Origin of the sequence: Spiroplasma endosymbiont of Lasioglossum villosulum, assembly GCF_964020195.1 — a bacterium.
In the GTDB taxonomy this organism is placed as follows: domain Bacteria; phylum Bacillota_I; class Bacilli_A; order Mycoplasmatales; family VBWQ01; genus Spiroplasma_E; species Spiroplasma_E ixodetis_A.
This window is the reverse complement of the sequence record NZ_OZ026539.1, coordinates 634384-692054: the sequence shown is the minus strand read 5'-3', so window position 1 is coordinate 692054 and position 57671 is coordinate 634384. Positions and strand designations below refer to the sequence as shown.

General features: G+C 23.4%; 57 protein-coding genes and 2 pseudogenes (2 of these 59 only partly in view). 25 read left to right on the top strand and 34 right to left on the bottom strand.

Annotated features, from left to right (window positions below):
- The 5 genes in view from AACK81_RS03925 to AACK81_RS03905 are tightly spaced (at most 18 nt apart) and all read left to right on the top strand, a layout consistent with a single transcriptional unit that may run on beyond the window.
- Positions 1 to 1653 carry the 3' portion of a hypothetical protein gene (locus tag AACK81_RS03925; RefSeq protein WP_338962866.1) on the top strand. The gene continues 66 nt to the left of window position 1, outside the view, so only the last 1653 of its 1719 coding nucleotides appear in the window; the start codon falls outside the window, past its left edge; the stop codon is at positions 1651 to 1653.
- A 3-nt stretch (positions 1654 to 1656) separates the two neighbouring features.
- Positions 1657 to 3354 carry a hypothetical protein gene (locus AACK81_RS03920; protein WP_338962863.1) on the top strand — a complete coding sequence of 566 codons (1698 nt, stop codon included), beginning with the start codon at positions 1657 to 1659 and terminating at the stop codon, positions 3352 to 3354.
- A gap of 4 nt (positions 3355 to 3358) precedes the next feature.
- Positions 3359 to 3481, top strand: a complete 123-nt coding sequence (locus tag AACK81_RS03915) for a hypothetical protein (protein WP_255495889.1) — start codon at positions 3359 to 3361, stop codon at positions 3479 to 3481.
- An 18-nt stretch (positions 3482 to 3499) separates the two neighbouring features.
- Entirely contained in the window at positions 3500 to 4732 is a 1233-nt protein-coding gene (locus tag AACK81_RS03910) for a hypothetical protein (RefSeq protein ID WP_338962860.1), read from the top strand.
- On the top strand, positions 4683 to 6710 hold the full coding sequence (locus tag AACK81_RS03905) for a hypothetical protein (protein WP_338962857.1): 2028 nt from the start codon (positions 4683 to 4685) through the stop codon (positions 6708 to 6710). The genes AACK81_RS03910 and AACK81_RS03905 overlap by 50 nt, the downstream gene beginning before the upstream one ends.
- On the opposite strand, the gene AACK81_RS03900 is transcribed toward AACK81_RS03905, so the two are convergent.
- Positions 6711 to 6992, bottom strand: a complete 282-nt coding sequence (locus AACK81_RS03900) for a hypothetical protein (protein ID WP_338962856.1) — start codon at positions 6990 to 6992, stop codon at positions 6711 to 6713. It abuts the gene before it with no gap.
- A gap of 150 nt (positions 6993 to 7142) precedes the next feature.
- Complete coding sequence (locus tag AACK81_RS03895) at positions 7143 to 8849, bottom strand: hypothetical protein (protein WP_338962854.1); 1707 nt, start codon at positions 8847 to 8849, stop codon at positions 7143 to 7145.
- Between the two features lie 63 nt (positions 8850 to 8912).
- Here AACK81_RS03895 and AACK81_RS03890 point away from each other — a divergent pair, with 63 nt between their 5' ends.
- Positions 8913 to 10073: an Mbov_0401 family ICE element transposase-like protein gene (locus AACK81_RS03890; RefSeq protein ID WP_338962852.1), complete on the top strand. Its 1161-nt coding sequence runs from the start codon at positions 8913 to 8915 to the stop codon at positions 10071 to 10073.
- 518 nt (positions 10074 to 10591) lie between these two features.
- On the opposite strand, the pseudogene AACK81_RS03885 reads toward AACK81_RS03890, so the two are convergent.
- Positions 10592 to 11840, bottom strand: a pseudogene (locus tag AACK81_RS03885) (ISNCY family transposase).
- Positions 11841 to 12052: 212 nt separating this feature from the next.
- On the opposite strand from AACK81_RS03885, the gene AACK81_RS03875 reads away from it, so the two are divergent.
- On the top strand, positions 12053 to 12820 hold the full coding sequence (locus tag AACK81_RS03875; protein ID WP_338962846.1) for a hypothetical protein: 768 nt from the start codon (positions 12053 to 12055) through the stop codon (positions 12818 to 12820).
- Positions 12821 to 12880: 60 nt separating this feature from the next.
- Entirely contained in the window at positions 12881 to 13159 is a 279-nt protein-coding gene (locus tag AACK81_RS03870; RefSeq protein ID WP_338962844.1) for a hypothetical protein, read from the top strand.
- Between the two features lie 494 nt (positions 13160 to 13653).
- On the opposite strand, the gene AACK81_RS03865 is transcribed toward AACK81_RS03870, so the two are convergent.
- Positions 13654 to 14145 carry a hypothetical protein gene (locus AACK81_RS03865; protein WP_338962841.1) on the bottom strand — a complete coding sequence of 164 codons (492 nt, stop codon included), beginning with the start codon at positions 14143 to 14145 and terminating at the stop codon, positions 13654 to 13656.
- A 111-nt stretch (positions 14146 to 14256) separates the two neighbouring features.
- Here AACK81_RS03865 and AACK81_RS03860 point away from each other — a divergent pair, with 111 nt between their 5' ends.
- Positions 14257 to 14481 carry a hypothetical protein gene (locus AACK81_RS03860; protein ID WP_338962839.1) on the top strand — a complete coding sequence of 75 codons (225 nt, stop codon included), beginning with the start codon at positions 14257 to 14259 and terminating at the stop codon, positions 14479 to 14481.
- Here the strand turns inward: AACK81_RS03860 and AACK81_RS03855 are convergent.
- The 5 genes from AACK81_RS03855 to mgtA form a co-directional block, all read right to left on the bottom strand.
- Positions 14460 to 15362 (bottom strand): hypothetical protein, encoded by a 903-nt coding sequence (locus AACK81_RS03855; protein WP_338962837.1) that lies wholly within the window; start codon positions 15360 to 15362, stop codon positions 14460 to 14462. The genes AACK81_RS03860 and AACK81_RS03855 overlap by 22 nt on opposite strands.
- Before the next feature lie 120 nt (positions 15363 to 15482).
- On the bottom strand, positions 15483 to 15686 hold the full coding sequence (locus tag AACK81_RS03850; protein WP_338962835.1) for a hypothetical protein: 204 nt from the start codon (positions 15684 to 15686) through the stop codon (positions 15483 to 15485).
- 141 nt (positions 15687 to 15827) lie between these two features.
- Positions 15828 to 16247: a hypothetical protein gene (locus AACK81_RS03845; RefSeq protein ID WP_338962833.1), complete on the bottom strand. Its 420-nt coding sequence runs from the start codon at positions 16245 to 16247 to the stop codon at positions 15828 to 15830.
- 217 nt (positions 16248 to 16464) lie between these two features.
- Positions 16465 to 18051 carry an ankyrin repeat domain-containing protein gene (locus AACK81_RS03840; RefSeq protein ID WP_338962830.1) on the bottom strand — a complete coding sequence of 529 codons (1587 nt, stop codon included), beginning with the start codon at positions 18049 to 18051 and terminating at the stop codon, positions 16465 to 16467.
- 147 nt (positions 18052 to 18198) lie between these two features.
- Positions 18199 to 20922, bottom strand: coding sequence for a magnesium-translocating P-type ATPase (mgtA, locus tag AACK81_RS03835; RefSeq protein ID WP_338962828.1), 2724 nt, complete (start codon positions 20920 to 20922; stop codon positions 18199 to 18201).
- Between the two features lie 389 nt (positions 20923 to 21311).
- Between mgtA and AACK81_RS03830 the strand changes: the two genes are divergently transcribed.
- The 3 genes from AACK81_RS03830 to AACK81_RS03820 all read left to right on the top strand — a co-directional run bounded on the left by AACK81_RS03830 (position 21312) and on the right by AACK81_RS03820 (position 23402).
- The gene (locus tag AACK81_RS03830; RefSeq protein ID WP_338962825.1) at positions 21312 to 21824 is read left to right on the top strand and encodes a hypothetical protein; all 513 of its coding nucleotides are present in this window, start codon (positions 21312 to 21314) and stop codon (positions 21822 to 21824) included.
- Positions 21825 to 22021: 197 nt separating this feature from the next.
- The gene (locus AACK81_RS03825) at positions 22022 to 22291 is read left to right on the top strand and encodes a hypothetical protein (protein ID WP_338962823.1); all 270 of its coding nucleotides are present in this window, start codon (positions 22022 to 22024) and stop codon (positions 22289 to 22291) included.
- 160 nt (positions 22292 to 22451) lie between these two features.
- Entirely contained in the window at positions 22452 to 23402 is a 951-nt protein-coding gene (locus tag AACK81_RS03820) for a metallophosphoesterase (protein ID WP_338962820.1), read from the top strand.
- A 56-nt stretch (positions 23403 to 23458) separates the two neighbouring features.
- Here the strand turns inward: AACK81_RS03820 and guaB are convergent, their stop codons facing one another.
- From guaB to AACK81_RS03695, 25 genes and pseudogenes are all read right to left on the bottom strand, one after another.
- Positions 23459 to 24925, bottom strand: a complete 1467-nt coding sequence (guaB, locus tag AACK81_RS03815; protein WP_338962817.1) for an IMP dehydrogenase — start codon at positions 24923 to 24925, stop codon at positions 23459 to 23461.
- Positions 24926 to 24928: 3 nt separating this feature from the next.
- The gene (gene guaA, locus AACK81_RS03810; protein ID WP_338962815.1) at positions 24929 to 26470 is read right to left on the bottom strand and encodes a glutamine-hydrolyzing GMP synthase; all 1542 of its coding nucleotides are present in this window, start codon (positions 26468 to 26470) and stop codon (positions 24929 to 24931) included.
- Positions 26471 to 26669: 199 nt separating this feature from the next.
- Positions 26670 to 28298: an APC family permease gene (locus tag AACK81_RS03805; RefSeq protein WP_338962813.1), complete on the bottom strand. Its 1629-nt coding sequence runs from the start codon at positions 28296 to 28298 to the stop codon at positions 26670 to 26672.
- 281 nt (positions 28299 to 28579) lie between these two features.
- Entirely contained in the window at positions 28580 to 29830 is a 1251-nt protein-coding gene (locus AACK81_RS03800; protein WP_338962810.1) for a hypothetical protein, read from the bottom strand.
- 200 nt (positions 29831 to 30030) lie between these two features.
- Positions 30031 to 30981: an IS30 family transposase gene (locus AACK81_RS03795; protein WP_338960236.1), complete on the bottom strand. Its 951-nt coding sequence runs from the start codon at positions 30979 to 30981 to the stop codon at positions 30031 to 30033.
- Between the two features lie 205 nt (positions 30982 to 31186).
- Positions 31187 to 33373 carry an ATP-dependent helicase gene (locus AACK81_RS03790; RefSeq protein WP_338962808.1) on the bottom strand — a complete coding sequence of 729 codons (2187 nt, stop codon included), beginning with the start codon at positions 33371 to 33373 and terminating at the stop codon, positions 31187 to 31189.
- Positions 33374 to 33408: 35 nt separating this feature from the next.
- Complete coding sequence (locus AACK81_RS03785; RefSeq protein WP_338962805.1) at positions 33409 to 34104, bottom strand: RDD family protein; 696 nt, start codon at positions 34102 to 34104, stop codon at positions 33409 to 33411.
- A 4-nt stretch (positions 34105 to 34108) separates the two neighbouring features.
- On the bottom strand, positions 34109 to 35107 hold the full coding sequence (locus AACK81_RS03780; RefSeq protein ID WP_338962803.1) for a glycosyltransferase family 2 protein: 999 nt from the start codon (positions 35105 to 35107) through the stop codon (positions 34109 to 34111).
- Positions 35108 to 35180: 73 nt separating this feature from the next.
- A complete protein-coding gene (locus tag AACK81_RS03775; protein WP_338962800.1) occupies positions 35181 to 35996 on the bottom strand; it encodes a hypothetical protein in 816 nt (271 codons plus the stop codon).
- Positions 35997 to 36518: 522 nt separating this feature from the next.
- The gene (locus AACK81_RS03770) at positions 36519 to 36641 is read right to left on the bottom strand and encodes a hypothetical protein (protein ID WP_338962798.1); all 123 of its coding nucleotides are present in this window, start codon (positions 36639 to 36641) and stop codon (positions 36519 to 36521) included.
- Positions 36642 to 36695: 54 nt separating this feature from the next.
- The gene (locus tag AACK81_RS03765; RefSeq protein ID WP_338961352.1) at positions 36696 to 36890 is read right to left on the bottom strand and encodes a hypothetical protein; all 195 of its coding nucleotides are present in this window, start codon (positions 36888 to 36890) and stop codon (positions 36696 to 36698) included.
- A gap of 70 nt (positions 36891 to 36960) precedes the next feature.
- Positions 36961 to 37389 carry a hypothetical protein gene (locus AACK81_RS03760; protein ID WP_338962796.1) on the bottom strand — a complete coding sequence of 143 codons (429 nt, stop codon included), beginning with the start codon at positions 37387 to 37389 and terminating at the stop codon, positions 36961 to 36963.
- Positions 37390 to 37397: 8 nt separating this feature from the next.
- Positions 37398 to 37601, bottom strand: a complete 204-nt coding sequence (locus tag AACK81_RS03755) for a hypothetical protein (RefSeq protein ID WP_338962793.1) — start codon at positions 37599 to 37601, stop codon at positions 37398 to 37400.
- Positions 37594 to 37764 carry a hypothetical protein gene (locus AACK81_RS03750; RefSeq protein ID WP_338962790.1) on the bottom strand — a complete coding sequence of 57 codons (171 nt, stop codon included), beginning with the start codon at positions 37762 to 37764 and terminating at the stop codon, positions 37594 to 37596. The genes AACK81_RS03755 and AACK81_RS03750 overlap by 8 nt, the downstream gene beginning before the upstream one ends.
- Before the next feature lie 548 nt (positions 37765 to 38312).
- A complete protein-coding gene (locus AACK81_RS03745) occupies positions 38313 to 39248 on the bottom strand; it encodes a hypothetical protein (RefSeq protein WP_338962788.1) in 936 nt (311 codons plus the stop codon).
- Positions 39249 to 39396: 148 nt separating this feature from the next.
- Positions 39397 to 40617 (bottom strand): hypothetical protein, encoded by a 1221-nt coding sequence (locus AACK81_RS03740; RefSeq protein ID WP_338962785.1) that lies wholly within the window; start codon positions 40615 to 40617, stop codon positions 39397 to 39399.
- 18 nt (positions 40618 to 40635) lie between these two features.
- Positions 40636 to 42627, bottom strand: coding sequence for a hypothetical protein (locus AACK81_RS03735; protein ID WP_338962782.1), 1992 nt, complete (start codon positions 42625 to 42627; stop codon positions 40636 to 40638).
- Positions 42628 to 43077: 450 nt separating this feature from the next.
- Complete coding sequence (locus AACK81_RS03730; RefSeq protein WP_252319983.1) at positions 43078 to 43362, bottom strand: HNH endonuclease signature motif containing protein; 285 nt, start codon at positions 43360 to 43362, stop codon at positions 43078 to 43080.
- Between the two features lie 88 nt (positions 43363 to 43450).
- Positions 43451 to 45853, bottom strand: coding sequence for an extracellular solute-binding protein (locus AACK81_RS03725; RefSeq protein WP_338962780.1), 2403 nt, complete (start codon positions 45851 to 45853; stop codon positions 43451 to 43453).
- A complete protein-coding gene (gene potB / locus AACK81_RS03720; protein ID WP_174481536.1) occupies positions 45853 to 46956 on the bottom strand; it encodes a spermidine/putrescine ABC transporter permease in 1104 nt (367 codons plus the stop codon). The genes AACK81_RS03725 and potB overlap by 1 nt, the downstream gene beginning before the upstream one ends.
- 1 nt (position 46957) lies before the next feature.
- On the bottom strand, positions 46958 to 48010 hold the full coding sequence (gene potA / locus AACK81_RS03715; RefSeq protein ID WP_286640486.1) for a spermidine/putrescine ABC transporter ATP-binding protein: 1053 nt from the start codon (positions 48008 to 48010) through the stop codon (positions 46958 to 46960).
- 20 nt (positions 48011 to 48030) lie between these two features.
- Positions 48031 to 48564, bottom strand: coding sequence for a helix-turn-helix domain-containing protein (locus tag AACK81_RS03710; RefSeq protein WP_174481534.1), 534 nt, complete (start codon positions 48562 to 48564; stop codon positions 48031 to 48033).
- Between the two features lie 351 nt (positions 48565 to 48915).
- Positions 48916 to 49311: a hypothetical protein gene (locus AACK81_RS03705; protein ID WP_338962774.1), complete on the bottom strand. Its 396-nt coding sequence runs from the start codon at positions 49309 to 49311 to the stop codon at positions 48916 to 48918.
- Positions 49312 to 49493: 182 nt separating this feature from the next.
- Positions 49494 to 50497: pseudogene (locus tag AACK81_RS03700) on the bottom strand (NAD(P)-dependent oxidoreductase).
- 130 nt (positions 50498 to 50627) lie between these two features.
- Positions 50628 to 51737 (bottom strand): AEC family transporter, encoded by a 1110-nt coding sequence (locus tag AACK81_RS03695; RefSeq protein ID WP_338962771.1) that lies wholly within the window; start codon positions 51735 to 51737, stop codon positions 50628 to 50630.
- A 1247-nt stretch (positions 51738 to 52984) separates the two neighbouring features.
- On the opposite strand from AACK81_RS03695, the gene AACK81_RS03690 reads away from it, so the two are divergent.
- The 13 genes from AACK81_RS03690 to AACK81_RS03630 form a co-directional block, all read left to right on the top strand.
- On the top strand, positions 52985 to 53155 hold the full coding sequence (locus AACK81_RS03690) for a hypothetical protein (protein WP_338962769.1): 171 nt from the start codon (positions 52985 to 52987) through the stop codon (positions 53153 to 53155).
- On the top strand, positions 53148 to 53351 hold the full coding sequence (locus AACK81_RS03685) for a hypothetical protein (protein WP_281748672.1): 204 nt from the start codon (positions 53148 to 53150) through the stop codon (positions 53349 to 53351). The genes AACK81_RS03690 and AACK81_RS03685 overlap by 8 nt, the downstream gene beginning before the upstream one ends.
- Before the next feature lie 8 nt (positions 53352 to 53359).
- Complete coding sequence (locus AACK81_RS03680) at positions 53360 to 53836, top strand: hypothetical protein (protein ID WP_338962765.1); 477 nt, start codon at positions 53360 to 53362, stop codon at positions 53834 to 53836.
- On the top strand, positions 53826 to 54119 hold the full coding sequence (locus AACK81_RS03675) for a hypothetical protein (protein ID WP_338962762.1): 294 nt from the start codon (positions 53826 to 53828) through the stop codon (positions 54117 to 54119). The genes AACK81_RS03680 and AACK81_RS03675 overlap by 11 nt, the downstream gene beginning before the upstream one ends.
- 3 nt (positions 54120 to 54122) lie before the next feature.
- Complete coding sequence (locus tag AACK81_RS03670) at positions 54123 to 54284, top strand: hypothetical protein (protein ID WP_338962760.1); 162 nt, start codon at positions 54123 to 54125, stop codon at positions 54282 to 54284.
- The gene (locus AACK81_RS03665; RefSeq protein ID WP_338960716.1) at positions 54284 to 54637 is read left to right on the top strand and encodes a hypothetical protein; all 354 of its coding nucleotides are present in this window, start codon (positions 54284 to 54286) and stop codon (positions 54635 to 54637) included. Before AACK81_RS03670 ends, AACK81_RS03665 begins: the two co-directional genes overlap by 1 nt.
- 101 nt (positions 54638 to 54738) lie before the next feature.
- Positions 54739 to 54861, top strand: coding sequence for a hypothetical protein (locus AACK81_RS03660; protein ID WP_338962757.1), 123 nt, complete (start codon positions 54739 to 54741; stop codon positions 54859 to 54861).
- A 94-nt stretch (positions 54862 to 54955) separates the two neighbouring features.
- The gene (locus tag AACK81_RS03655) at positions 54956 to 55192 is read left to right on the top strand and encodes a hypothetical protein (RefSeq protein ID WP_338959408.1); all 237 of its coding nucleotides are present in this window, start codon (positions 54956 to 54958) and stop codon (positions 55190 to 55192) included.
- Positions 55193 to 55203: 11 nt separating this feature from the next.
- The gene (locus tag AACK81_RS03650) at positions 55204 to 56028 is read left to right on the top strand and encodes a hypothetical protein (RefSeq protein ID WP_338962755.1); all 825 of its coding nucleotides are present in this window, start codon (positions 55204 to 55206) and stop codon (positions 56026 to 56028) included.
- A gap of 16 nt (positions 56029 to 56044) precedes the next feature.
- Positions 56045 to 56203, top strand: coding sequence for a hypothetical protein (locus tag AACK81_RS03645; RefSeq protein ID WP_281749444.1), 159 nt, complete (start codon positions 56045 to 56047; stop codon positions 56201 to 56203).
- 33 nt (positions 56204 to 56236) lie between these two features.
- A complete protein-coding gene (locus tag AACK81_RS03640; RefSeq protein ID WP_338962753.1) occupies positions 56237 to 56425 on the top strand; it encodes a hypothetical protein in 189 nt (62 codons plus the stop codon).
- 15 nt (positions 56426 to 56440) lie between these two features.
- Positions 56441 to 56815 (top strand): hypothetical protein, encoded by a 375-nt coding sequence (locus AACK81_RS03635; RefSeq protein ID WP_338961095.1) that lies wholly within the window; start codon positions 56441 to 56443, stop codon positions 56813 to 56815.
- Between the two features lie 18 nt (positions 56816 to 56833).
- Positions 56834 to 57671, top strand: partial view of a hypothetical protein gene (locus tag AACK81_RS03630; protein WP_338962750.1) — the 5' portion only. 131 nt of this gene lie beyond the right edge of the window; the window shows 838 of its 969 coding nt (coding positions 1-838); its start codon is at positions 56834 to 56836; its stop codon lies off the right edge, out of view.

Genomic DNA, 57671 nt, shown 5'->3' with positions numbered 1-57671 from the left:
AGTAACCAACAAGAAAATAAAAGTTTTTGATGAGAAATTTTAGAAATGATTGGTGTACAAGTTATAGCAGTAGCACTTGCTCCTTTTACTGGTGGATTAAGTGAAAGTGTAGCCCTTGGATTAGGTGCAAGTGATTTAATTGCTAGTATTAGTGCTGTTGGTGTAGAATTTTTAACTGATTTTACTATTAATCAAGTTTATGATTATTTAAAAGGAAATCTAACACCATTAAATACTTTTTTTAATATATTACCAGCATTTGCTGGACTTAATAAAATTAGTCGTGGTTATCGTACAACTAAATTTATTAAGTTAGCACAAAAAACTAAAACATTAGAACAAGTTGGTATTAAAGAAGCAAAAAACTTACAAGAAATTATTAGTCAAGTAAGTGGAAAAGAAATTTTAACAGATAAAATTATTGGTAATAAACGTTATTTAATGAATTATAGTTTTACTCCTAATCGTGAAACAGTATTACGAGATTTAGGATATGTTGCTGAAAGACAATATAAGAATAATTTTCAAAAACTAGAAACAGAAAAATTAATGGAACACTTATTATTACAAAATACATTAATAAAATTAAGTCCACAATTAACTCCTAAATTTAAAATTAAAGATATTGAAAAAGCAAATAACTTTTTAAAAAAATTTAATACTGATTTAAAAGAAGTATTAAAAATGAATCAACATGATTGATTAAATTTAGTTCATACAATACATACAGAAAATAGATATGGAAAAACTTTAATTTTAGATTTACAAAAAATTCGTGCTAATGCTATTAAATTTAATTTTAAAAATAATGTTATTCATCAACTTGTTTTAAAAGCAAATCAAACTTTTAAATATTTTGATATTAGATTTTATTTAAAAAAAGGTTTAAATAAATTTTGAAAAGATACACCATATTTTGAAAAAATACGAGAAAGTATATATAAATTACAAGAAAAATTTGAAAAGTTAGAAAAACAAGTATTTGAAAAAATTCAGAAATTAAAAGAAAAAGCAACTGATTTATTTACTAGTGCAGAAAAAAGAGCAATTAAACACGCACAATTAATTCCATTAAATTCACCAGTATTTATGGGTTGTAAAATTCAACCTTTGTCATTAGATAAATGTGCAATTACTATTTATCATCGCAATCCTAAATATAAACCAATTACAGTTGTTGATAGTATTCTTAAAGCAAAAACTTTTGTTACTCAAATACATCCATTCCATTGATATCGTTGATATAGTGGTTGATACATTGGTTATGGAGTTAATCAAAATAAATGATTAAAAGCAATAGCATTTGCTCCACCAGTGGTGCAACAAGTAATTAGAGATAGTTTTAAAGTATATAGAGAAATATTTAGAACTATTAGAACTTATCATAAAGTAGTAAATGTTATTAATAATCCTATTGAAAATATTAACAAATCATTTAAAAATGTTGGTTTAAAATTTAGTGTTAATACTTTATTTGGTACTGGATTATTACATCATTTAGAAAAGTTTGCATATAGTCAAGTTGTAACAAAAAGTAAGAAAAAAATAAAAAAAGGTAAAAATAAAATACAAAAAGAAATTGAACATATAACACATAAAAAAACAAAAAAACATACTCATCATTATAAACAAGCATTTTTTAAGGAATGATAAAATATGATTAATAAACTTTGAACTGGTGTCAGTCTTGAAAATTATAATAACTGATATCCATTAACTGGAAAAATTACAGAAACACCACAGCAATACATACAAACATGACCTAATGTTAATGATTGATTTAAAACTTTTGCTATTCGTGCTCAAAATGATATTAATGCTTATCTTGGTTTTATTTTATCGAAATTTCCTTTTGATAGTTTCAAAGATGAATTAATTAAAGAAACATTAAGAGATATGGTATATGTAACCACTGAACATTGAGTTTTCAATCGTACACCGATTGAATTTAATGTTGATGCTACTATTCAGTTTAATAATGGTAGTCAATTTAGTGCAAGTAGTATTCCAACAATTAATGTATGAGATTTAGCACCAAGTAGAATGAAAATATGGGCAAGACTAACAGAATTAAAACAAATATTATCAAATTATAATGATGATGAAATAGATGTTGAAAAAATTGATTTAAAAGCATTTTATACTAGAAATCAAGTTGATGAATTAATTGAACAACAAAAAGAATTTACATTATCAAAACAAATTAAATTATATGATGATTTAGTTGATGATAATGAAAATGAAATATATAGAGGTCCTGTTAGTAAATTTATTAATAAAGGTTATGTTGCAACAGATTATGATAAAGAAACTGAAACAATGATTTTAGATTGACCTGATGAAATTGGTACATTACCACCCGAAGCACTACAAAATAATCCACAAATTGGTGATTATACACATGCACCAACTTGTGATTTTTCTGCTAAACAACAGAAAAATATTACAGCCTTAACTAATAATAAACAAAATAAATTAATTACTGGCCATGGTATTAATCTTACAGAAGATAATGTAATATCTGTAAGTTCTTATTTGGTAACACCACAAGATTTTTTAAATAATCCACAATGAGAAGAACAAAAATCAATGATTTTAACAAGAAATACATATTATCAAATTTTTTGGTCACCTAATATGTCAAACAGTCAAGGACTTAAAGGAGTATTTTTCTTTTATGGTGCAGTACCAACAGCCCATAATGTAGCTATTGATTCAGCAGGTTATTACTCAAATTCTACTAATGAAATTAAAGCTCATTTAAGTGTCCAACCTGAAAATGATGAATTAATACTATCATATTTTGATGGTAATTCTTGAATAGTAACTAATCTAGATGGAAATAAACTAGGAACTAAAATATATAAGCCTAAGACAAATAATAAAATTTATAAAATTAAAAGTAATACATTAGATATTAATTCACCAAGTGTAATTAATATAGATAAACCTATAAAAATTAATTCAAAAAGTTTAGAAACTAATGAAATAGAAGAAAATAATTGAGATATTGAATTAAAAGATATTCCTCCAAAACCAAGTCCAAGTCGTTCAAATTGAAAAGAAGTAGGAACAAGAGAAAAAAGTAAAATAGGTAATTGACAAATTACTTATGATTTTCAAGAGAATAAACATTATAGAGTTTATTATTCTTGAAGTATATATAATCCAGTTTATAATATTTTAGAATTTTTTATAACTGATAAAAAAACGATTAGTGTACCAATGCACACTTATAATGATAGTACTAATATAATAATTTTATCTCTTAATCAATCTAAATTGATTACTATTTTTACTGTAAAAGGTTCAAGAAATGGTAATGTATGAAAATTAGAAGAATTGCAGGAATAATATTATGTTTTTTAAAATAATAAAAATTATTTTAGGTTTAATTGGAGTTTTATTATCTTCTGCAGTTGCTGGTTTAATTATATTTATTATAGTAAAAATTGTATTAAAAATTAATCAAATATTTTAAAGAAAGGTGGTGAATATTATGTTAGGTAGATTTTTAAGAAAAGATAAAAGTACTAATAATGAAGAAAAAACTAAATTAACTTTTTTAAAAGGTAAAAGTACACATGCTTCTATTTTAAGTTATTTTGGTTTTAATGATTTTAACCATGAAACTTATTTTACTGATTTTGTAGCAGAAAATAATGCTAATTTATATAATGCTCCATTAGAAATAAATAATGAAACTATTAAACAATATTTAATTCAACAAGAATTTTATAGAAAAAATTGAAATTCTATTTTTAAATTAAGTAAATTAGGAATTAGTGGTTATTTAATTTTTATTGCTAATGATGATTTATATTTTCAAGTCGTTGATATACAACAAAGAGTTTATGATATTACTGGTAAATTAATTCAATGTACTATTTTTTATGATAGTTATGAACAAAATGCACAAATGGTAAGATTATTTGAAATTTATACATTAAATAATGAACAAGTAACAATTAATCGTGCAATTTATAGTATTAGTGATAATAAAAAACAATTTCCATTAGATTTTAAATCATTCATTAATAATCCTAATTTAGCACAAGAACAAACACTAAATATTAACTATATACCAATAGCAATTATGAGAAATAAAGCAAATGAGCTAGCAGATTGTAATAAAGTAATGGATAAAATTAAAGCATTAGATGTTATTTATGAACAAATTGTTTTAGATACCATTTTAAATTCACCTAAATTTATATTTAGTCAAACTTATGGCAATGTTCAATCTTTAATAGAAGACGCAGTAAGAACTTTGGTTACTAAAAATTACATATTTAAAAGTGGTGGAGATAATAATGAACAAAATGAAAATATTAATATGACAAATAGTAATTTTAAAGGTAAAAATTTAACTGATATATACGATTGAAATGTTAATGAAATATTTAAACGTTGTGGTATTCATATACCAAGTCAAAAGAAATCAGCACAACAATCAGTTCCAGAAAGTACAGCTGTAAATATTTCAACTATTAATTATATTGAACAAAAATTATGACAATTTAATATTGATATTCTTAAATTTATTCAAATATTAGTACGTTTAGATAAAGACTTATTAAATAGTAAAACATTTAATATTAATGATGAACAAGAAATTAATAATTTAACAGTTAAGTTAAAATTATTTAATCCAGAAAATAACCAATTAATAGGAGAGAACAATGGAAAACAACAACAAACCACAAACGAAGTTTCCACAGAAACAAACTAAACTTAATCAAGCAGAAGTAGAAAATGATTATTTAATTGATAATATTCCTTATGACTTTACTAATATGATGCGCGCTACTAGTGACCCAGATATTAATAGAGCATATGATGAATTTAAAAAAAGAACCATATATATTTATGAAATTGAGCGTTTATTTAAAAATAATGAAAATAATAGTTTAAGATTTTCAGCAAATACTATTAAAATTGGTTTTATTGATATTGATAAAGTATTAAAAACTATTGCTGTTGAAACATCAGACTTTACTATGCAATTAAATCAAAGAGCAAGTACTAATATTAATGACAATACAATTGAATATAGTATGACTGATATTAAAAATTTAATATTTCAAGAAATAAATTTATTAAATCAATTTAAGTTATATGCTGTATCTATTAATGAACCATTAACTGAAAATAATATTGATAATTTATATATCATTAATAATTATTCACAACCTTATCAAAATCCAAAAACAAGAAGTACTAAAAGTATAACTATTATTAAAATTAAAGATTTTAAAACAAGAGATGGTTATCCAATCATTATTAAATTACAAAAACCATTAGATAAAGATACAAAAGTTATTGGTTTAAAAATTAAAGCCCCTAGAAGCATGATTTTTGGTAATATAAAGGTACTTGGTGAAATTGACAATATGGAAGTATACCCAAAGTTATTTGTTAAAGATAAGATAGCATTTCCGCTATTATCAATGCCTATTGAAACTCAGCCAAAAGTTAGAATATTACAACAATGATTTAGTGAACAAATATTACCTTGAAATTTAGCAAAAGAATTTATAGGCCAAGAAAAATCAGTTTTAGATTTGATTAAAATTAGTAGTGGAACTGAAACAAGAAGAGAAGTTATTAAAAACGCAAGAGTGACACATGCTTGATTAGGATATGAAATGGGTACTGTTTGAGATGGTAAGTGACCATTAAAAAAACAAAAAGAATTAAAAGATAAAGAAGTTTGAAATTTTGCTGGTGAAAGTCAATTTTATCAATATGTTGCAACCAATAATAGATTTGATGATATTGAAATTGAAATAAAAGATGCACCAACTAATGATAGTTTACAACAATTATTATTAGATATGCTAAGTTATACATATAATTATAATAGGAATTTTGATGGTGCAACATATGATGATAAAGGTGTTCCAGACAATGAAATTGCAAAGTTAAGAGCAAAATTTGAAGGACAAAAACCAGAAGAAGTAATAACTAATTTATTTAAACAATGAAAATTGGATTATCCAAATTATATAAATTTACCACAAGTTCATATTTTTAAGAAACTAGTAATTATGTTATCAAATAATATTTATTCAATTATGTCAATTAATAAAGGTTTAAATGATGATAATAAAATTTTGTTACCCTATTATTTTGAATTAAAATCGAGTCCAATAAAACCTACTGGTAAAGATATTTGAAGATTTAAAGATACCAAAGTTATATTAAAATCTGAGTATTTTGATTTTACAGATATGAATAACATTAAACTAAGAAATAATGATATTAGTCAAAATGAATTATTTAAATTAGACGATAATCAATTTAATTGATTATCTATAACCAATGAACTAGAAACTAATAATATACCTTCATTAATTCCATCAGATTTAACATTAGCAAATGGTGAATATGGAAAATATTTTACAAAATTAATCATTAGTAATAATAAAATTGAAAATGCTTTAAATTTATATGGTTCAAATAAATCTCAATTATTTTCTAAATTGGAATTTTATAAAGAAATATCACAAATTGATAATAATAGTGAATTTGAATTACAAATCGAAAATCCGATTAATAATCTAAATCGGATTGAAATTAGTGGAATATTTGGTGCTGAAAATTATGATTTTATTTTAATAACAGATAAACAAGAAATTGATTTAAAAAATATTAATTTATTCGATAAATATAATGAAAATATTTCTTATATTAACTTAGAAATTTAATTATTCAAAATAATTATTTGTGTAAGTACCATCTCATTTTATATCTTCATCATGATGCTTAATTTTTGAAAAATACAATCTAGTTTTATCAGGGCTATATCATTTATTTCATCAAATTGTAGTATCACCATATACTCTTTCACCATTTGGTTTTAAAAATGAATTTTCCATATTATGGGTAAGCACCCCCCCCATGATTAATCCAATTGTTCCAGTTGTAGCACCAGTTAATGCTAATACTAATGTTATTTTACTTAAATTTGTTTTTATTCATGTTTTCATATTAAATTACTCCTTTTTTCCTTGATTTTACTTATAAATTGTACTATTTTTGATTATTTTTACAAGTATGCTTTTAAATACAAAATAACGCCTAAATTAAAAGCGTTTATTTTGTGAGACCTATACTATTAATAATATTGAAATTATTTATTATATAGCAAATGTGAAGATACTTTTTTTCACAGTAGCATTATTTTTACCCCTAATTACATTTTTATATGGATATAGTGCATAAAATAATGCATCATATGGGTCTTGATACATATTTCTGTCAGGAATGTTAGTTTTTGTTTCATCATAACGTAATTCTTCTAAACATTGAGTAGTTTTTGGTAAATCATTTTTATTTGCATAAAAGTTTCCATAACTCATAATATTTCTCATTCAAACTACTCTATTAGTTAATCCGGCTTCTTGATTTAAATTTGAAGCATGTTTAATAGCAGTTTGTGTTATTAAAATTGTATTTTGTTCATCTATTAATTTTTGATTTAATCAATCCATGGCAGTTCGTGCTTTATCATCATAAAAATAAATTGCTTGTTCAAAATTTTCAAAATTATCCATTAATCCTAAAATTTCATTAACATAAGCATTAATTTTTTCATTTTCATTAATAAAATCATTTGGAGTAACTACTAATTCACAAATAATATAAGCATCATAATAACCAGTATTATTATATTCTTTAAAACCAACTACCATAAATACAGTATGGTCTTTTGGTCCCGTAGCTCAATCAATACCAACACTATAAAAATCAAATTTATACATTTCTTTTTCTTGATTATAAAATTGTTTTAAGTCATATGATTGTCAATATTTTACAGTTTTTTGAAATGGAAAAATTGTTGCATCACTATCTAAAAATTCAAAACCATAAAAAACAGTATTAAATTCATCAGGATTACTTTTTTTCATTTCTAATAATGTTCTTTTTTGAATATCTGGTAATTTATTTCAAAACGGTTGAATAGTAAATCTTAAAACAAATAAACCTAAACCACTAAACATATCTTGATTTTCATAATAAATTTTGCCAACTTTTTTAAGATTTTCCATCACTTTATCATTTAATGGTAAAAATGGCGTACAGTATTTTAAATAAAATGGATGGTATTTATCATAAGGATTACATGTAAAAGTAATAAAAAAACTTTTATAAAAATAGCGAGTAATCTTTTTTCCAAAATTAGGACTATATATATTTTTATCAATAAACGTTCAACTTCATTCTTTAATAGGTTCTTTTGATACTTTAATACGATTACTTCTAAACATAGAGTTTTGTAAACGTTCATATCGATATGTTAATTGTTTTTCTGTTAGTGTTTCTTTTTCTTCTGCCATAATAATTTCATCTGTTCTTGAACCTAAAAAACTTGACCCACCTGCTTCTTTTCCAAAAATTTTATTACCATTAGCATAACCAATAAAGTCAATTTGTTGATTATTAGGAAAAATAATACATCCACCATCCTTAGTTATTTTTCATTTAATACCATGTGGATTATTAGGTAATAAATTAATATTATATTTATCTAATAAAACTTGACAAACATTCATTAAAGCACCAATTGTAGTTTCACTATGAGTATTTTCATATCTTCTTACTTCTTGAACACTACTATCACTAAAATTACAACATATAAATAAATCAAATGCTAAACAATTTCAAGTTTTTCTTGTTCCCCGTGCAGTTGGAATAAAACGATAAAAACAATTAGTAGTAAAATATTCTGCTCATTCATCACCAACAAATTGTTTAAAAATATCTCAACTAAAACCATAATTATTATCACTAAAATTAAGATTATATTTTTTATTTAATTGTGCATAACTAGTGATAAAAGCCATATTTACTCCTTATTAACATATATAAGTTAAAATTAAATTATTTAAAAGAAAGGAAAATTAAAAATGATAAAATTACCATTTCCTAATCATTTTGATTGAGACAAACACTATTTTAATCAAGATGAATTAAATTTACAACAAACAGAAGAATTATTTGCAAAAATAGATGATTATTTATGAAGTATATGTGATAAATCTGAATATAAATCATATAGATTTAGAAAAAGAAAATTAAAAACAAAAAAAGGTTTATTAAATTATAAACGACGTATTTGTATACATTATAACCCAAAAACACAAAAAAAGGAATTTGTTTCATTGCTAGATAACTATCTTGGTGTTAAAAAGTATAGTAAATTAGCACCAGATGTTATTAAACAAATTTTAAAATATTTTGCTGATGATAAAAAATATCGTGATGTTTGTGATACTTTTATTGAAGATTTAATAAGTAATAGTACAGTTTGTAGAACATATCAAAAATTTGAATTACCAAAAGCAAATATCCCTAAAATACTATTGCAACCAAATCAAACTTTATATATAAATATTGATGATGGGCATAGAAAATTTAAGTTTAATGAAAAACACAATACTAAAAATTGTAAAAAATATTCTATGAGATTATTAGTATTTTGTACTGGTAAAAAGAAAAATGGAAAATTAATTAATAAAAGAGCTGTATGTAAAATAAGAGTATCAAAAACAGAAATTGGTGCAGAAAAAACAGCTAAATTTATTCAAAAATATGGTAATTTATATTTTGAAAACTTTGACCAAGCAAATTTAATAGTTTGTGGTGATAGTGCAAAATGAATTAGAAAAACTGCTACAATTTTAAATGCTAAATTTATTTTAGATAAATTCCATGCTTTTCATGTTTTATTTCTTGGTATAATGGCTGGAAGAAGAAAAAATAAAATTGCTAAATTACACTATCAAAATGCAATAACTTTATTTGAAAAAGGTCAATATTATGAATTAATTGATTTTTTACAATCATTAACTTTGCAATATAAAAAATTAAAAGTTGGTTATTTTATTAATGCAAAAGATGGTGTATTAAACCAAGCACTAGTTGAAAATATTGGTTGCTTTACTGAAACTAATATTAAACAAATTTTAAAGCATATGATTGGTGATAGAACTTATAACATTGATATGTATACAAAAATGGTTAATTTTAAATGCTATCAAATAAATACTGCCATCCAGTTATTATAAATTAAAATTAAAGATTTTAAAAAACCAAAAATAAAATAAAACTTATTAAAGATGCTTTAATAAGAATTTTTGTGTTATAAAAGTAAGTATTATTGTTGACTAATATTTTTCAAGTGTTAAGATTAACATACAATTGCATATTGAAGTCAAAATTATTCTCGTCTAACTTTATAATTTTAAGACAAATTTGAATATTATTGACAACATCGGTACGCTCCCGAACTTTTTGGAAATATTAAAAAAGTAAAAGAATTATATATAAGAAAATCAAATAGTGAAATAAATATAGATGTTAATAAAATTAATAATGTAACTTTAAATAATTTATTAATAAATCCGACTAAATCAAACTTACCACAAATGTAAAAACGAGAGATTGCAATTACAATTTCTTTTATATTTAAAATCAATTTTAGAACACCAAATTTGCTCATACGCAAACGTTTTAAAATTTTATATGGTTTAGTATTTATAAAATTAAATATCTTATAAAATAGATTTTTAATTTTAATTAAAAATTATTGATATCCATATCTTCAAGGATAATTTTTATTGGGTATATAAACTTTTTTAGTTTTTATTAAATTTTCTTTTATAATTGGTTTTTGTGCTATTTCTTTTAGTTCATACATTTGATTATTGTAACTAAGATATAATTCATTAATAAATGATTTAAGTACAATTACATCAGTTCTAGGTTGTATGTATTGAACTTTGTTATTTTTATAAGGAAAATACTTTTTACCATAATATGTTATGGTTGAACCACTATCTGTTTTTCTTTTAGAAAATCTTGAAAGATAAATATTGATTTCTTCCTGTGTAGGAGCTTTAACCATAGCAGATTTAGTATCATCAATAGGAAAGGCAAATTGTTTATTAAAAGTACTTATGTATGTTTTAAGAAATTTGTTAGCTTCTTCTAAATTTCTAATTTTATTAAGTCGTAATTCACTAATTAAACGACTTTGAAGTGTTCCAAATAAGCGTTCAACGCGACCTTTAGCTTGCGGAATTGAAGTTCTGATTATTTCAACACCTAAATCATTACAGGACTTTTGAAATTGAGTATAAGTGTCATTTTCTGTATTTATTTTTCCTGCATCAACTTTTTTCTTATATCCAAAAACTGTTCTATTATCGGTATAAAATGTTTTTGGTATTCCATAATTAGTTAAAATTTGATAAAAAATATTATAATAACCATCTAATGTTTCTTGATGATCAAATCATAGTCCAACAATATTTCCTGTAGCATCATCAATTGCAGCATGTAAAAATGATTTTGGTTTATCGTTACCAAATCAATGATGATTACTGGCGTCCATTTGAATTAATTCACCAAAATTTGTTCTTCGATTTCTTGTTGGATGTAAGTTATTTTTTTTTATTTTTATGTCTTTTTGGTGAAGTAATTTTTTCTTTAATTAATATAATATAAAGTGTGCTATATGAAATCTTAATTTTTTCTTCATTAATTAATTTCTCATGAAAATGTTGAAAATTAAAATTATAATATTTTGTTTTATACAAGTTTATAATCTTAATTTTGATTTCAAAATTTGTTGCCTTATTAGAAATTTTATTACGAGATTTATGAATAAAATCAACTTTACCTTCTCTATTAAAAATTTGAATTAATTGGTTAATTCTTCTAATAGTTAGATTAAGTTTATTCTTGGCTTGATGTTTAGATAATTTATTAATAATAATATCATTTATAATTTTGTATTTATATTTTTCTTTCATAGTCATACTTCTTTCCATATTTATCACCAAGTATATTTAACTTCACTTTTGGGAAATTTTTACTCGATAACTAATAGGAAATTATCACTAAATAATGACAAAAAAAGAATTTTAATTGACATATTAAAAAAAATAAATTATAATTTAATAAATGTCCAATCCTAATATAGATATTTCTTTATATTAGGTTTTTTATTAAATTAAAATATTTGAAAGGAAGATAAAAAGATATGCCTAAAAATATACAAAATATACAAAATATACAAATGACAGAAAAAGAATATAAAAATTTTCAAAATTATAAAAAACAAAAAGCAATACAAGAAGAAATGATATCCAAAACAAAAAGTACAGCAAAAAAAGCGGGAAAAATTGCTACTAATCATGCACCAACATTAGGTGGTGCGATAGGATTTTTAGCAGGTGGATTTGGTGCAGGACTTACTGATAATAATCCTAATACTATTTTTGATGTGCCTGTTGGAATTTCATCAGCTGTTGGTGGAGCAATAATAGGATCTGTTGTAAAACAAAATTACAAAGCTAATATTGCTGAAAAAAAAGCAAAACGACAAGAAAAATTACAAAACATGCTATTAGAAAATATAAATAATTCATCAGATTCAGAATCCGAAGAAGAATTTGAACAAAACAAAGAAAATAGTTTGTATACTGATTTTGAAAAAAAATTAGCATTAAAAGAAGAAGCAATAAAAAAGAGAGAACTTTTATTACGAAACATGAAATTAGATGCAAAATTTCAAAAGCAAGAACAACAATTAAAAGAATTGAGTATTCAAAATAATTCAGTCGATGATATTCTTACAAAAGAATTAGCAAACACATTATCTACTGCTCCTATGACTTTTGCTACTTTAAATAAGGGTAATCCTATTTCTCAAGATGTAATAAATGCTGCTAATTTAATGTCTATAAGTTCATCTTCAAAACCTGTTACTGATAAACAAGAAAACCAAAAACCTCTTATTTCTATGTAATATCATATATGTTAATGAAACAAATAATAAAATCAGATATAGTTTAAAGGAGGATTACTTATGCATTTTGATCCTATCGAAGACTTGTTTAATGATCTAGGTTCACAGTTTCAGTCTTTTGGAAATGATACTGAAACTTTCTTTAATAATTTTGGTGATAATATAAGTTCAGAATTTGAAGTATTTACAAAAGATTTAAATACTAATTTTCAATATTTTAACAATGATGCAAGTAATGTCTTTAATGATTTAGGTAAGGAGTTTCAATCTCTTGGTAATGAAATTAGTGAAGGTTTTCAAATTGTTAGTAATGATGTAGAATTTTTTTTAATGATTTAGGTAAGGAGTTTCAATCTCTGAGTAATGAAATTAGTGAAGGTTTTCAAACATTTGTTCATAATTTTGAAACTGCCTTTAAAGATTTTGGTAATAATGTAAAAACTTTCTTTAATAATATTGGTAATAATATTGAATCATTTTATAATGGTATTACTTCATTTTTTTCAGGAATTGAAACTTTAATTAAAATTATGCCATATGCAATTGGTGGAGTAATTGGATCAGTTATAGCATTTAAGATTTATAAAGCAAGAAAGTCAATGTTAAAAAATGAAAGAATAAAAAAATATATAAAATTTGTAAAAATCAAGAACTAAATAATGATATTAAAAATGTTAATTTTGACAAATTAAAACCAGTAGTAAATAATACAAAACTTACAACAAGTAAATCAAAAAAGTTTACTAAAAAAATTTTAGTAAAATAAAAATAAAATGCGCCATAATGATTTTATAATCTAATTACGGTGCATTTTTCATTTTAAAATATAAATTTTACTTAACTTCACTAAAGTAGTCATCCATTTTAAAATAATCAATACTATGATCAAAAGTTGACGAATAAATGATTTTAAAATTTAAAGAAATGCGATGTTCTTTATTTAATTCATCAACTTTATTATTTAATTTCTTTTTAATTCTTTTGATATTTCTAATATTACGATCAGTTTCTCTTCTAATATTAAATACAAAAAAACATTTAATTTTGTCAAAAGAAATTTCATGTTTTTTATCAATATTATGTTGAAAACAAATAAAGCTATCAGTAAATTTTTTTGATAAATCATTAATAATATCTTCATGAAAATGTTTTTGAATTTTAAATTCAATGAATAAAAATTCATTTCTTTTATTATAAGTGATAGCATCAATTGACTTAATACCACGTGAATGACTACAACATAAAAGTTTAAGATTATCACCATCAATTGCATATTCTTCAGAATCTGAAGAATATGTTTTAGAAGCAGTACTATAAGATAACAAACGAAATGTTTTTTTTATTTTTTTTATAAATAAATATTAAATTATTTTTTAATGTCTCATTTAAATTCATATTCGTCTAACTCCCTATATGGATAACTTAAAGCTTCATTAATGTGATCTAAACTATTCTCTTCAATTATACAAGAATCAAAATTTTTATCTTTATTAATAAAATTATATTTAAAATTTAAGTTTTTAAAGTCACGACTTGCTAGTGAAGTTATTGTTTCAAGAATATATGGACTATGTGTTGAAATAATTAATTTAAAATTAATTATTTTAGAAATATTTAATAATAGTTTAGTAAATAAATATTATCATTCTGGATGAATATAGGCTTCGGGTTCATCAATAATTACTAAGTTACCTTCTTTAAAAAAGTCACTTTTAACCATTTCTTTAAATGATTGAATAATTTTTAATCCACGTGAGGAGTTAGCAAGTTTAATGGTAATACCATTTTTAGTTAAACTACCATTTTCAAAGTTAATTTTATTTTCATTACCAAAATAGTTTTCAAGTTCTTGATTAATTTTTTGTTTAATTAATACTAATTTCAAATTACTATACTGTTCAATATTTTTTTGAATATTAATTTTATTTTTAAAATCATCTAAGTAGTGACACTTTTTAAATTTGAAAATGTTATTTAATGATAATTTTAATTTTTCACTCTCTAACATATATGATGATTGTTTTTTACTAAGACTTTCTTCAATCATTAAATTTAAAATTTGGTCAGTATCACTAATATAAGTAGCATCAATTATTGAATTTTCAATAATATTTTCTAAATAATTAAACTCATGTTCTAAAGAAAATTTATTATTTTCATTAATATTGATCGTTAAAGTTTTGTTATTGTCTAAACTAAGTTTTAAATAACTATCTTTATTATTATATTTTTTATTTCTTAAGTTTTCACCATGAAAGTTTTCACGAAGAATATTAGCCATTAAATATGAAATGATATCAGTATCTTTATTATTAAATAATTCTAAGGTTTGTAAAATATCATTATTAATAATATTAATTGTATATTTAATAATTTTAATTTTGTAACTATCTTTATTAGTATCTAATTCAATTCTTTGTAATGTTTTGGTAATTAAATCATCATTTATTTTTAGCAATTGATGATAGTCTGTTAATAAATTAATTCAAAAATTATTAAATTTTTCAATTTTATAGTTGAAATTTGTTATTCATTTTTGCATAAATGTTTTATTATTTAGATTAATATTATTATAAATAGATTCAATTTCTTTAAATAAAGTACTTTCTTTTTCACTACTATTAAAATTTGTTTCAAGAAAATTACTACCAGTATTTTCAATTTATGTAAAAGTATCTTCAGCAAAGTTAAAAAAATTCTTAATTATTTCTGACTTAATATCACTAGTAGCAATTTTCACCATTGCAAAAACTAACCTACTTAAGTAACTTTTACCAGTATCATTAACACCAGCAATAATAGTAATATCACCAATAATTAAAGAAGTATCATTAAAAGGACCAATATTTTTTATTTTTAATTTCATTTATATCACCTATATATCATTTTAAACTATATAAATATAATAACATTTAACATTATTGAAATGTAGAAAAATAATAATAGTAAAAAATAATATATTATTGTTAGTATTGAAATATTAATAATAAATATAAATTATTAAATTTTAATGAATATAGTAATTGTTAATTATTTCACAATTTTCGATTGCATCTCAAAAATTATTATTTTTTATTTTTACTTTTAAACCAATAATTAAAAAAGTTAATGCAATAGTAAAAAATCCAAAAATTGGAGTTAAAATTATACAAAAAATAAATCCAATTTGTAATTCTATTCAATTATAATAATTTCCAATATTTTGACTTATATAACATACGTATTTTGGTGAATATTCTAAAATATGATATGTGCTAGTTATAGCTAATATTTGAAATCCATTTCTTTCTATATTTTCAAACTTTAACGTTGTTTGATTACGAATATGAGAATGATAATCACAAAAATCTATGAGAATTAAACCAGAAATTATAAATAAAATAGTTAAAATAAATAATAATATTGTTATTATTTGTATTTTTTTCATTTATTTTTGCTCCCTTAAATCTAATATAATAAAGAAAATTAATATATATTTTGAAAAATAAAAATATTTTTATTTATACAACGTAACAATATTAACAAATTTAATTAACTTTACAATAATGTTTATCTATTTTTATAAATAATATGGAAACTATTTATTATTATTTTACAGTTATTTTTATTAAAATATTAATTTTTAAGAAAAGTTTTAGTAGTAGTTATCCAATTGATAACTTTCTTCTTTTTTCGCTATCATTTTTTTCTGTATTTTCTAATTTACGCTTTTCTTTGTTAACTTCTTCTTTTGTTAATCATTCTTTTACTTTATTAAAATCTGTTTTCTTTTCTTCTGATCAATTTGTATCATCTTCATCTAATATTGCATCTAGGTATATCTTAAAAATTGCTTTTTCATTATCAGATAAATTTTGATCAGTTTGATATTTTTTGAAATTATGAAAAGCAGTTACTCGTTGTTCTAAAACATCTTTTTGTAATTCATTAAAATTAGAACAATTTGGAAGTTTTTTAATAAATGTTATAATTTTTGAATCAACATATGATAAATCATCTAACATACTATCTACTTCTTCTTTTATCTCATTATCAAGAAGATAATTTTTATTTTTAAAAGGATTACTATCTATTTTTTTAATATCAGTTAATACACTATTAACCAAATAATTAGTAACTTCTTTTAAGTTATATTTAATAGCTAAAGTTCATCAAGTTAATCCTTCTCTAGTTATATAATTATTATAATTACATTCATTTGTTATTAAAAAATCAATAATCATCATTTCAATTTGATTTTGATTTCTTGGTAATTGATGTAATCAATCAATTATCATATCTTCAAATTTAAAAGGTTTTTCATTATTTTTATTTTTAATATCAAAATTAATTTCTAAATCACCATTTTCATTTTTTAATAATAGTGTTCTTATAATTTTTTTATTATTACTTCTAATTGCTCTATGTAATATAGTGTTATTAAACTCATCAATAGGTGTATTAATATCAAAATATTTGCAATTTTCTATTATTTCTAACATATCAAAATTGTTGTTTAGGATTGCTATTTCATAAGGTATATTACCATTATCATCTATTTGATAAAAATTAGTTTTTTTAGTGATGGCAAAATTAATTCTAAAATCAGTTTTATTACCTTCTTTAGCAATAATATGTAAAAGATTTTGATTTTTAATATTAACACTATTAATATTAAAATGAGAATTATTTTGAAAATCATTAACTAATTCACGAATTTCTTTATTTGTCGGATATGCATCAGCTTTATTAATTTCTTGTATTAATAATTTGCAAAATGGAGTTTCATTTTGCAAATTTACTAAATTGGGATTAACTTGTGAATTATTAATTAGTTGCTTTGCTATATTTTTAAACTCTCCTCCAAGTTTTCAGTCTACAATATATTGTTTCATAATTGCTAAATGTAAAGGTGAATTTCCTTCAATATCTTGTTGATTTAAAAAATTTTTATCATTTTTTTTAAAATTTATTAATCAATTAATAAGTTTTATTTTATTAGTTGTAAATTCTATTAATTCACTTGAAGTTTCTCAACCTTCCTCGTGTGGATCATAGTTATATTCATCTTCTATTTCTGCTCCTTCATCTAAATCTAATAAAAAACTATTATGAAGGGCATTTCTATTGTTATTATCTAAACCAATAACTTCCTCATCACTAATGTTTGGATTATTCATAAAATCTTCAATAATAGAAAATTGAATTTTTTTATTTTGAAATTGATCAATAAGGTAATTTAATGTTAGCATACTTTTATCTGTTCCTATCTATAATATGAAATTCCTGTTACTTTTAATAAAGTAACAGGAATACAAAAACTTTCTTTAGTTTTACACTTATTTATATCATAATTTTTAAAAAAATCGAATACATTTATCTTAAAATTAAAATTTAGTTTACAATCAGCGTTTATTAACCTTTATATATATCATTTTTAATAATTGACTAGCAATGAAATAAACAATGACAACGCCAGCTAAATAAGCATAAAAAATTAAAGGAATTGGTGTTAAACCAATAGTAGCTCCTAATTGTGTATATGGAATACTAATGCCAATAATAGTAATTATAATTGTTGTTAAAAATAGCTGATGAGATGGCATGCTTTGAATAAAAGGTACCTTAGAAGTTCGTAATAATTGTACAATTAATGTTTGTGAAGTAACTCCTAAAATAAATCATCCAGTATGAAATAATGATTGTTGATATATGCCAGCAGCACTATTAGGATCTACATTAACAAAATTGGCAAATATATGTAAACCGTATCCTAAAAATAAAAAGGTGGTTATATCAAATATTGAACTTAGCGGTCCATTCCAGAATGCAAAAGGTAAAATGCTTTTTGCATTTCATTTTTGTGGTTTTTTAATAAAGTCTTCATCAACCCTATCTCAAGGAATTGCTAATTGAGAAATATCATATAATAAATTTTGTAGTAAAATTTGAATTGCCATCATTGGTAAAAAAGGTAATCAAATTGAAGCAATTAAAATACTTAATGAATTACCAAAATTAGAGGAAATAGTAATTTTAATATATTTTAAAATATTACCAAAAGTATTTCTACCACTGATCACTCCTTGCTCTAAAACATCTAAATCTTTTTCTAATAAAATAATATCAGATGCTTCTTTGGCAATATCAGTAGCACTATTAACAGATATTCCAACATCAGCGTGATGCAAAGCAACAGCATCATTAATACCATCACCTAAAAAGCCAACAGTGTGACCATTTAACTTTAAAATATCAATAATTCTTGATTTTTGTAATGGGTCCATTTTCGCAAAAATAGTAGTTTTATTTACTAATGCTTGTAAATGTTGATCATCCATATCTTCAATGTCACTACCTAATAAAGGAATTCCTGGTTCTAACCCCACCTTTTTACAAATTGCTTTAGTAACAATTTCATTATCACCAGTCAAAATTTTAACATCAATTCCGTGTTGATTAAGAGTTGTTATTGCTTTAATAGCGCTAGGTTTAGGTACATCTAAAAAACCTATATATCCTAATAAAACTAAATTAGATTCATCTTCTATTTTAAAAATTGTTTTGTCACTAGCAAAGTCTTGATAACCAATTGCAATTACTCGTAAACCATCATTATTTAATTCCGTACTTAATTTTAAAACATTTTCTTTAATTTTATCAGTTAAGGCAATTACTTTCCCTCCAATTTCAACTTTAGTACAAATTTTTAATATTTCTTCTACTGCTCCTTTGCAAATTAAAGTATTATTAATTTTATCTTTTGAAACTACTATTGACATTCGTCTTCTTATAAAATCAAAAGGTATTTCATCAATTTTACGATAGGGCATTTCAACTATTTTATTATGATGAGCTTTAATGTGTTGGACAATTGTTTTATCAATATTATTTTTTAATCCAGTTTGTAAAGAACTATTTAAATATGCCATTTCTAAAACTTTGTTTGATTCAACACCTTCTGGATCTAAGTGTTTAACCAACTCAATTCTATCCTCAGTTAAAGTACCAGTTTTATCAGTGCATAAAACATCCATTGCACCAAAACTTTGAATACTAGTTAAATTTTTAACAATTACTTTTTTATGTGATAATCTAATTGCACCTTTTGCTAAGTTAGCACTAACAATCATTGGTAGCATTTCGGGGGTAATACCAACAGCAACTGATATTGAAAATATTAACGCTGTTAAAATATTATTTTTAGTAATTACATTAACAATAAATATTAATGGTACCATTACACACATAAAACCAATAAGAATGTAAGTAACTTTTTTAATACCTTTACTAAAACTAGTAACAGGACGTTTACTAGTTACTGCACTAGCAATTGATCCAAAATAAGTATTAACACCTGATGCAATAACAATAGCAATAGCACCACCTGAAACAATACTAGTACCCATAAAACATATGTTTTCTAATTCTAGGATACTACTTTTTTTATTATCATCTTTAGTATTAATAGCGTGTTTTTCAACAGGAAATGTTTCACCAGTTAGTGCCGATTGATTAATAAATAGATCGGTTGAAACTAAAATTCGAACGTCAGCAGGAATCATATCACCAGAAGATAAGAAAATAATATCACCTGGTACTAAATTTTCAATTAATACTTCTTTTGTAAAATTGGCAACACTATTTAAAGCATTAAAATCAATTTTTTTATTTTTATTACTAAACCGAAAAACACTGGCTGTTGTTTCAATTAATTGTCGTAATTTTTCTGAAGATTTATAGGAACGATAATCTTGAAAGTAAGATATAAAAACACTCAAAATAATCATTACTAAAACAATAATAGCACTGTACAAATCAACATTTTTATCAGTATTAGTATTAATAACACTGTAACTAATAAAATTATAGATAACTATTATCATTAAAACAATAATAAAAGGATTAAAAATATTGTGCATTAATTTTTTGTATCAAACAAATCGTTTATGAGAAAAAACATTTTTACCATATTTTTTAAGTCTGTCTTCTACTTCTTCCTTTTTTAATCCGTACATACTACCATCTAATTGTTGGATAACTTCTTCTTTCGATAGTTGCGAAAATTGTTTAAACATGGTTGTTGTTTTTTGTTCTATATGCTTCTTTTTAAAAAATTGCATTATCAACCAACCTTTCTTCAAACGTATAATTTAATTGTATACTAAAATCAAAAGAACTTTATTTTAGTGAATAAAGTTCTTAAAACTACCAAATATTTAAGAATAATATTCTTCTATTTTCAATAAAAATTTGTATTATTTTAAATACAAATTATTTATATCAAAAATAGGAGTAAACATCAATGATTTAAAAGGAGTTGAAATATAATTTTAAATCTTCTAATCAATTTTCTATATTTATTAATCAAATATGATAGTATTTAGTTAAACTTGATATGAGTTTTTAACCTATTATTTTTAAATAAAAATAATAGTTTTTTATTTAGAAAAATGAAAGGAAATATAAATTAATTATTTTTTAAATAATTAATTTATAAAGGATAGTTAAAATGACTGAAAAACAGAAAATAGAAATTAATCAACTAAATTTAGAAATAAAAAAATATCATGAATCAATATGAATTCTTATCGACAAATTTAATGAATTAAATAATCTTTATAAACAGCAAAAAATAAAAATATCAAATACTAAAAAAGAACAAGAAAAATTATATTCTAAATATAAAATAATACGTAATAAATATTTAATTGAAGATAATCCAGAATTAAGTAAAAAATGAGGACAAGAAATGAAAATTAGTGGACAAAGACATACAATGAAATGAAAAAAAGTAATGGAGCAAGAAAAAAGAGCACTAAAATTAAAAGAAGAATGCCAAATTTTGGAAAAAGAAATTAATGAATTAGAAATAATACTTAACCAAAAATTAGATAAAATACCTACCATTCTTAATGATAATTTTAATCATATAAAAAATAAGGCAAATGATCAAAAAATAGATAATTTACAAAATATACAACATACAGTAAAAGAATATAAACCAAATTTACCAAATTTATAATAATAAAATTGTTACTATTAATAGTAACAATTTTATTAATTTATTATATATATATATATATCTAATTTCTTATATCTTTAATTTTTTCTGATATAGTACTTAATTGTAAACTGAATATAAGTTTTAAATTTTTAACCATTACTTTAGTTTAAAAGTAAATGGTTTTTTATATTTTTAAAAAGGAGATAAAAAGAAAAATGAAAATACAAAATAAAATTATACTAAGTTCAACCATTTTCGGTGAAGTTATAGGAAATATTGCTGGATGATATTCAATCCCAACAATTATTGCTGAATGATTAGATATTATGGAATATGATTTTATTGATAATTATATAAACAATGATTTTAATCCATATCGTTCTACAGTTAAAGGTGTTTTAATATGAGGTTTAATTTCAGCAGTAACAATGGCAATAACTTCAACTGTTAGTTTAAAAACTGTTGAATATGTAAAAGTACTTTAGGAAAATAGAAGACAAACAAATAGTAGAGAAATTGATGAAACAACACCTTTACTATCACAAACACAAATAAATTCAATAAATAATAATGAAGTAGAACCACCATTAGTATTAAATCCAGCAATAAGTGTAAGTTTATAATTAATATGGAGCGGAAAAAGATATGAAAAAAATATTATTACTACTTGCAATAAGTAATACTTTATCAATGACCAATAGTAATTTTTCTTATAATATTAATTCAAGTTTAACAAACACAATAAAAAGTAATGATGAAATTAATTTTTTAGCTACAGCAGATATTCATGCTGGATATCCTCAATCAGTTAGTAACAAAACAATTAGTGTCCTTGCTAAACATTTACCAGAAAATAATAATAGAGGTGTTATTATTTCTGGTGATTTAACAGGTTATGTTAAATATACAGGGAATTTATTTTCTTATAAATTAATGTTAGCATCAATCTCTAATCATCTTTTAACAGGTTTTGGTAACCATGATTCTGATACTACTTGTAAAGTTAACCAAACTTGACTTAACCAAAATATTGTTAAACAAAATGCTATGACAGCAGCTCATTTACTCTATTATACTTCAAAAAATGAAGTTCCTGTATATTCTTGAAATTGATTGGGTATACATTTTGTTCAATGCAGTTTAGCGCCAATTAATAAAGATACTTCAGGTTGAAATTTTGGAAGAAGTGATCCTGGGCCAGCATTAACTGAATTACAAAAAGATTTAGAAATAAATGTTGGTTTGAGTAATATGCCAATTGTTTTAGCTTTTCATTATGGATATGATGATTTTTCAATTGATCAAGAATGATGAAGTAAAGAACAAAGAACTGAATTTGAAAATGCAATTTTAGCAAAATATAATGTTATTTTAATGTTAACTGGACATCAACATTTTGTGCCAACCAAATATGATGAAAAAATAATTACAGTTAATGTTGGTAAAAAAACAATTTATGATGTTTTAAGTGGTACTGCACTTTTTGGTGGTTATTCTGAAATTTCTATAAATAAAACTAACAAAGAAATTACAATTAAACGTCATAACGTACAACAAAACGATGAAATTGTTATTAATAAAAAAATTAAATATTAATTAAAATTAAAAACCAAGTTTTATTAAAACTTAGTTTTTTTAAATATACAAATTTTTTATTTATTATAATTTGGTGCTTCTTTTGTTAGTTCAACATCATGAGGATGTGATTCTCTTAAACCAGCACTTGAAATTTTTACAAATTTAGAATCTTGGATTAAAGATAAAATATTTTTAGCACCAACATAACCCATACCACTTCTAATACCACCAACTAATTGAAAAACAACATCTTGTACTTTTCCTTTAAAAGGAACGCGTGCTTCAATTCCTTCTGGCACTAATTTTTTAATTCCTTTTTGAAAATAACGATCACTACTACCACGTTTCATGGCAACTAATGAACCCATACCAACATAATTTTTATATTTTTTACCATTGACAATAATTTCCTCACCTGGTGATTCTTCTGTTCCGGCTAAAATGCTACCTAACATTACACAATTGCTACCAGCAGCAATTGCTTTTACAATATCACCAGAATATTTAATACCACCATCAGCAATGACAGTTACGTTTTTATTTTTTGCTCAATTATAAACATCATTAATAACAGTAATTTGTGGCACACCAACTCCTGCTATTATTCTAGTAGTACAAATGCTACCAGGACCAACACCAACTTTAATACAATTTGCGCCAACTTCATAAAGTGCTTGTGCTCCAACTGCAGTACAAATATTTCCAACAATAATATCTAATTTTGGATAAGTTTTACGAATTATTTTAACTGTTTTTAAAATCCCTAAACTATGACCATGTGCTGAATCAACAACTAATACATCAACTTTTGCTTTAACTAATGCCTCAACTCTTGCTAAAGTGTCTTCACCAACACCAACAGCAGCACCAACTCTTAATCGTCCTTGATCATCTTTACAAGCATTTGGATAATCAATAGCTTTATCAATATCTTTTGTTGTAATTAAACCAATCAATTTATTATTTGAACCAACAATTGGTAGTTTTTCAATTTTATTTTTTAACATAACTTGTTTTGCTTGTTCGATTGTTGTTGTTTTATCACCAACAATTAAATTTTTGGTAGTCATAATATTTTTAACTAATGCATTATCATTATCAAGATATTTCAAATCACGATTAGTAACAATTCCAATTAGTTGATTTTCTTCATTTACAACAGGCAATCCAGAAATTCGATAAGTACTCATAATTGATTTTGCTTCACTAATTAAAGTTTGAACACCAATAGTAATTGGATCAGTAATAAAACCTGACTCATTTCTTTTCACTTTTTGTACTTCTAAAGCTTGTTCAGCAATTGATAAATTTTTATGAATAATGCCAATACCACCAACTCTTGCCATGGCAATTGCTAGATCAGATTCAGTAACTGTATCCATAGCAGCAGATAAAATTGGAATATTTAATTCAATTTTATTTGTTAATTTAGTTTTTAAAGAAACTTGATTTGGTAAAACTTCTGAATATCCTGGAACTAATAATACATCATCAAAAGTAATTCCTTCACATATTATTTTTTGATTTAAATCTTTATTCATAGTTTACTCCCATTCTATAGTACCTGGTGGCTTTGATGTAATATCATAAACTACTCTATTAACACCATCTACTTTATTAATAATCTCATTTGCAACTTCATCTAGAAATTCTCATGGTAAATGTGAACTTGTTGCTGTCATAAAGTCAATTGTATTAACGCTTCTTAAACTAATAACATAATCATAAGTACGATTATCACCCATTACGCCCACAGTTTTAACTGGTAGCAAAGTGGCAAATGCTTGTGATACTTGATTATATATATTTTTTTCTTTCAATTTGGTAATAAAAATATGATCAACTTCTTGTAAAATTAAACATTTTTCTTTTGTTACTTCTTCTATAACTCTAACTCCTAATCCAGGACCAGGGAAAGGATGACGATTAATTAATGTTTCAGGTAACCCAAGTTTTAAACCAATTTCTCTTACTTCATCTTTAAATAAGGCTTTTAATGGTTCTAACAATTTAAATTGTAAATCATCAAGTAAACCACCAACATTATGATGAGTTTTAATTGTTTTTGAACTTGCATGTTTACTTGAAGATTCAATAATATCTGGATAAATTGTTCCTTGTGCTAAAAAATCAGCCGTTTTAAATTTTCTTGCTGCTGTTGTAAATACATCAATAAATTGTTTACCAATAATTTTTCTTTTTTCTTCAGCATTTTTAACACCTTTTAAGGCAGTAAAAAAATGTTTACTTGCATCAATCATTTCAATATTAAGTTTAAAATTTTGTTTATAAATTTCCATCACATCAATTGCTTCATTTTTTCTCAATAAACCTGTATCAACAAAAATGCAAGTTAACTGTTTACCAATTGCCTTAGAAATAATGGCAGCGGCAACTGAAGAATCAACTCCACCACTTAAACCTAAAATAACTTGTTTATCTTGGATTTTATCTTTAATTTCTGAAATTTGATTACTAATAAAATCATCTAAACTTCAATCTTTCGTGCAACTTGCTATTGTAAATAAAAAATTTTCAATTATTTGCTTACCAAATTCTGAATGGGTAACTTCAGCATGAAATTGGATACCATAAATTGGTTTAGTCAAATGTGCAATTGCTGAAATTGAAGAATCAGAATGAGCTATTTGTATAAAATCTTTTGGAATTTTTGTTACATGATCAGCATGACTCATTCATACTTTTGATTGATTAGCAACTTTTTTAAATAATTTATTATTTGGTTGATCAAGATATAAAATTGATTTTCCAAATTCTTGTTCATCTGCCAATTCTACTTTCCCTTTAAAATGATTTGTTAATAATTGCATGCCATAACAAACGCCTAAAATGGCAACTGGTAAATTAAAAATCGCTTGATCAATTTTATAAGCATTTTGTAAATAAACACTTGATGGTCCACCAGATAAAATAATTGCTTTTAAGTTGGGATATGTTTTTATTTTTTGATAACTAATATTAAAAGATAAAACTTCAGTATAAACATTTGCTTCTCTTACTCTTCTTGCTAATAATTGTGTATATTGACTTCCACAATCTAAAATCAATACTTGTGTATTTATCATTTTTTTCCTCCAAATATAATAGTAATTAAATCATTTTTTAACAAAAAATAAAATAGATTACAGTAATAATTATTTTATGATAGATTTTAATTTCTTTAAAATATAATTAAAAATATTGATATTAATGATAAGAGCATATGAAAAAGAGTAATCATTTATTAATGATTACTCTTAAAAGTTAAAATATAATTTAAAGAAATTAAGTTGTAACTGATCTGGCTTCATTTTCATGAATTTTAATTCGTTCTAATTCTGTTTCGGGTTCATTAAGTAAATATTTTATTGCTTCTTCTTCAGTCATTGGTATGAATTCTTGATCTAATTGATTTTGATAATCTAAATTTGATGCTAAGCGTATTTTTAATTTTGGTTGATAATAAATAAAATATCAAATAACAGCAATTGCAATAAACATTCAAAACATTAAGAACTCAATAATAACAGCTATTAATACTTCGCCTCTTTTATTAATCATGTCATTAACCATACCATAATTAAAAACAACAAACTGACTAAGCAAAAATAAACCACAAGCAACAAAAATAATTCATTCTCAAATTTTAATTTTAATTTGTTTACGATAACCCATAACACATGTGGCAGCTAATACAAAAATATATACAGCAATAGTAATGTTAGTAGAAAATCCTAGTACTGTATTAAAATCAAAAGGTGCACCAATTAAATCTGGGATTATTAACATAATAATACAAGCAATAATAGTAATAATTAAATTAGCTGTATTAGCACGCATTGCAATATTTTCTTTATTTAATTTGGCTAATTTTTCAGTAATATATCCTTCTTTGGCTAATGGTTGAATCATACCACCAGAATATAAAGAATTTTGCATAGCACCATTTAATTTCAATGATAAAGTAAAAACAACTAGTACAATCATACCAGTAATACCAGCAATTCCTGATATAACATTATTTGGATTATATTCATTAGTAGCTCCAGATCAACCATTTTGGCCATTTGTACCGTCAATAGTAATGGCACCAAATATTAATACTGATACAGCTAAATAAAAAATAATTGATAATAATAAAACTATTAAAATACCTTTACCAAAGTTTTTAGTTGGATTTTTAACATTTTTTCCAACAACAATAAAAGTTTCAAAACCAATAAAAAAATAGAAGAATCCACTAAATGCATTATTAATTTTTGGTAAAGTTAAATTAATGTTTTTTGTTCCTTCAGCCGCTTCTGAAAATGCTAAACCTTTATTAGTTACTACCAAAATAATAGCACAAACAATTAAAAACAAAGCAGAACCTCATTTAATAATACCAGAAATATTAACAAATCAACGAAATCCCTTCATTCCAAAATACATGCAACTAGCAGCAGCATAAATAAAAATACCAATACTATTAATAATTAAACTTGATCATCGTTCAGGAGCTCAATCAAAAATTGATAATTGATCTAAATTCACTCGAAACATAGAAATAATAGTTACAATAATTGTTGAAGGTAAAGTAATATATTGAATAAAACCAATTATTCAACCTCAAAAACGACCAAAAACACCACGAACATAAACATAAGCGCCACCATTAGTGTCATGATAAACACGACTACATTTAGTAAAAGCAAGTGCAGTTCCCGCAGCAATTAAAGCACATAATAAAATAACTCATAGCATATGTAAACCAACGCCACCATTATTTCAATAATAAATGCCAATTAATGCCATTGGAAATGCAATACCACAAGTATAGTTAAAACCAATTCATATTAATTCATTAAGACTAATTTTTTCATTATTAACACGAGATGATTTTGATCAAAATTTTAATTTTTTTAAATTAAACATTCAATTAGTAATTCCTTTCAAAAAATAAATTATTTTTAATTATAACTTAAAAAAATATTTTTATTTTTTAATTATCAAATTTTATGATATTAGAACAAAAGTAGTTTTAAAGTGATTAGCAAATTAAACAATAAAATATAACAAATTATAATAATATAATTTGTTATATAAAGAATTACTAATTATTTTACTTTTAATTTTCCTTAAATAATGAGTAAAAAAATCTTAATTTCTTCTTATTTAAATTTTGATATTTTTTATAATAATTATCAAAAAAAACATTAAACTTTACGAACTGGACTTTTTACTCAATAAGTTCAATTACCAGTAAAAACATTTGAAAAATCACCTTCATTTAAATATTTTAATCCGTGATTATTTGTTCCTCAAACTTCATCTATCTTACCATTACTATCACGATTTAATGATCATATTCTAATGTTTGCTAATTTATTTGTTTGTGCTCAATTATATAAATCTTTAGCATCTTCTAAAGTAAAATAGTTATTATTTACATCATTAATACCAATCATTGGTGTAATACCTAGTTTTTGATAAACATCAGTAAGTAATAAATTAGATTTTGGAAAATATTGTTTTATTAATTCAAAATATTGGTTAGCAGTACTTTTAATTGCTTGTTTAGCAATATCAAAAAAAGTTAAACCTTTATCAATTACTTCTTGTCCAACAATTTCACCATAATCCATAGCCATAATGTTAATTGTAAATAAATCTTCAACTTTTAAATCTGCTTTTTGATATATTTCTAAAGCTATTTTAATAACATTCTCAATATCTCTACCAACTAGCCCTGTTGGCATTACTGGTAATGTAACACTAAAGTTTCAATTTTGATTATTTCTTTTCATTTTTGTTAATGTAGTAAATAAAACCTTCATTCCATTAATATGATCACTATCAAAGTTTATCCCTTCAATATCTAAGTCTAAATTTAATGGCATATCTTTAGTTTCAAAACCTGCAAATTTAGTAATGCGTTCTTGATACTCAATCAAAGCTGGTTGTAGCATTGCTACTGCTTTATTAATATCTTTATTAGATAGCGTATATGCAACATCTCATGGATTATAACCAACAGCTGAAGCAGCACCGCCATAAGCAACAACAATATTATTAAAACCATCATTCTTTACTAAAGGTTTAAGTACTTCTGGTTTCAATTTATTTTCTACTCAATAATCATATCCGGCGCCCAAAGACTGTCCAGCAATAGTTAATTCTAACTTATCTTTAATTGCAATTGCTTGCTGAACAAAAGCCAAAGTAATAGATTTTAAATCTTTTATTTTATTAAAAACTTTTTTACCATCATGTAATATAATTTCTTTACCATTAATTAAGTCTCTAGGAGTTGTTCCTATTCATAATCCTCCATCATAATAAGGTTGGAATAAATAGTTAGCATGTTGTTTAACTTTATTAGTAACTGATTGACCATCACGATTAGGGTTAACTTCAATTCAATTACGAATTAAACCTTTTCACGTTTCTAAATTTATTTTTATCATAATTACTTTTTTTTCCTTTCATTAAAATAATAAGATTTATTAAAATATTAATTTTTCTAAAGTTATTTCAAAATAAAAAATAATTGGCAATTTAGCACCAATTTTAAAATATTATTAGGAAAATTAAATTAAAATAAATCTTAATTCTAATTTTATACTTGAAAAAATTAATATGTGCTAAATTGTAAAGGTAAGTGCAACTAAATTATTTTTCTATCCAAATATTCGATTGGTGAAAGATAATTTAGTATTTTTCTTGGTCTTTGGTTTAAAGACAATATAAATTTATGAACTTCATTTTTATTAGTTTTTGAAAAAATAAATTTTTTAGGAAATTTTTCTCTAATTAAACCATTAGTATTTTCATTAGTACCTCTTTGTCAAGGTGAATATGGATTGGCAAAATAAATTTTTATATCTAAATTTTTTTCAAGTTGTTGTCAATTTGAAAATTCTTTGCCACGATCAAAAGTAATAGTTTTAACAATGTTTTTAGGAAGAATTGATAAATAATAACTAACATTTTTATTAATAACTTTAGTAGTTCTGTTTTTAACTAATATTGCTAAAGTAAATCGTGATACTCTTTCAACTAAAGTTATTAAACATGATTTGCTTTTACCTCGTGATGATACTATAGTATCTCCTTCTCAATGACCAAGTGTTATACGATCATTAACATTTATATCTCGTTCTTTAATTGATTTACCATTAAACTTGCCACGATTTTCTTTAGATTTTCGTTTTTTACCTTTTCTTCTTAAATTTTTACTAGTAACTTTATCAAGCATTCCAAAATAAATTCAAGTATAAATTGTTTTAAAACTAATAACTCACTCTTTATGAAAATTTTTAATTCTGCCATAAATTTGTTCAGGTGATCAACCTAATAGTAATTTTTGTTGTACATATTTTACTAAATTCTTATTTTTAAACTTATGAAAACTAATATGTGATTGTTTTCGATTTTCAGCTTTATTTTGTGCAATTAATGAAAAATAATGATTATTATCTTTATTTCTATTAATTTCTCGAATAATAGTACTAATACTTCGATTAAGATTTTTAGCTATTTCACTAATTTTAAATTTAAATTTCAATTGATTCTCAATATAAATCCTTTCATCTATGCCAAGATGTTTATAACTCATATAAAAACTCCTTACTTTTTTCTAAACTAAATTTAGCATTATGAAATTTTTATATGAGAATTTTTTGCAATTTTATTTACTTGCACTTACAAGTATAACTCAGCATGTAATAAAAAATTTCTTATAAAAAAGTACTTTTTTATAAGAAATTAATTAAAAATACTTAAAAATGTCCAAAAAATAGACATTTTTAATAAAAATAAATTTATACAAATTTTTTAATAGCACTATGATTAGAACTAATAATTCTAATACCACCATGATTTTTATGAAAAGCAACTTGAATTTTATCACCAATTAATTTAGTAATAATACCTTTGCCAAAAATTTCATGAATAATTATATCTCCAACATTTCAATTATTAGTTATTTCAACCTTATCTTTATTATCAGCTTTATAGTAATTAAATTTAGAATGATTACGATTTTGATAAGTTGCTGCCATTTCTTGATGTTCGTTATTAATGATTTTTAAATATTTAAGATCTAAATCTTTTAAGAAACGAGATGGTTGTTTCATACGATCCAAGATATATGAATATCCACTGGCACTAGATAAAAATAATCATTTTTTTGCCCTAGTAATTGAAACATAAAAAAGTCGTCGTTCTTCTTCAATTTTATCTAAGTTTTCTATACTAGATTTACCTATTCCAGGCAAAATACCTTCATTAATGCCAACTATAAAAACAACATCAAATTCTAAACCTTTAGCACTGTGAATTGTCATTAAATTAACGGCTTTATTAGTACTATTTTCATCTAAATCAGTATATAAACTTACTTCTTGTAAAAATGACGTTAATAATTCTTCGCCTTGTAATTCATTATTACTACTATCATATTCAAGCAATTGTTCTAATAATTGTTGAACATTTTCAATTCTTTCTTTTTCAAGATTATCTTCTAGTTTTTTTAAATAATTAGTTTTATTTAATAAATTTTCAACCATGTTATGTAAAGAAGTAACATCTTTGATATTAGTTTGCATCTCATTAATTAAATTAATTAAAGGTTGTAAATGTTGACGATAATTTTTTGGTAATCCATACTGAAATTTAAATAAGTATTCATTTAAAGTTAGTGATTGTTCATTAGCAAGTAATAATAAGTTATCAATAGCTTTTGGTCCAATTTTAGGTGTTGCATTTAAAATTCTAATCATTGATATATTATCATTTCAAACAATAATTTTTAAATATGCCAAAATATCTTTAATTTCTTTACGTTCAAAAAATTTATAACCACCAAAAATTTTATAATTTATATTATTATTAATCAAAGCTTGTTCTAAATCTTTTGATAAATAATTATTACGATAAAGAATAGCAATTTTATTCAAATCTAAATGATATTTTAAATGAATTTTTTTAACAGTTGTTGCAACTCAATGTGCTTCTTGATCACTACTACTAGCATGATACATAACAATATCATTACCAAGATCATTTTTAGTAAACAGTTCTTTTTCAATACGTTGAACATTATTTTTAATTAAACTATTAGCTGTATTTAAAATCTTAGTTGTTGAACGATAATTTTGATTTAAAATAAATGTTTGTGTATTAGGAAATTGTTTAGTAAAATTCAATATTAAATTAATATTTGCTCCTCTTCAACTATAAATAGTTTGATCGGGATCACCAACTACAGTAATATTTTTATGATTTTTAGCAAGTGATAATAAAATATTATATTGAATATCATTAGTGTCTTGAAATTCATCAACTAAAATAAAATCAAATTTCTTTTCTCATTTTGTTAAAATATGTGGAAATTCTTTAAATAGACGTTCAACTAATAATAATAAATCATCAAAATCTAAACATGAATTAATAAATTGATATTTTTTATACGATTCAAAAACTTTGATACGTAAAATTCACTCATCTTGATTTTGATAATCAGCTAATAATTCATCTTGAGAAAGATAATTATTTTTTCAGTTAGAAATATTAGAACTTAATAATCTTAACTCCTGCAATTCAACTTTATGTGAAAATTCTTTTTGAAAAATATCTTTTAATATTTTTCGTTGATCTTCTTGATCAATAATATTAAAATTATTATTAATATTTAAATGATGAATATCTCTTCTTAATATTTTGGCACATAATGCATGATAAGTAACAATATTAACATTAATGTTAATATCATTTAAAAGTTGCATTATTCGTTCTTTCATTTCGCGTGCTGCTTTATTAGTAAAAGTTAATGCCAATATTTTTTCACTAGCAATTTTAATTACATTAATTAAGTAAGCAATTTTATATGTTATAACCCGCGTCTTTCCAACTCCAACCCCCGCAATAATACGATATGGGCCATCAACATTAATAATTGCTTGTAGTTGTTGTTCATTTAGATTTTCTAAAAGTTTTGTTTTATCCATGTTATTTATCCTTAAGTTAGTAAGAGTATATACTATTAAAGACTATTTATATTTTCTAATTCGTCATCATTAATATTTCCTGGTTGAGAATAAACTAAATGAATATGTGGATCATTAACGTTAGTTAATATCTTCCGTTTATTAGTTGCAAGCGGTTTCTTGTTAATGACAAAAGTTTTATGATTACGATCAAAGAATAGCTGATGATATTTATCAATTTTAGTGACGATCATAATCCCACAATACCAAGCAAAATCAAAACTAACTACAGAACGAATAAGAATATTTAATCAAGAATTTAAAGTACTATTACTATTAATAGTAGCAATGTTTTCATTAAAAGTCAATTTCATAAAAAGAATTATTGAAGTGGTTAATAATAAAGGAATAAAAACTAAAAATAGTTCACGATAAAAAAAATGTTTTAACTTTAAATCTTGATTTTTTTCATTTACTAATCTTATTTGAAAAATTAATTTTCCTAAAGTTTGACCCTTACATTTTCATGGGATAATAACAAAATATATAATAACAATAATTATATTAATAATAAAAATAATTATTAATTGTCATGATTCTTGATTACCTTTATTATCTAAATAATGGATTGCTAATCCAATTATTAATGGGATTAAACTAACAAAAATCATATCAAAAATACGTGCAATAATACGTTTTCATGTTTTAGCTATTATATATGTTTCGGTTGTATCTAATTTTTTAATATTCATTTTTTTACTCTCAATATTTTGAATCATCTCTAATATTATTATCTTTAAAATATTTCTTAAAATAAGTACTTAGATCAGGAGCATAAGTGGTAAATTTATCATTTGGATTAATAGTATTAAAATAAGAATTTTTTTTAAAATTTTTAAATTTAAATTCAATAATTTCTTTGACACGATTATATGTTTTTTCAATTAATGCAGGTTTTTTAGAAATACTAATAAATCTTAAAAGAGTATATAGATAGTATCTAACAAAAGCATATTCCAACTCTTCATATAAAACTTTTTTAATTTTATAATTATTATAATAGTTTAAAATATGTATTCATTGATGCATTAGTTCAAAAATATTATCATTTTCCAATGTGTTATTTTTAGACGTTAATAATGTTTCATTAATTGCATAATATGTTTTACAATGTGCTAAAAATGAGTATAAAAATAAACTATCAAATTGGATTTCTTTACGAAATTGTAAATTATATTCATTAATAATATTAACTTTCATGATTTTTGTTGTTAAAACTGGTGTTGTTAAAGCAAAGACTATTTTTCCTTGTGTTGTATTTAAATTATATAATTTATTAACTTCAGTTCTAATTGTTGAATGAAAAACATTATTTATATCAAATTCATAACGAACACAATATTCAATACAATCTAAATCTTTATTATTATCTAAAATTTTATTAACTGTTTCAACAAAATTAACGCTAAGAATTTCAGTTGGATTTAAAATAACTACATATTGTCCGGAAATATATTTAAGACCAAGATTACGACTAATGGCAATACCTGATACTTGATAATTAGTAATCATTTTTAAATTTTGTGGATATAATTTAAAATATTTACTAAATATCTCCAAATTTTCATTGTTAATGCCATCATCAACAACAACAACTTCAAAATTAGTTTTTTTATTTACAAAAATCTTTGCTAAAAAAGAATCTAAGTGTTCGGATTCAAATGAAGTTGTATATAAAATAAAACTTAGTAGCATAATAAATATTTCCTCCCTTTTATAAATAATTATAACACTTCTTTAACAATTTTAAGTGAAGGTTTATCAACATTTATTTTTTATTTTTTTGATTACTATTTTTAAGTTTATTTTTAGATTCTAAAGTAGATTTTTCTATATTATCTGTTTCTTTAATAACTTTAACAGTCATATTTTTATGATCAAAAATAGTTTTTAAATTACCTTCAATAATAACGGTTTCAGTATTATTAGGTTTAATAACGTTTCGCTTTGCGGGCTTGGTAACTTTTTTCTTTTTTTGTCCTTTTAATATTTCTGCTCTTAATAAAGCACGTGTTTTTCTAATTTCAAATTTTTCAAATTTAAAAAGAAATGATTTAATAAACTTTTTATACGAATTAACAAAATATCGAAGTCTTTTCTTGCTTCGAGCATGATTATCATATTTTAATAAAATACAAACATAGTTTAATTCATTTCTTGCTTCTGATTCAATTAATGAATTAAAAAAACTGTGATAATTATGACTTAAGTTATATGGTTGACCAGATATTGGGCTTTTATAAGGAGTAAAACCTAGATTACCAGTAGTTTTATAATACTTAAAATCAGCAACTCGTGTTGTCATTTGTCCCTTAGGATGTTCTGGTGATTTAATTTCTGATATTTTAAAAATATTATTTGTATCAAATTCTAAAAAATAGCAATATACCTTATGAACAAAGTTACCTGCAGTTTTAAAAGCAATATACAAATCTACTTTTGCTTCATAATTTAAATTATCAAAAATACTAACGTATGGTTGATAAAAATCATATTTTTTATCAATAATTTCTCATCCTTGTTTTTTAATAGTAAGTTCAATCTCATCAGCACAAATATTTGGATTTAAAATAATTTTCTTCATTTTCTACTCCTAACTCTAATATTTTCTAAGTCTATTTTATCAAATTATATATAAAGTGTGGGCTAAGAAAATTTTCCACTTTGATTAATAATTAAAGTACTTTTATTTTTACTATTAAACAGCTAACAATACATCATAAAATTATCTTTAAACTATATGAATATATCATATATTTCTACACATAATAAACATTGCCTTTTTGTTCGCTAGTTATTACTTAAATTACACCACTTACTCCTTCCAATTTTGAAAATGTTTCATGGTTATTACAAAAGAAATTTTAATTAATTTATTATTAGAAACATGAGTATTAATTGAAAGCATAGCCCCTTAACTAGCAAAATATGTTATAGTAACATTATTAATAATTTTTTTAATACATAAGTCATTTTCTTCTTTTACTTTTTTATGTTTTTTATTTTATAAATTAAGTTTTTTTGAAAAAATAATATATAATATTCTTTAAAGTACTCTATTTTTATTAGAAAATATTAATAAAAAAGGACACCTAAAATATAATGTTTAATTTTCATCAGTAGTAGTTTTTTTATTTAATGATGAAGAATTATTAACAACTAATTTAATTTTTTTATTTCCAACTTGATTTTTTGCATCTTTATGATCATATCATCAATTAAGTAACAATGATAATGGTACTAAAATAATCTACGAGAGTTTTATTAAGTTTTAACTTTAAAATTAAATTTTTATTTGACCTTTATCATATTTTCTTAAGCAAGAACCACATAAATCTACATCTCCACCAAATTTATCGTGTAAATGTGAAATATTATATAATGCATTCTTACCATCAAATACACAATAAAAACCAGGTGCCATTCTATCAGCTTGTGTTCTTTCCATTAATTCTTCAATAATATATAATCTAGACATTTTTTATTTCCTCCTAAAGTTTTTATAAATTTAATCTTTGTTCTTTGTTATCCAATTATGAATCTAAGGGTTAAAGTGATGCGCCCAAATAATATTGAATATGTTTATAAGCATCTTGTTCATGTTTTGTAAATTTTATATTTCCTTTATAATCTTCTATTTTACTTTTATTTTTTGGATGATTTTCGAAATAATCTCAGTTAAAAACATCTTGTACTAATACCATTAATGCACCAATAATTTTAGGAGTTGCTAATGGATTAGTTAATAATTGCTTTGAACTTAAAAAGAAATTTTCTACAATAACTAATATTTTTTTATCAATAAATTTTTCTTTAATTAATTGAAATTTTTCTTTATACATATTTTTAGTTCATAAAACAGTTAATGTATTAAATGTTTCATTAAAAACAATATTATTAGTTTCATGTGAATATATAACAATTCCATTATTACCAATTCCAGCGGGGTCAATTCCAATAATTAAGTCATATTGCATTAATCAAATTAACCTCTAACAACTGTTTTGATAATTTCTAAATCACAATTACTTCAGCAATATTTGCATTCTTCAATAAATTCTTTATGACCACAAACTAAATTATCTTTTTTTAAATCATCAATCAGTTTAATTAGTCCTATTTTAAATTCAATATCATCACTGTTTGGTATGCAAATCGTTCCTATTTTAGTTAAATATTCTTTATCCATATTTATACCTCCTACTTAACCTAACATTTAAAATACAGTCATAACAAATTGCTTTACCATTTTTATCTCTTAAAAAATATTTTCTTGTTTTTATATCATTAGTATTAAAGAATAAATAATCTAATTTATTTTGTTTACATGTTCAACAAAAATACTTTTTCATTATGAGTTGAAATTCCTTTCCTAATATGTTCTGTTGCTTCTAGCATAAAGAACATATATTTTGATGTTTAGATTATTAATACTACTATTCGTTTTATTCATTCCAGAAATTCTGGGCTCAAAAATTTTTCAAAAAAAATAAAAAATAAAACCAACACTTGCTCACTGGGGAGTGGCAAGGCTGGTTAAATAAAGAATAGAATTAATACAATAGGTCCCTACAACAGGTCTATATATACTAGTTTCCAATCCGCTCCCACCCCAAGGATTACCATTAAATGGTTAGTATATTTTATTAGGTATCACTCCACTTTTTATTTATTCATGCAAGTCCACATGCTAGCTACTATTTTTAACAACTGTGTTGTAGTTCACTTTTTTAATTCCCTAACACGTGTTGATAATAGCGTTAAAGAGGTTTATTAAAAATTTTAAAATTTTACAATTACAAAAAAAGACAAGATTATTTCTTGTCTTTTCCTTAATAACTTTGAGAATAATTTTTATTTTTTTTAAATGTATATTTTTTAAAATACGTCGAATATAAATTTAAGGGTTAAAGAGAGTAATTTTGTCTAATTTTTCATTATTTTTCAAATAATTCATTTTTGGAAATAAGTTACTAATATAATAATTAATTATTTCGTAACTTTGACAACCGCCCAATTCAGTATAATAAACTTCAATTAAATTATTATCTTTATCAAAAATATAATTAATTGAATAATTTTTATCATTTACATTCATTGGTGCACTATATATAAAATTAAAAATATTATTATTGTTACTAATTAAATTATCATTAATTTGTCCTTTTAAACTACTTTGCGTCATAAAATATTGACCTATTTTATTAGCAATAGCATTATCAATTAAATTATTTTTTGCTGCTTTTGCAATATAATATAAACTTAATGCTTCACTTAAACTATTGCTATGTTCAACTTTATCAGCACCTGCTTGTTGTGAAATATCAATATGTTTTTCAACTCCACCAAATTGAATATATTGTCAATCAGTATTATCACCACTAAAATATGTATGAGAATATTCACTTTTACTATATAGATTATATTTATCTTTAACTGTGGTAATTTTTTTATGAGTAATCATTTCTTGTTTAGTAGCATCAACTTCGACTTTATCTTTTGGTGGTATTACAGCATCCTTTTTATAAACTAATTCACCTTTATTATCAACAGTAAATAATGTTCGTGCTGATGTCTTACCATCACTTAATAAATAATTAGCATGACTAGTATCATAACTATAATAGTTATTATCTATTTGATTAGTAATTCAATCACTATTACTTAAATAACCATATTGATTATTAAATAATGAAGTTACAGAATCACTTATTGATAATTTATTTGTTAATAGTTTATTAACAGTAGTGTTAGCAACATCAATAGTATTAATAATACTATTACTTGTTAAAGTTAATGTTGTTAATGTACTTAATGTCATTAGTAATTGTTTCATGTTACATTCTCCTTTCGTTTTAAGTTTACTAAAAATTATTTTATAAAAAATATCTGTCTAATCTATACTAAATATAACACTTTATTAATTTTATTTAAGAAGATTAATAAAATGCTCATTTTAAAAAGTAAATTTAGTATGTAAGTATTTAATTTCATTGAGAAATACTTTTAATATAAAATTTATCAACTAATGAAGGATGTCATATATCTGTACCATAACAGTCAATATGAATTATTATTCCATTAACACCCACATTATTTAAAAATTTTGTTAAATTATCTTTAAATATAGAATTTCAAAAATTTTTAAAAGTTCAATTATCACCAATTTCATGCTCCATATTACTATAATCAAATAAGTTTCCATTAGTAAAACACTTATAAATTACATCTCAATTATTTTGATTATTAATTAAATAATATAAATCTTGATAATTAATATAAATATCACCTGTATAATCAACTGAAGCAAAAGGACCAGGACTAACATGAGTTTCAAAATTACTTGTATTACTTTTTTCGTAACTATAATGATTATAATTTAACTCAATAATATTATTATTATGATCAAAAATATAACTAATGGCATAACTCGTATCATCATTTGAAAATGGCATATTTAACATAAAATTATAAACATATTTATTATTAATAATTAAATCAATAATTTTAGTAATTAAGTCATTATTAATTTTTCCTTTTAAACTACTTTGTGCTATAAAATATATTCCCAAATTAATAGCAACTGACTGACTAATCTTATTTTCAATTACTGCTTTTGCAATATAATATAAACCTGATGTTTCACTTAAACTATTGCTATGTTCAACTTTATCAGCACCTGCTTGTTGGGAAATATCAATATGTTTATTAATACCACCAAATTGAATATATTGTCAATCAGTATTATCACCACTAAAATCGGTAGATGAATACTGACTATTACTATAAGAATTGTAATTTGCTTTAACTGTAGTTATTTTTTTATGACTAATCATTTCTTGCATCGTATTTTCAATATTTAATTTTTGATCAGCAGGAATAATAACATCAGGATTATAAATTAAAGTTCCTTCATTATTTACTAAAAAAACATCTCTTGCATTAGCAAAAGTATAACTTTTTAAAGCTGATGTGTCATAACTATAAAACTTATGATCAGTTATTGATTGATTAGTTATTATATCACTATCATTTAAATAACCATATTGATTATTAAATAATGAAGTTACAGAATTACTTATTGATGATTTATTTGCTAATAATTTATTAATAGTAGTATTAGTATCATCAATAGTATTAATAATACTACTACTTGTTAAAGTTAATGTTGTTAATGTACTTAAAATGATTAGTAATTGTTTCATATTAGTTTTTCCTTTTTTTTAACTTACTAACTGGTAATTAAAATTAAAATTAAAATCAGGGAATGTTAAAGTAGCACGATCACTAATAGTTTTGCCAGCAAATCTTTCTGATAAATCAAGAGTATAAAGTGTATTATCTTTAGTTGGTTGTGTTTCGCTGTCAGTAAATACTAGTTTTACATTATTTAACTCTCAACCCGATTTTGTTGTTACTGCAACATCGGTTTCTAGAAAAATACTTTTTGTTTGAATAATTAAATCTCAGAAATTATTTACCTTACCACCTTTAATATCTTTACTAATATCAACTGACATACCACTTGGTTTTGTGTCACCATCTAATAAATAATTCATAGTGAACTGTCCAGTAAATGCATTCTCAACTGGACGATAAGAATTGTTATTAATTGTATTTAATAAACTATCTTTATTAGTAATTCAATTACCTAATAAATTATCTTGTTCATAAAAATGTTGACCTTCTTGTAAAATATCTGCATCTTGACCATCTTTTAATCAAATACCTTTTAATGCAAAATCTTTTGGTGAAGAATAATTACCAGTAATATTATTTTTATTATGACCATGAACAATTGCCTTAATGCTATCTAAACTTTTTGTTAATTTATGATCATTAGGACTAGCAGTTATTTTTATTTCAATATTTTTACCTAATTTATTATTAAAGATATTATCACCAACTTTTAAATTTGTTGATATTGTATAATCACTATCTTCAATATTAAGATCTGAATAATTTTTTTGGAAATAATTTTGACAAATTGTTTGAACACCTTTAATAATTTGATCATTAATAAATTTAAGATTATCTTCTGATAAACTAACATCAGCATTAATATAGTTACCATTTTTATCTTTTTGATTATCTAAAGTAATTTGAAAGTTTTTATTATCTTTATCATTATTATATTGTGCTTCAATTTCATTAGTTAATTCTTTCATACTACTTAAATCAGCAATATCATTTTTAACATTTATAGTGCAATCATCTTTTTTTCCTGTAAAGTTTCAAGGATTATTATCTAAAGATGTAATTGAAAATTGAACAGGAACACTTTTAGTAAAGTTTTGTGATTCTGAACCATTTTGAAATTCAATTTTGTAATAACTAGGTTTAATTTCTTTTTTGGGTACATTTAATGCTTTACTTAAAGTTGTTGCAAATTGATCTTGAATTGTTGGAATTAATCATTTATCTTTTATTGAATCAATAGTAGCATTTTCAGGATTAGTAATATTAATAATTTTATCAGGAAAGTTAACTTGTAAACTAGCAATATTAATTGCAACTTGATTTATAATATTAATATTAATTTCGATATTAATGTTAGTATTTTCAATACCAAAAATTGATGCTTGATCATTAGTTGTTAAATTTAAAACATAACTTTTAGACTCATTAAAGTTCTTTGGCAAAATAAAAGAAGTATTAGTTATCGGTTTTTTATCCTTACCAACAGTAAACTTAACTGCTGGATTATAATTAGCATTTAAGAAAAAATTAATTGGTAATAAATTTGAATTATCATTATCAATATCACTTTCAATTTTAGGATCAGTTTTTTGTAAATTATTATCAATACTACTTAAAACATTTGTAAAATCAATATTACCATTATCAGCAGCATTTTCAATAACATTAAAATTAATAATATTTGTTGATTTACTAAAATAAGCAATAGTAGAATCTAAACTAATAGGTTCAGAGTTACGATGATGTTTTTGATAATAATCATCTCATAATTTATTATTAGAATTAGGATTAAATTCAGAATTATTGAAAGCAGCAGTAGTATGTAAGAGTAATATTGTAGTAACTGTTGTAGAACCAAATGCTAATAAATACAACGAAAATAATAAGATTCTTTTCTTCTTATTTTTTTTAACATTAATTGTATATATTGAATTAGATCCTGTTTTTATTTTTTTATGTTTATCCTGATTAACCATATCTTTACTCGGGCTATTACTATTTATTTTATATTTCATTTTAACAATCCTTTCCTAGCATTATTTTTTAAATAATCTAAAGTGAAAAATATAGCTTAACGCTTTAACTTGCTATTTTTAACTAAAATATTAAAATAGGAAAAAATATTAAAATAGTTTAAACCTTAGTTTTAATAAAATAAAACTAAGGTTTAAACTAAACCAATTAAATTTAGTTTTTATATTTTAATATTAATAATTTTAATAATCATATAAATTTTGCTATACACCTATTAAAATTATAAGGAAAGAAATACTCTGTCCTTAAAAATAATATTACACTTATTATAAAAAAAGACAATATTCTTTTTAAAAAAAGATTGAATATTTTTAATTAAAAAGAACACTAATAGTAAAATAATTTTCAAAATAATTTTTCTTAATTAAGATAAAAATTAAATTAAAAATTCAATGATTGAATTAAATAGTCATTGAATTTTTAATTTATGATTAATTTTTTTTAATATTACATTCAACATGCATTGGTTGTAAATTTTCTAAACTATTATTATTTGGATCACCATCAATGTGATCAATATTTCAAGCAAATGCTGAAGTTGGTTGTTCACCTTGATAAGCACCTTTTATCATTGGCAAACAACATCATGGACAAGGAGCTTGCACATTCAATGTTCAAAATTCAGATAATCCTTTAAAATATTTCTCCATTTTTTGAATAGAATAGTTTCATATTTTTTCTTTGTCTTCTTTTTCTCACTTTTTACGACGTGCCACAATGAATTAACCCCTTTCGTATTAAATTATACTATAAGTTACAATATTTTTTTATATTTTTTTAAACTTAATATTACAATTTATTTTATTAACGTGCTAATAATCTATTATAAGCAGTTTGCATTTGTGGGTCAAAACTACGAGTATATAAACCGTTAAAATATCCTTCATGATGCTTACTTGGATCTAATGGATCAGGTAATTGACCATGTTTTGAAATATATACATGCTTTCAAATTTCTGCTGAAAAATTAGTACTAACTTCATCCATAGCTGCTTGTAAAGGTGAGGTATAACCAAATTCACTACTTAAATCAACTTGTGTTTGTTTTTGCATTATATAATTAATAAATTTAAAAGCTAAATCTTTATGAGGAGAATCTTTACTAATTACCATATCATCATTTCAAACATTAGTCCCCATATATGGTCTAACAACAAGGTACTTACCATTATAAGAAGCAGGATCATCAGCAATTGCAGATAATAAATCACCGTTATACATCATTGCTACATCCCACTTATTTTCATTACTAATTTCATCAACAATATCATCATTTAATAATTTTGTATTTTTATTTTTGATAACTGGTTCTAACCAATCACTTGCATCTTTAATTTCAATTGGACTATGAGCATTAATATTATCAGAAAATTCATTTCCTACTTGATTATATTGACCTGAACCAGTATTTTCTCCTCATTTATTTTTATAGTGTAAATCAGTAAGCGCAGTCATAAATAAGTTATGCATATCATCATTTAAAACGATACGTTTACCCAATTTTGCAGCATCTGTTAAAACACTTCATTGAACATTTGAACCATCAGCTTTAATACCAAGATCACTAAGATTATTTGTATTAGTAGTATTAATTACTAATACAACATCACCTCAAAAATAAGGAATACTATAACTATTTAAACCAAATTTATTTAAAATTCCATCACTATTTTCAACTCGATAATTATTCATTAATTCATATAAATCATGATTTATATCTTCTTTGGGATTAAAATCAATTCTACTATCATATTCAATATCACCTGCAGAATTTTTTGATGCAATTGGAAAAAGTCTATCTTCACTTGCTAATTTAGCCACCATATAATCACTAGGAACCATTACATCATAACTAGTAGTATACAATTTAGCATACAATGATTCATTATCATCAAAAGTTGAATATTTTATTTTAACTTGATATTTATTTTCAAATTCTTTTAAAATATTGGGATTCATATATTCGCCTCAATTAGCAATTGATAAATCATAAACATTAGTATAAATGTAGAAAGCACCCAAACTAATAAAACTTGATAATAAGATGATACTAATCATAATTAATTTTCACGGTCATAGTAAAAAACGATATTTCTCTCTTCTTGATTTTGAGCGTTCTTCTTTTAACTCTTTCTTTTTTTTAATCTTATTCTTTATATGTTCAATTCAAATTGATTCCATCTCAAGTTTTGCTTCAAGTTTAGAAATTTGATTAATAAGTTTCGGGTGATTTTTAATATAATCCTGAATTTTAATAATATCTTGCTCAGTTACAATTTCAAAATTACCATCACTATATAATGATTTACGTTTTCTACCTTTACTCTTAACCTTTTTATAGTTAAAACCATTTAATTGTAAATAATATTTAGTTAACAACTTCTCAGTTTTAATAATTTTTTTATCATGATAAATACCTTTATCAATTTTTTCATTACGTTGTTTAATTTGTTTTTTGCAAAGAATATAAGTATTTCAAGAAATAATAAGTACTGCAATTAATAAAATAATTATTGTTGAAAAAGCATTAATATAAGGCTTAATTCGTTTTAAAGAATAAATAAAAGTTGAAACGTTAGAAGTATTACCGCCAGTAAAATAAGAAATTAAAAATTCATCAAAACTCATAGCAAACGCAATAGCTGCACCGGCAATTATTGCCGGTTTAATTGTTGGTAATACAATTTTACGTAGCGTATATCAAGGGGTCGCTCCTAAATCTTGACTTGCTTCTAATTGTGACATATTTATTGATCTAATTTTTGGTAAAACAGTAATAATAACATAAGGAATATTAAAAGAAATATGAGCGAAAATTAATGTTCCAAGACCAAAACTAAAACCAAATGCCATAAATAATAACATTAAAGAAACAGCAGTAACAATATCAGCATTAACTAAAGGAATATTAGTAATCCCTAAAGTAATATTACGTGTTATTTTTTTTGTTTTACTTAAACCCAAAGCAGCAAACGTACCAATAATAACAGCAACAAAAGTAGAAATAAAAGCAACAATTAATGTTACACTAACCGATTCTCAAAGTTCACTTTGTTGAAATAAATCGTAATAAGGTTGCAATGATCAAGAATTTCAACTGCGAACTGAATCGCCACCATTAAAAGAGAATATCATTAAAACTAAAATTGGAGTATAAAATAATAAAAAGATAATAGCTAAATAACTATTTTTAAAAAAAGATCTCATTAATTAATACCTCCTATTTTTTTACCAGTAGCTCAACTACCAATCGCTTTTAAAGTAAAAATAATAATTAAAACAATAATACCTAAAATAACAGAAATAGCAGCACCATAAGCAAAATTAGCACCACGATAAAAATATGATTCAATAATATTTGCAATTAAAATAGTTTTTCCTTCACCAATATATTTAACTACTACTAGTGAAGTCATAGCACTTAACATCATTAAAGTAAAACCAGAAACAATACCAGGCACTGAAAAACGAAAGGTAACTTTTCAAAATGTTTTCATCTTAGAAGCTCCTAAATCTTGACTTGCTTCTAATAAATTGCGATCTGTTTTTTCTAAAGAATTATAAATTGGTAAAATAACAAAAGGCATAAACATATAAACCATTGCTAAAATAATACCAATTGGAGTTCCTAATAAAACATTAGGACCTAAAATACTAAAAATAATTTGTAATCCAATTGTACGTAATAAAATGTTAATTCAAATTGGTAAAGTAACTAAAACTCAAATATTTTTTGAAGCAATTTTTGTGGACATAAAAGCCATAATATAAGCAATGGGATAACCAAAAATAACAGCAATTAAAGTGGCAACAAATGAATAACCAATTGAACGTAATAAAACCATAACATAACTATTTTCTTTAAAAAAATCATTAAAATTACTAAATGTAAAACGAAATATTCAAGCATTATTAGTTGCTTTAATAATTGAATATAAAATTACAATTAATAATGGCAATACAATTAAAATTACCATCACCAATAAATATGGATAAGCAAGCGTAACTCATGATTTAAAACCAAAATTTACTGATTTATCTTTGATTTTATTTTTAATAAAACTTATTTTTTGGTTTGTTTTTTTTCAACATAACAATGCTTTTTTCTTTTTTACTCGTTTCATTTTCGATTTATTTTTTGCTACCTCTTGTAAAGAAACATTATTTTTTTTAAGTTTAAACCATTTTTTAAATCTATACTTTTTTTTATTTTGATTATCAATAATTTTTTCTGGATTTGAATTATTAACTAACATATCTTGTGATTTTAAAATTTGTGTTTTAATATTACGTTTAAACAAATTTTTCATTTTACTCTTCAATTTCCTTTCACATAACATGAATATCTTCAACATTTCATTTTAAACCAACACGGTTACCTACTTCAAAATTATCAGTAGTATGAACTATCCATTTGCGTTTATTAGCAATAATTTCAATTTCTCATAATAATCCTTTAAAAGCAATAGTTTTAATAGTTCCATCAAAAAAACCACTACCTGCATTAACTAAATCAATATCTTCTGGTCGAATAACAATATCAATATTACGTTCTTGTTCACCAAAACCAGTATCAGAGCATGCAAATTTTTTACCGTCAAAACGAACACAATAATCATTAACAAATACACCATTTTCAATAACATTCGAGCTACCAACAAACTGTGATGTTCATTTATTTTCAGGCTCATTGTAAATATCTTGTGGTGTCCCAATTTGTTGAATTTGACCTTGATTTAAAACAACTACCCGATCTGACATAATAAATGCTTCTTCTTGATCATGAGTAATAAAGATAAAAGTAATATTAATTTCTTCTTGAATTTTTTTTAATTCTACTTGCATTTGTTGACGTAATTTCAAATCCAAAGCAGCAAAAGGTTCATCTAATAATAAAATTTTAGGATTAAGAACTAATGCTCTAGCTACTGCTACTCTTTGTTTTTGACCACCAGATAAATCATTAACATCTTTATCTTCCATACCATTTAATTTAACCAAATCTAAAGCTTTTTTAACTTCTTTTTTGATTTTTTCACGATCAATTTTTCTTAACTTTAAACCATAAGCAATATTATCAAAAACATTTAAATGTGGAAATAAAGCATAATTTTGAAAAATAGTATTTATTTCTCTTTTATGAATTGGAATTTTAGTTAAATCCTTACCTTTAAACAATAATTGACCATTGTTTGGTTGTTCAAAACCAGCAATAATCCTTAATAATGTTGTTTTTCCACAACCACTAGGACCAAGAATGGTAAGAAATTCACCTTCATGAATATTTAAACTAATTCCTTTTAAAACAACTTTACCATCATATTCTTTGGTAATATTACGTAATTCTAAAATATTTACACTCATAATTTCCTCCTTTAAATGGTTTAAAAAATTGGTGGATTTGAAACTCATAAAATAGTTGCAATTGAATTATTGGGATTTTCTAAATAATGTTTTTCATTACCTTTAATATAAAATGCTTCATTAGCTACTGCTTTTACTCTCGTTGCACCATAATGAACAAATACTGTTCCACTTAATACATATCCAAAGATCTGACCTTGAAATGGCGGAATTTTATTTGAATTACCAAATGGTTTTAAAGTTAAAATTACTGGTTCTAATGTTAATTTTTGAGCATTAGGAATAATTCATTTTATTTGATAATCTTCTTCGTCACTAACAGTAACATCTTGTGATTTAAAAACTATTTTTTCTTTTACTTCACCAGCAAAAAAGGTTGATAATGGACAATCAAAAATGTCTAAAATACTTTTTAGTGTTTCAATACTGGGTGAAGAAACATCATGCTCTAACTGACTAATAAATCCCTTTGATAAATCACAACGTTTCCCTAACTCTTCCATAGTTAAATTGTGTTTCAATCTTAAAGTTTTTAACTTTCTTCCAATTTTCATATTGATTATTTTCTCCTTTTGTTTATTTATACTAAACTTTAAGTTAAATAATACAAATAAAATTATATAATATTTTTTAAAAAAAACAATTATTTATTTTATTTATTAAAAATAAAATAAATATAAAATTATTAGTGTAAAAATGTGTAATAAAAAGAATAATTTTTTCATTTTTCTACTATAAAATTAAAATAAAATTTATTACTTTATTTTAAAGTAATAAATTTAAAAAATATATTTTATTTTTTAGTAAAGAAGAAATTGATATGTTTTAATAAATTACCTTTTACATTGTTGATGTATTAGAATTGTATACACTTGTTGAAGAATATAAATTTTCTAAATTTGAATTTATAATTTTTTTGAATCTTCAAAATCTAATTTTTGCTCTTCTTGTTTTTCATCATCTTTTTTTGCTAACATTTGAGTTATTTCAACACCACCACCGATAGCACCACTAATGGCACCAACAGCAACTCCCCCAGCAACTAAACCAATAATAGTAGGAGCACCAAGAATAGCAACTCCTCCGGCTGCACAAGTAATAGAGGCCACATTAGTAGCAACATTAGCAACCGTAGAAGCAACTAAATTAACAGCCGCAACACCAATACCAACAACTTTTGCAGCACCAGTAATAATTCCAATAGTGCTACCCGCTGCAGCACCCACTGCAATAAGTTCAATGGGAGTAACATTATTTTTTACTTTATTATTTAATTTTTCTCTTTTTTCTATAATGGACATATCTTTTAATCTTTCTTATTTGAAATTTAGAATAAAAAACCTATTTACTTTATTTTAAAGTAAATAGGTAAAAAACTTATATTAAGTTTGATGTTATTATAACATAATAGATCAGTATATTTTAAAATTTATATTACCTTTTTCATATACAGTATGTAAAATAACTATAATCAATTATTAAATTAAATTTTATTTTTACATTCTTGACCAGATAAAATTACTTTTAAATTTTCATAAGTAATTTCAATCATATTTTTAACAGCTTCATCAGTATATGATCCAATATGTGGTGTCACAATAATACGCGGATATAATGATAATAATTTATTTGTAATATTATCGGGAGTTGGTTTTCCAGCAAAATCTTTGAAAAAAACTTTGCTTTCATTTTCTAAAACATCCAAACCAACACCTTTTAAATGACCACTTTTAACTGCATCATAAACTGCGTCTAAATCCATTAATTCACCACGAGCTACATTAATTAAAACTGATCCAGGCTTCATTTTTGCTAAAAAATTCTTGTCAACTAAATGATAATTTTCTTCTTTAATATATGGACAATGTAATGAAATTAAATCCGATTCTTTAAGTAAAGTTTTTAAATCACAATAAGTTAGAATACTTTTTGCTTGATCACTTTCATAAATATCATATCCCAATACCTTTGCTCCCATTCCATGTCATGTCTTAGCTGCTTGATAACCAATACGGCCAGTTCCAATAATACCTATTGTTGAATTACGAATTTCTTTGGCAAACATAAAATCATCAATTTTAAAATTATGATTTTGTTGATGATTAGCACTATAAAATAAATTTCGAAGTAAGCCGTTTCCCATACTTACTGCTAATTCACTAACAGCATTGGGCGAATAACCAGGTACATATGCCATTTCAAAACCTAATTCATGAGCTTTTTTTAAATCAATATGATTATAACCAACAGTTCTAGTTAATAAATATTTAACGCCATATTCTTTCATTTTTAATAAATTTTGCTCATAACAGTCACAATTAGCACGAACCATTACTGCTTCATGTCCCTTTGCCGTTTCAATATTATCCTTTGTTAAATACTCTTCAATTAACGTTAAATCATATCCATAATTTTTATTTAATGGTTCAAAAAAAGCTTTTCTGTTTTACGAACACCATAACAAACCATTTTAATTTTTTTTGCCATATTTTTATTCCCTTTCTTTTGTTTATATTTTAACTAAATAACGGTGTTGCGCCAATCGCTGTAGTAATAATTACTCAAAATGGTAATGAAATAATTGAAAATAATGTAGCAATTAATGTTAAATTACTTGTTAACAATGGCTGTTTTTTATAAGCAATTGAATAGGCAACAATAACTGATGCTGGGGGGCTGCTAACATAATTACAATAACGCCTAATCCAACAGTATCTAATTTTCATGCTCCAGTTTCTTTTCCAATTGCCGCAACTGCACAAACTAATGCTAATCCAAATAATGGTGCAAAAATAATTTTCATTACCATTCCAAATCATACTTTTTTATCTTGTGCAGCATCTTTAAAATTACCTTTTGCTAAAGTAATTCCAATTGCCAATCATGCTAATGGCGTACATAATGCCTCTAAAGTTTTTGTTACTTTAAACAATGGTGGAAATGTATTATCTAATCGTAATGGTGAAAAATATTGACCACTAGTAATATCATTTTGATCAGGAACAATAGCAATTCCAGGAATTAATTGTGTAACTCAAAAAATAAATCCAACCATAGTTGCAATTAAAATTGGATTTAAAAAAATCTGCTTTACATTCTTTATTAAATTTTCTCTTTTTATTACTTTCATTTCTGATTTAATTTGTGCATATGCATCAATATTTAGTTTTGTATCAACAATAAAATCAGCACCAGTTTGTCCTTTTGTTACTACTGCTGCTTTAATAGGTTTGCTCATTACAATAAACCCTAATGAATATAAAAATATTCGATATGGAATATTAAAAATATTAGCCGGTAAGGTGGCAGCTCCATTATCAAATAGTACTGTTACTACAGGAATTCCAAAAAATGTTGTTGAAGCAAATACAGTACACATTGCTAATGTATCTTGAATATCCTTATCATATTTAATATAAAAATATTTAGCAACTATTCCCAGTATCATATAGAATAAAAAACCAACTAGTAAAATTGCAACTTGCGTTTTAACTTGCTCTGTTGTTGTATTTGTCATAAAACCATCAAAAGCTAAAGATGGTAAACCAACAACCATAACAATTTTAATTAAAACCGCTTCTCAGTCTTTTTTAAATGTCCCTCTCTTCGTTAAAAATCAACCTAAAAAAATTACAAATATCGTTGCTAAAATTGTACTTCAAAATCCTCAAGCTTTTAATGTATTTATAACAGCTTGACCAACATCAGCTTGTAAATAAAATTGCATATTTCTTTCTATTTCTCCCTTCTTTAATACTTTCTCCTTTCTCTAAAATCTAAGTATTTTGTAACTACTTATGTGTTATTATATAACTTTCAAATAAAAAATAAAACTAATTTACCAAATTTTCAATATTGTGTATAGAGTAATAAATTTGGTAAATTAAAGTTGTAATATTTTTTTAAAGTTACAGACCCATTCTTTTCATAGTTCTAGCTGGTGATTTTTGTCTATTATCTTCTTCTGGAATAAATCCATTTACTCTAGTTTCACTAGTTTCTTTTTCTAACTCTTTTAGTTTATTTTTTCATTCTTGAAATTCTGATCATATTTCTTTTGTTTTTTCTTCGGATTCAATTTGATACTTTTCTTTTTTATTTTCAGTAAAAACATCTTTTATTTTTTTTATATGTTTAGGTTCTAAATATTTTGAAAATGCAATATTTTCTTGTCATTTTTCGTTTCATTTATTGATTGATTGGTAATATTTTTTTGAAAATTTATTTCTTTTAAATTTTCGATTTAATTCTTTGGGCGGTTGTCAAATTTACGAAATAATTAATTATCATATTAGTAACTTATTTCCAAAATTACCATTTAAAAATGATGATAGACAAATTAAATTCTCTTTTACCCTTAAATTTAAATTTATATTCGACGTATTTTAAAAAATATACATTTAAAAGATAAAATAAAAATTATTAACAAGGAAAAAGACAAGAAATAATCTTGTCTTTTTTTGTAATTGTAAAATTTTAAAATTTTTATTATTAACATCCTTTAAATATCTACTACACGCAGTGACCAAGTAGGAGAAGTTAATAATTAATAACCGTCTTTAACGCTATTATCAACACGTGTTAGGGAACTAAAAAAGTGAACTACAACACAGTTGTTAAAAATAGTAGCTAGTATGTGGACTTGCATGGATAAATAAAAAGTGGAGTGATACCTAATAAAATATACTAACCATTAATGGTAATTCTTGGGGTGGGAGCGAATTGGAAACTAGTATATATAGACCTGTTGTAGGGACCTATTGTATTAATTCTATTCTTTATTTAACCAACCTTGCCACTCCCCAGTGAGCAAGTGTTGGTTTTATTTTTTATTTTTTTGAAATTTATTTTTGAGCCCAGAATTACTGGAATGAATAAAACGAATAGTAGTAGTATTAATAATCTAAAAATCAAAATATATGTTCTTTATGCTAGAAGCAACAGAACATATTAGGAAAGGAATTTCAAATCATAATGAAAAAGTATTTTTGTTGAACATATAAACAAAATAAATTAGATTATTTATTCTTTAATACTAATGATATAAAAACAAGAAAATATTTTTTAAGAGATAAAAATAGTAAAGCAATTTGTTATGACTGTATTTTAAATATTAAGTTAAGTAGGAGGTATAAATATGGATAAAGAATATTTAACTAAAAGAGGAACGATTTGCATACCAGACAGTGATGATATTGAATTTAAAATAGGGCTAATTAAACTGATTGATGATTTAAAAAAAGATAATTTAGTTTGTGGTCATAAAGAATTTATTGAAGAATGTAAATATTGTTGATGTAATTGTGATTTAGAAATTATTAAAACGGTTATTAGAGGTTAACTTAATTAATGCAATATGACTTAATTATTGGAATTGACCCTGCTGGAATTGGTAATAATGGAATGGTTATATATTCAAGTGAAACTAATAATATTGTTTTTAATGAAACATTTAATACATTAACTGTTTTATGAACTAAAAATATGTATAAAGAAAAATTGCAATTAATTAAAGAAAAATTTATTGATAAAAAAATATTAGTTATTGCAGAAAATTTCTTTTTAAGTTCAAAACAATTATTAACTAATCCATTAGCAACACCTAAAATTATTGGTGCATTAATGGTATTAGTTCAAGATGTTTTTAACTGAGATTATCTAGAAAACCACCCAAAAAATAAAAATAAAATAACAAATTATAAAGGAAATATAAAATTAACAAAACATGAACAAGATGCTTATAAGCATATTCAATATTATTTAAAAAATCATAAGAAAATATTGATTTTTGATAATTATTTAAGGAATTCTAAAAATGAAAGATAAAGAAAATTATGTCAAATTAAAAGTAAAACTAAGTAACACTATTGAAGCAAAATATTACGAAAAAGGTAATAAGGAATTATATTATAGTGTTCGTGGTCAATGAAATGGATTAAATTATGTTACTTTAATTTTTAATAACCCAAAACTTTATAGACGCTGTATTTTATTAAACAAAAATGATGAAATTATTGTAACTGGTCAAATCTTTAACACTTTAAATATTCTTAAAAATCGTGCATTTTGTTCAATAAATGTTAAATGATTTAAAAAATGAAAAGAGTAAAAAATGATATTATGAAAATTTTTATTAATAGTACCAATATTAATAACAAGTATAACACTAATAATATTTTTAATATTTATTATTAAAAAATTAAAAAATGAATATAAAGTATTGAAAATATTAAGTGAAATTGCTAATCAAATTAAAAATAAGGAGAATAAATAATGAATAGATGTACATGAACTGAAACAATAACATTTGAAAAATTTATTCATGAACCACATTATGATGAAATTAAAAATGAACAAAGACAAAGACAATGTGAAAATATGACAGAAGAGCAATTTGATGAATATTGTAGAGCATATTGTAAAGAACATAGAATTAAAGTTGATGAAATTAATAAATCAAGACATAAAAATTGTATTAATAAAGAAAAATTAGTATCTTTTTTATCTGAATTTTATAATAATTTTAATCAAGTTGAAGACAAATGATTTCAATCAAAAGCAGATACTTATGCAAATATATTAGAATATTTAGAAAGTAATGAATTTTATAATGATAATAAAAATTAAAAAGAATAATAAATGTGGTTATGGTAGAGTTTTTGCTCATAAATGTAATAACTTATGTAAACAAAAACAAAATAAAAGAGTTAGGAAAGAAAGGTTAAATTATGAATAAAGAAAAATTAATTTTAGATATCAATGAAATTATAAATGATAAAAATCCACATAGAACTTATACAGAATATGTCTTTTCTTTAAAAGAAAGAATTGAAAATGGAGAATTTGACTAATGTGTTTTTGTTATGAAGATGAAGCAATAAAATGTGATAAAGGATATTGTGATAACTGTTGTGAAAAATATTGTAATCAAGGAGATGAACATTAATGATAATATTACCTACTTTGTTTGAAAATAAAGATGAAATTGAAATATTGTTACCATTTCCAAAAGCAATTCATACAAGTAATGATATTAGAGCAATTATTTTAAGACAATACCCAAATGTTAAATCCAAACACATAATTGTTTCTGACCCCGAAAGTAATGTTGCATTAATAGTTGGTGATAATGATGTATATCAAGGTTGAATTAAAGTAACAATTAAAAAATTAGAAAATTAAAGGAGAAAAAAATGCCAAATATAGAAAATCAATCAAATTATACTTTAACTAAATTAATAAGAACTGGTATAAGTCCAATTTGTGCAATGATTGGTACAAGTGCTTATTATGGTCAAGTAATTGCAAATCCAGTATTAGGTTCAATTAATAGTTTATTATTTGGTAAAAAATTAGGTTTAGATATTTGAAATTTAAATCAAAGACCAAATACTAAAACTAAATTAATTAATAGTTGTAAAAAAATATTACTAGGTTTAGGAACAATTGGTTTAGCAAATTATAGTAAATGAACAGAAAATAATATTAATCCTATTATTCCAACAACACCAATGCCAATAACTACTACAACTACAACTGAGGGTCCTCCATGATTATTATTAAATAAACAAGAACATCAGTCATTAATGGATTGAGATACTTATATTTCATTAAATGCTTATGGTATTTCAAATCTTATTAGTGGATTAACTGAGTTAATACCTAATAAATTTGAAGCGATAAGAAAGATTTGTAATATGGCTACTGGTGGATGTTTAATATCAAGTGGTGTTGCAATGGGAATTAATAATGATTTTAATAATGCTTATGCAGTACCTACTATTATTGCTGGTGCAAGTGAAATAATCAATAATTTACTACCTATGGAAACAACACATCATAATCAAGAAATGCAAGAAACATCATTTAATGATGAAACTACAAGATTAATTAATGACAATAGATTTACTATTAATAGTGAAACAACTAGTCAATATGGTAGTGATAATATGAGCGAAGTACCATTAAATTATGATAATGCTTCATTAAATTGAGATTATAATCACATGAGTTTATAAAGGAGGTGAATAATTTATGAATAAAGAAAAAATAATTGAATATTATAATCAGGAAATAAAAACATATAAAGAAAGAATAGAAGAATTCAATAAAGAAATATCTGTATTAGTAGAAATTATAAGTAATTCACAATCAATGATTGAAAGAATTAATGGTGGTCAATTTGATGAATAATTAAAAATAAACAATTGAAAGGAAAATATTCAGATGAAAGAATTTTTACATGAATTAATAATTATTGGAACAAGTGTTGGAACATTAATTTGCAGAGAAATTATTGTTTTATTAAAAAGATTTATCACAACTCCAAAACATGTTAGAGCAAATAACAAAATTATAAAACATCAAAAAAAAATAGCAAAATTAAATGAAAAAATTAATAAAGAAAATAAATAATAAAGAGTGATGTAAATGTTAGAAAATGAAGATAATGTTCAACAAACAACTGAACCTTTAACTGAAAATAATGCTCAACAAGAAATAGAAAATAAAGTTAATGAAGCAGAAAATAAGTTAAATAAACTTAATCAAGAAATTAAAGAAAAAGAAATAATTAATATATTTAAAAAATATCAAGTTAAAACTGAATTTTATGATTTTTTAAAATTTAAAACTAATAATTTAGAAAATTCAAAAATTGAAGAAACTATTAAAAAAATTATTAAAGAACAACCAGTATTTAAAGAAATAATTAATACAGGTGGTAAACAACAAACAATAATAACAAATCAACAAAATTCAATAAAAAGTACATTATTGGATTATAAAAAAAATAATAATTTATAACAGAAAGGAAATCAAAAAATGGCAATACAATTCAATAAAAATTTAGATAATACCGAAAAATTAGTAGAAGCACCAGAGTTTATAGAATTTTATAAACAATCAAATTCACCATGAGCAAGTTTTTTTCCTATCGAAATGGTTAATTCAACAAAAATTGAATTTATAGTTAAAAAACCAAAAAATTCAGAAATTAAAGTATTAAAATGAAATGATAAAAGCAAAGGATTAGATGTTAGTTATGCTGAAACTGTTAAAATTTTAAAAGAAATTAAAGAAGAAGCGGTTGCGGGTGAAATAATTGCTAATGTTGATTTAAATGCTGAAAATGGACAAAATTTATTAAATACAATGCAATATGAAGTTGCTAATGACTTAGCAGATTATTTAGCAAATAATGATACAAATGTAATTGCAAAATATGCAACTAAAATAGACATTACTGATAAAACACCATTAGGATATTTAAAATCAATGTTAGATGCTTGAAATACTTTATTTCAACTAAGAAATAGTAATAATTGTCGTTTTTTTATTACTAATAATCTTTATGATACTATTGTTTATTTAGCCAATAATAAAGGTCTAATTACTGATAATCAAATTGCTCAACAATTAAGATTAAATGGAAATGATTTATACATCAAAGGTGTACTATGTCAAATTGTAATGGATGATTATATGACATTTACTGATAATAATGAAACTAAAATTATGTCTTTTGTTTTAGCAACACCAAGAGCAATGAAAAGATATATGTTACAAAATACAGTTGTATATGTTCAAGATATTGCTGATGGTAAAGTTGGAAGAAGATATTTAGTTGGTAGAGAAGTAACTGGTGAATCAATACCCTATA